The organism is Bacillus sp. V5-8f (assembly GCF_002863565.1).
Classification (GTDB): Bacteria; Bacillota; Bacilli; order Bacillales; family DSM-1321; genus Peribacillus.
Window position 1 is genome coordinate 57,672 of the sequence record NZ_PGUW01000022.1, and the last position, 45,092, is coordinate 102,763.

The 45,092-nt window shown below is 33.9% G+C and carries 38 protein-coding genes, 1 tRNA gene and 3 pseudogenes (1 of these 42 only partly in view); 10 read left to right on the forward strand and 32 right to left on the reverse strand.

Translation table 11 applies throughout. From position 1 onward, the window contains the following. The 4 genes from coaW to CUU64_RS18575 form a co-directional block, all read right to left on the reverse strand. Positions 1–416, reverse strand: the 5' portion of a protein-coding gene (gene coaW, locus CUU64_RS18560; protein ID WP_101635165.1) for a type II pantothenate kinase. It extends 394 nt beyond the left edge of the window; 416 of the gene's 810 nt are visible here — the first part of the coding sequence; the start codon lies at positions 414–416; its stop codon lies beyond the left edge, outside the window. Positions 417–560: 144 nt separating this feature from the next. After that, on the reverse strand, positions 561–3,698 hold the full coding sequence (locus tag CUU64_RS18565) for an AAA family ATPase (protein WP_101635166.1): 3,138 nt from the start codon (positions 3,696–3,698) through the stop codon (positions 561–563). Next, positions 3,695–4,840 (reverse strand): exonuclease SbcCD subunit D, encoded by a 1,146-nt coding sequence (locus CUU64_RS18570; protein WP_101635167.1) that lies wholly within the window; start codon positions 4,838–4,840, stop codon positions 3,695–3,697. The genes CUU64_RS18565 and CUU64_RS18570 overlap by 4 nt, the downstream gene beginning before the upstream one ends. Positions 4,841–4,971: 131 nt before the next feature. Further along, entirely contained in the window at positions 4,972–5,400 is a 429-nt protein-coding gene (locus CUU64_RS18575; RefSeq protein ID WP_101635168.1) for a DUF2621 domain-containing protein, read from the reverse strand. A gap of 502 nt (positions 5,401–5,902) precedes the next feature. On the opposite strand from CUU64_RS18575, the gene CUU64_RS18580 reads away from it, so the two are divergent. Further along, complete coding sequence (locus tag CUU64_RS18580) at positions 5,903–6,877, forward strand: tyrosine-type recombinase/integrase (protein WP_257985595.1); 975 nt, start codon at positions 5,903–5,905, stop codon at positions 6,875–6,877. A gap of 94 nt (positions 6,878–6,971) precedes the next feature. Here CUU64_RS18580 and CUU64_RS18585 read toward each other — a convergent pair whose 3' ends face one another. Next, the gene (locus tag CUU64_RS18585) at positions 6,972–7,778 is read right to left on the reverse strand and encodes a hypothetical protein (protein WP_101635169.1); all 807 of its coding nucleotides are present in this window, start codon (positions 7,776–7,778) and stop codon (positions 6,972–6,974) included. A 27-nt stretch (positions 7,779–7,805) separates the two neighbouring features. Next, positions 7,806–8,147: pseudogene (locus tag CUU64_RS18590) on the reverse strand (tyrosine-type recombinase/integrase); the annotation flags it as partial. Positions 8,148–8,387: 240 nt separating this feature from the next. Here CUU64_RS18590 and CUU64_RS18595 point away from each other — a divergent pair. Continuing rightward, positions 8,388–9,884, forward strand: coding sequence for a DNA/RNA helicase domain-containing protein (locus tag CUU64_RS18595; protein WP_180954673.1), 1,497 nt, complete (start codon positions 8,388–8,390; stop codon positions 9,882–9,884). Between the two features lie 310 nt (positions 9,885–10,194). Here the strand turns inward: CUU64_RS18595 and CUU64_RS22785 are convergent, their stop codons facing one another. The 4 genes from CUU64_RS22785 to CUU64_RS18615 form a co-directional block, all read right to left on the reverse strand. Continuing rightward, entirely contained in the window at positions 10,195–10,416 is a 222-nt protein-coding gene (locus tag CUU64_RS22785; RefSeq protein WP_308302394.1) for an HNH endonuclease, read from the reverse strand. A 682-nt stretch (positions 10,417–11,098) separates the two neighbouring features. Then, positions 11,099–12,025: a hypothetical protein gene (locus CUU64_RS18605; protein WP_101635172.1), complete on the reverse strand. Its 927-nt coding sequence runs from the start codon at positions 12,023–12,025 to the stop codon at positions 11,099–11,101. 413 nt (positions 12,026–12,438) lie between these two features. Beyond that, positions 12,439–13,050, reverse strand: coding sequence for a hypothetical protein (locus tag CUU64_RS18610; protein WP_101635173.1), 612 nt, complete (start codon positions 13,048–13,050; stop codon positions 12,439–12,441). 236 nt (positions 13,051–13,286) lie between these two features. Beyond that, positions 13,287–14,342 carry a helix-turn-helix domain-containing protein gene (locus CUU64_RS18615; RefSeq protein ID WP_101635174.1) on the reverse strand — a complete coding sequence of 352 codons (1,056 nt, stop codon included), beginning with the start codon at positions 14,340–14,342 and terminating at the stop codon, positions 13,287–13,289. Between the two features lie 380 nt (positions 14,343–14,722). On the opposite strand from CUU64_RS18615, the gene CUU64_RS22200 reads away from it, so the two are divergent. Continuing rightward, positions 14,723–14,881, forward strand: a complete 159-nt coding sequence (locus tag CUU64_RS22200) for a hypothetical protein (protein ID WP_180954674.1) — start codon at positions 14,723–14,725, stop codon at positions 14,879–14,881. Between the two features lie 708 nt (positions 14,882–15,589). On the opposite strand, the gene CUU64_RS18620 is transcribed toward CUU64_RS22200, so the two are convergent. The 4 genes from CUU64_RS18620 to CUU64_RS18635 form a co-directional block, all read right to left on the reverse strand. After that, on the reverse strand, positions 15,590–16,675 hold the full coding sequence (locus CUU64_RS18620) for a hypothetical protein (RefSeq protein ID WP_101635175.1): 1,086 nt from the start codon (positions 16,673–16,675) through the stop codon (positions 15,590–15,592). Positions 16,676–16,723: 48 nt separating this feature from the next. Then, positions 16,724–17,311 (reverse strand): YdaS family helix-turn-helix protein, encoded by a 588-nt coding sequence (locus CUU64_RS18625; protein ID WP_101635176.1) that lies wholly within the window; start codon positions 17,309–17,311, stop codon positions 16,724–16,726. Positions 17,312–17,458: 147 nt separating this feature from the next. Next, complete coding sequence (locus CUU64_RS18630; RefSeq protein ID WP_142383656.1) at positions 17,459–18,460, reverse strand: PDDEXK family nuclease; 1,002 nt, start codon at positions 18,458–18,460, stop codon at positions 17,459–17,461. A 1,137-nt stretch (positions 18,461–19,597) separates the two neighbouring features. Next, on the reverse strand, positions 19,598–21,322 hold the full coding sequence (locus CUU64_RS18635) for a hypothetical protein (protein ID WP_101635178.1): 1,725 nt from the start codon (positions 21,320–21,322) through the stop codon (positions 19,598–19,600). Between the two features lie 129 nt (positions 21,323–21,451). Between CUU64_RS18635 and CUU64_RS18640 the strand changes: the two genes are divergently transcribed. Next, entirely contained in the window at positions 21,452–21,619 is a 168-nt protein-coding gene (locus tag CUU64_RS18640) for a hypothetical protein (RefSeq protein ID WP_308302393.1), read from the forward strand. A gap of 342 nt (positions 21,620–21,961) precedes the next feature. Here CUU64_RS18640 and CUU64_RS18645 read toward each other — a convergent pair whose 3' ends face one another. Further along, complete coding sequence (locus tag CUU64_RS18645) at positions 21,962–23,785, reverse strand: GmrSD restriction endonuclease domain-containing protein (protein ID WP_101635179.1); 1,824 nt, start codon at positions 23,783–23,785, stop codon at positions 21,962–21,964. Between the two features lie 607 nt (positions 23,786–24,392). Here CUU64_RS18645 and CUU64_RS18650 point away from each other — a divergent pair. Both CUU64_RS18650 and CUU64_RS18660 read left to right on the forward strand, forming a co-directional pair. Beyond that, positions 24,393–24,983: a hypothetical protein gene (locus tag CUU64_RS18650; RefSeq protein ID WP_101635180.1), complete on the forward strand. Its 591-nt coding sequence runs from the start codon at positions 24,393–24,395 to the stop codon at positions 24,981–24,983. 807 nt (positions 24,984–25,790) lie between these two features. Then, a tRNA-Sec gene (locus CUU64_RS18660) sits at positions 25,791–25,887 on the forward strand. Positions 25,888–26,006: 119 nt separating this feature from the next. On the opposite strand, the gene CUU64_RS18665 is transcribed toward CUU64_RS18660, so the two are convergent. The 5 genes from CUU64_RS18665 to trpB all read right to left on the reverse strand — a co-directional run bounded on the left by CUU64_RS18665 (position 26,007) and on the right by trpB (position 31,778). Next, on the reverse strand, positions 26,007–27,146 hold the full coding sequence (locus CUU64_RS18665; RefSeq protein WP_101635182.1) for a tyrosine-type recombinase/integrase: 1,140 nt from the start codon (positions 27,144–27,146) through the stop codon (positions 26,007–26,009). 210 nt (positions 27,147–27,356) lie between these two features. Then, positions 27,357–27,533: a helix-turn-helix domain-containing protein gene (locus CUU64_RS18670; protein WP_257985596.1), complete on the reverse strand. Its 177-nt coding sequence runs from the start codon at positions 27,531–27,533 to the stop codon at positions 27,357–27,359. A gap of 1,360 nt (positions 27,534–28,893) precedes the next feature. Continuing rightward, positions 28,894–29,310: a type II toxin-antitoxin system PemK/MazF family toxin gene (locus CUU64_RS18675; protein WP_101635184.1), complete on the reverse strand. Its 417-nt coding sequence runs from the start codon at positions 29,308–29,310 to the stop codon at positions 28,894–28,896. Beyond that, positions 29,301–29,465: a type II toxin-antitoxin system PemK/MazF family toxin gene (locus tag CUU64_RS23235; RefSeq protein WP_101635185.1), complete on the reverse strand. Its 165-nt coding sequence runs from the start codon at positions 29,463–29,465 to the stop codon at positions 29,301–29,303. The genes CUU64_RS18675 and CUU64_RS23235 overlap by 10 nt, the downstream gene beginning before the upstream one ends. Positions 29,466–30,614: 1,149 nt before the next feature. Next, positions 30,615–31,778 carry a tryptophan synthase subunit beta gene (gene trpB, locus CUU64_RS18690; protein ID WP_101635187.1) on the reverse strand — a complete coding sequence of 388 codons (1,164 nt, stop codon included), beginning with the start codon at positions 31,776–31,778 and terminating at the stop codon, positions 30,615–30,617. Between the two features lie 560 nt (positions 31,779–32,338). Here trpB and CUU64_RS18695 point away from each other — a divergent pair. Both CUU64_RS18695 and CUU64_RS22795 read left to right on the forward strand, forming a co-directional pair. Then, positions 32,339–32,674 (forward strand): DUF3895 domain-containing protein, encoded by a 336-nt coding sequence (locus CUU64_RS18695; protein ID WP_101635188.1) that lies wholly within the window; start codon positions 32,339–32,341, stop codon positions 32,672–32,674. A 1,385-nt stretch (positions 32,675–34,059) separates the two neighbouring features. Further along, positions 34,060–34,467: pseudogene (locus CUU64_RS22795) on the forward strand (hypothetical protein); the annotation flags it as partial. Here CUU64_RS22795 and CUU64_RS22205 read toward each other — a convergent pair. The 4 genes from CUU64_RS22205 to CUU64_RS18710 all read right to left on the reverse strand — a co-directional run bounded on the left by CUU64_RS22205 (position 34,428) and on the right by CUU64_RS18710 (position 37,582). Beyond that, the gene (locus tag CUU64_RS22205) at positions 34,428–34,565 is read right to left on the reverse strand and encodes a hypothetical protein (RefSeq protein ID WP_180954675.1); all 138 of its coding nucleotides are present in this window, start codon (positions 34,563–34,565) and stop codon (positions 34,428–34,430) included. The pseudogene CUU64_RS22795 and the gene CUU64_RS22205 sit on opposite strands and share 40 nt — an antisense overlap. A 2,208-nt stretch (positions 34,566–36,773) precedes the next feature. After that, complete coding sequence (locus CUU64_RS23240; protein WP_101635201.1) at positions 36,774–36,935, reverse strand: metal-dependent hydrolase; 162 nt, start codon at positions 36,933–36,935, stop codon at positions 36,774–36,776. Then, positions 36,932–37,081, reverse strand: a complete 150-nt coding sequence (locus tag CUU64_RS22210; protein WP_180954676.1) for a hypothetical protein — start codon at positions 37,079–37,081, stop codon at positions 36,932–36,934. Before CUU64_RS22210 ends, CUU64_RS23240 begins: the two co-directional genes overlap by 4 nt. Positions 37,082–37,207: 126 nt before the next feature. Then, a complete protein-coding gene (locus CUU64_RS18710) occupies positions 37,208–37,582 on the reverse strand; it encodes a hypothetical protein (RefSeq protein WP_101635189.1) in 375 nt (124 codons plus the stop codon). Positions 37,583–39,348: 1,766 nt separating this feature from the next. Between CUU64_RS18710 and CUU64_RS18720 the strand changes: the two genes are divergently transcribed. Next, entirely contained in the window at positions 39,349–40,473 is a 1,125-nt protein-coding gene (locus CUU64_RS18720; protein WP_101635191.1) for a GTPase, read from the forward strand. 393 nt (positions 40,474–40,866) lie between these two features. Here the strand turns inward: CUU64_RS18720 and CUU64_RS18725 are convergent, their stop codons facing one another. The 6 genes and pseudogenes from CUU64_RS18725 to CUU64_RS22215 all read right to left on the reverse strand — a co-directional run bounded on the left by CUU64_RS18725 (position 40,867) and on the right by CUU64_RS22215 (position 43,310). Then, on the reverse strand, positions 40,867–41,316 hold the full coding sequence (locus tag CUU64_RS18725) for a hypothetical protein (RefSeq protein ID WP_101635192.1): 450 nt from the start codon (positions 41,314–41,316) through the stop codon (positions 40,867–40,869). A gap of 602 nt (positions 41,317–41,918) precedes the next feature. Further along, positions 41,919–42,254 (reverse strand): hypothetical protein, encoded by a 336-nt coding sequence (locus CUU64_RS18730; protein WP_257985597.1) that lies wholly within the window; start codon positions 42,252–42,254, stop codon positions 41,919–41,921. Between the two features lie 51 nt (positions 42,255–42,305). After that, a pseudogene (locus CUU64_RS23245) lies at positions 42,306–42,371 on the reverse strand (topoisomerase DNA-binding C4 zinc finger domain-containing protein); the annotation flags it as partial. 155 nt (positions 42,372–42,526) lie between these two features. Continuing rightward, entirely contained in the window at positions 42,527–42,769 is a 243-nt protein-coding gene (locus tag CUU64_RS18735; protein WP_142383658.1) for a hypothetical protein, read from the reverse strand. Between the two features lie 8 nt (positions 42,770–42,777). Then, on the reverse strand, positions 42,778–43,071 hold the full coding sequence (locus CUU64_RS18740; protein WP_101635195.1) for a hypothetical protein: 294 nt from the start codon (positions 43,069–43,071) through the stop codon (positions 42,778–42,780). Positions 43,072–43,154: 83 nt separating this feature from the next. Next, on the reverse strand, positions 43,155–43,310 hold the full coding sequence (locus CUU64_RS22215; RefSeq protein ID WP_180954677.1) for a hypothetical protein: 156 nt from the start codon (positions 43,308–43,310) through the stop codon (positions 43,155–43,157). Positions 43,311–43,676: 366 nt separating this feature from the next. Between CUU64_RS22215 and CUU64_RS18745 the strand changes: the two genes are divergently transcribed. Beyond that, positions 43,677–44,186, forward strand: a complete 510-nt coding sequence (locus CUU64_RS18745) for a lecithin retinol acyltransferase family protein (protein ID WP_101635196.1) — start codon at positions 43,677–43,679, stop codon at positions 44,184–44,186. A gap of 571 nt (positions 44,187–44,757) precedes the next feature. On the opposite strand, the gene CUU64_RS21745 is transcribed toward CUU64_RS18745, so the two are convergent. Together CUU64_RS21745 and CUU64_RS22375 are read right to left on the reverse strand one after the other, a co-directional pair. Then, positions 44,758–44,898, reverse strand: coding sequence for a hypothetical protein (locus CUU64_RS21745; protein ID WP_219621882.1), 141 nt, complete (start codon positions 44,896–44,898; stop codon positions 44,758–44,760). Then, positions 44,888–45,092, reverse strand: a 205-nt coding sequence (locus CUU64_RS22375) for a hypothetical protein (protein ID WP_219621883.1), incomplete at its 5' end; no start/stop codon positions are given. The genes CUU64_RS21745 and CUU64_RS22375, both read right to left, overlap by 11 nt.

The following is a 45,092-nucleotide window of genomic DNA, read 5'->3' on the forward strand; positions in this document are numbered from 1 at the left end:
ATACCTGTAAGAAGCTTGCCCAACCCCAGTAGTGTGCCCCCTCCTACGCCTGTGCCTCCGATCCGATCGGCGGAGTCCTCTTTCAGCAAATAAATCGATGTACCAGTTCCGATATTAACAAGGATGGATGGCTTTAGCGAATGTTTCGCTTCTTGTTTGAATAGATACGCGGCACCAGCAGGGGTTGCTTCAAATTCATCAATTTCTTTTGCCAGTGTTACAAGCTTCTCCCGGATCAGCCTGCTTTTCCCACCAGTAATGAGTATTTCGGCATTTGGAGCGATCATCATCAGCCACTGGATCAAAGAAGTCGTGTCTTGGTAGGAATGAGTTCTTACATGAAGCTTTTCTTCTTCAAAATAAGCCATTTTTAGGAGAGAACCACCTGCGTCAATTCCGATTTTTTTCACTGACATCGCTATCCCTCATCTCACTATTTGGGTTTAAACCATGCAGGGTACGTGCTAGTTAATCCAAGTTGGTCTGTTCCTGACATACATAAAGTTTATTGCCATTATAGCACTGACACCTTTTCATATGCATGGCATGATCGGGTTAAGTTATGCTCCATAAAACTGAAATTGCGTCGAGCTGCCTTGCTGTGTCGAATGAACCTCAAGACGCGCATCAATCCGTTCCTTTAATTCAGGTACGTGAGAGATGATTCCCACAAGCCTGCCACTGCTTTGAATATCCATCAAGGCTTCTATTGCATTATCAAGCGATTCTGGGTCGAGCGTTCCGAATCCTTCATCAATAAACATCGTTTCAAGCGAAATGCCCCCCGCATATTCCTGCACAACATCAGCCAGTCCCAACGCGAGAGAAAGCGCTGCTTTAAAGCTTTCTCCACCAGAAAGAGTCTTAACATGCCGTTCCATCCCGGTATATTGGTCAAACACCGACAATTCGAGCCCACTCTGGACATTTTTCCTGGTCGGATCGACCTTTCGCAACAGCTGGAAACGACCGCTTGTCATTTTAAGCAGCCTTGTATTGGCTACCTGTAAAATATCATCGAGGAATGCAGCTAATACGTATCTTTCGAACGTAATTTTGTATGGATTCTGCCCTTTTGAGATTTCATGCAGATGTCCGATTAATGAATATTTTTCATCAATTGACTTTTGTTCCTTGATGATGGCATTTATTTTGCCGATGATTTCCTCGTTTTTCCCTTTCGCTGTCATCAGCTGGTTTTGAAGGCTTCTCACACCTTCCAATTCCCCATCAATCAGCTGGAATGTTTTTTGAAGCCCTTCCAGATCCGGCTTTTCAATGCCCTTTAACTTTAGCTCGATATCATGGAAAAGGCCGGTGATCCGATGGAATCTCTGTTCAAATTCCTGAACGGCTTCCTGAAGCGACTTTATTTCAGGCTCGGCTTTTTTCGCGGATGTATAGGCACCATATGATTCAAATCCAAGCTTGGTCATTTCATCCTTAAAACTTTTGCGCTCTTTATCTAGTTCAACCTTCAGCTTTTCGAGTTGTTCGGCAGTTGACTCTTTTTTCGCCAGGATACCTGACTCTTTTTCCTTTAACTTTTGAAGTCTTGCACCTGCTTCATCAAAAGCATTCTGGAGGTTCTGGTGGTTCTTTTTCGCTTTATTTAAAACAAGGTTATAGGCTTCCATTGTCCGAATTTCTTCAGGCAATGATTCCTTTAAACCTGCGAGCTTTATACTCTGCTCCAGGAAACTGTTTTTCGCTGCTTCTTCTTCCTTCTTCAGATTTTCCAACATCGACTTTGCTTCTGCCGACGTCGTCTTCAGATTGTTGAGCTGTTCATTGATTTTAACAACAGAAGCCCTTTTGGCGTTAAGCGCTGATAGCTCCTGTTCAAGCTTACTTCGAAGTGCAGCATGCTTTGATTCATAATCACTAATTAACGATATATCGAAGACATCTAAAATATCATCAAGCTCCTGCTTTTGTTCCAAATATGATTGGTTGCCAGATTCATATTGGGATTCCGCCTGAAAAAATTGGGCCTCAGCATTTCTTTGTTCTTTTTCAGCCTTGTCTAGATTGGCACTTTGCTGATTCAGATCCTCCTCACTAGGCATATCATCTGCAGAATGGGCAGGAAGAGGATGCTCGGTGGAGCCGCACACAGGACACGCTTGCCCATGCTCCAGTGATGAAGCCAAAAAGCTTGCCTGGCTTTGTCGCCAAGACATTTCCAGCTGTTCCTTCCTTTCTTTTTCAGATGCTAATGATTGATTCGCCGCTTGGAGAGATTTCTGCTTTTCCTTTAGAACGGCCTTACGTTCGGCCAATTCCTGATAGGAAGCCTTAAGTTTACCCAACTTTTTTAAGACGTCCTGGTTCTTTTCCCATTCTCGCTCTTTAGCTACATATTCCATGCCCGCAGTCTCGCCGGCATTTTTTTCTTCAAGCAGCTTTTCTATGTCCTTTTCCATTTTCAAAAGATTGTTTTCAGTCCGCTCTCTTTTTTGGGTACTTTCTTTCCATTGTTTTTCTGCGGTCTGTGTGTTTTCGTTCAACTTCGAAAATGCCTGAACACTTTCCTCAAGCTGCTGCAGGCGGTGGACTTCCGCAAGTGCCTGGTCCCGCTCAGGGGCCTTGGCTGCTTCGGCTTCATAAATTTTTTCATTCTGTGACTTTTCTTCAGACAGGGCAACCGATTGCTTCTCCAGTCCTTCCAGTTCTTCCGTTGCCAATTTTACTTGCTTGCCGACCCTTAAGTATAATTGCTCCTGCTTTTCGAGGACAGATGCTTTCTGGGCAAGGGAAATTTGCTCTTTATATTGCTCGATAACCGTTTGCTTCTTTTCAAGCTCTTCCTTCTCTTGCTGCAGTCTTTCCCTTTCAGCAAACCGTTTTAATAATTCTTCAGCTTTTGTGATTTCAGCCTGGACACGGTCCCTTGCTTCCTGTTTTTTTCGCAAATCCACGGACAACACATTGATTTTTTCATCGGTTTTCGTGATTTCTGCAGAAAGCAACGGAAGAACACGCTGCTCACTCGGCTCATCGACTAGCAATTCAGCTTTTAGTTCCTCATTTTCCCCTGGCTTTATTTCTTTCATAAGAGCAATTCGGTCTGCCATGCTTTTTTCGCTTAGCTTTCGAAGCTCTGTTGCTTGTTCCTTCAATTTTTCTTCAATTCGTTTATACAACTCCGTATGGAACAGCTTTTGCAGGATTTGCTCCTTTTCTTTGCTGTCTGAAGTCAGAAGTTTTCTGAATTCACCCTGGGGGATCATTAAGATTTGTCTAAATTGGTTGGCATCGATCTGCATAATGCTTTTAATTTTTTCATCCACTTCGCGCACATTGGATCCAAGCAGCTTCTTTTCGCCTGAGGCATCGATTTCATATAATTCCGCCTTTGAGGTTACCGTCACAAACCCTTCCCCGGTCTTTTTCTTCCGATCTTGCTGCGGGGCCCGCGAAATTGCATACGTCTTCCCGCGCAATGAAAATAAAAGTTCCACTTCTGTTGATAGATCATCCACGGCAAATTGGCTTCTTAATTCCTGGCCGTTTCGGTCTTCCCCGCTGGCTTTACCGTAAATGGCAAAACTGATGCCATCGAATATCGTGGTCTTACCGGATCCGGTTTTTCCAGAAATCACAAACATCGTCCTGTTTCCTAAAGCAGTAAAATCGATTGTCTCCCTGCCCGCATAGGGACCGAACGCTTGCATCGTTAACGTAAGAGGTCTCATTTCTCCGCTTCCTCCTTTTTCACAGCTTCAATAACAGAAACCATGGTCTCCCGTTTATGATTATCAAAATCCCTTTCAGTCATTTCGTTATAAAACATTTCAAAAAGATCCAGCTCGGATTTCTTTTCATCCTTTACTGACGAAAAGGATTGCTTCCGTTTCATATCAATTAAATCCCACTTCCGCTCCAGATGCAGCACATTTGGATAAACTTGCCTTAGGCGGTTGATTGGATCAATTAGCGAGCCTTCATCAAGTAACGTGATTTTCAAATAATCCTCTACATTTTGCAACTGATAGAATGCCGGATCTAAAAGTTCTTCCATAGACCCTTGCAGTTCCCGCATATCCAATTTCGGGGAGAGAGAGCGGTATGTAACATCAAAACTCCCATCATTCTGCATATTCACAATAGATATCGATTTCTTTTGTTGGGATTCTGAAAAGGAATATTTCATTAGAGAACCCGAATAAAAGACTTTAGGGTTCTTAATCGCATCAGGACTGTGTAAATGCCCAAGGGCCGTGTAGCTAAAAGCATCGAAACAATCGCTGGAGACACAACCTGACCCACCAACAGAAAGGGCTCTTTCGGAATCAGAAGTCTGGCCACCAAGAACAAATGCATGGCCTACAAATACGTTCGGTTCATTCGGATTTAAGCTTTCTTCAATTTTCCCGGCCACTGCCTTCATCGCATCCTGGTGGGAATGGATGCTGTCATCATCAAGAAGCTGGCGGACGACTCCTGGCTCAGCATAAGGAACCAAATAAAAATTAATGCCATTTATCCGGACCGGCTGAAAGCTTTCTGACAATCTGCCCTGAATATAAAGCTGGCTATGGCGATACCATGAGGAACCGAAGGATAACCGTTCGGCACTGTCATGATTCCCAGAAATCGCTACAATTGGAGTCTTCATCTTCACATTGATCGTGTACAAAATTTCATCTAGCAGCTCTACCGCTTCAGTCGGCGGCACGGAACGGTCATATAAATCCCCCGCAATCACAACCGCATCCGGCTTTTCTTCTTCTACAATATCAACAAACTGATAGAGGGAATCCCTTTGGTCCTCTGTCATATGTACCCCATGGACGATTTTTCCTAAATGCCAATCAGCCGTATGGATAAATTTCATTTCTATCACTCCCGTACTTTTATCGTTAATTTGTATTATAGCAAGATTTACGAGATTACGTACATACGTTCCAATATTTGTAACAAAAAAAGACAGATCATTATTTCATCTGCCTCATCCGTTCGTTTATATTAACTAAAAAGATGTTCATACGGAGTCATATTCACTTGTCTTTCCATCAGCTTTTTCCGCAGAAATTTATGGTCACGCTTTGGAGTTGCCAGAATATATCCCCTGATCACTAAATCCTCAGTGATTGAAGGAACCCTTTCCTTCACAGCCAATTCCCCGATTTTTCCGGCAATCTTCTGGCGGGCGACATCCCTAAACAATTCAGGGACCGGGCTTACTAAATCTTCAAGAAGCTCTTTTAATTCAGCCGGCCAAAGATGCTTCGTCTGGCCAACATAATATTCCTCCCAATCCATATCCGACTTCCCATCTTCCTTAGGCAGCCGCTTTAAAAACTTCCGGAACATGAAAAAACCGCCAATCGCAAACAAGGAAATCAAGACCACAATCCAAAAAAGGATAAACCACAAAAACCAGCCGCTCAGCATGGCGTTCACTCCATAAAGTTAATAGATACTAATATTATAGACATCATATTTTTCCAATTCAAGAGAATTATAGATTGGGGAAATATAAGTTTTAACTTGATAAGGCACCTGACTGCATTCTCCATTTATATATGGCCCATATTTACATTATCTCTAAAAACTGAGCTCTTCTGTTGCTATTTCTCGATAGCATCTATATAATAAGAAAAGTCTTTGAAACATACGGGGTCGGAAGGGTAGCTGGTGCGCCCCTCGGTCTTCAAAACCGCTCCATAAAAATTCGTATTAAAATACGATTGGGAGCCTTGCTACACAGTATATTCTTCGTATCAATCAACGATTTCTTCACACGTATTTTTACCATTTCAGGGGTAATACGTGTGCAACCGTTTATTTGAATACGCAGGCGTGTATACATTAACATAAACACTTAACTACCTCTTTGACGTATCACATTAGTAGTTTGCAAGGATACTACTTTTACGTTTAGGAGGTTTTTTATATGGCACGAAAACTACGAAGAAATGGGACAACTAAGCAAAGTGAACGCCGTGTAGCTGTTACTAGCGCTGTTGGTCGAATGACATTAAAGGAAATGCACTTGCAGTTTATGCGCTTTAAGCGGGTTGAAGGATTAGCACCCCGCACACTGGATGACTATGAAAATCATTTTGGCTATCTTTGCGACTATATTGGCGGTGACTTAAATAAAAGTGAAATGACCGCTGAGGTATTTTTAGACTATAAGGATTACATGCTAAACGAAAGAGGATTTAGTCCCCATACAGTTAACGTCAGGGTACGAACGTTGCACTCTTTTTTAAAGTATTGCTATGAAGAAGGTTTCATTGTAGACCAACTACATAAAAAGATTAAAACCGTTAAAGCACCAATAGATAACGTTGAATCCCTTACACCAATGGAATTAAAACAAATTTTTTCGGTGATTGATGAGGATTGGTATACTGGATTTCGTGATAAAGTTTTGTTGCTTGTGATGTTAGATAGCATGGCACGCATTGGTGAATTGGTTAAAGCTACACGAAACAACGTAGATTTAAAGCATGGTGCAATATACCTTGGAGCAGATACCGTCAAAACAAGGCAAGGGCGAACAGTGCCTTTAAGTTATAAAACAACAAAAATGTTATCCGAATACATCGATGAAACTGCTGAATATAACACGACTACACTATTTGTTACGTATGATGGCTCACCTATAAGTGACAACACTGTTAGAAAACGCTTTAAGGATTATGCTCATAAAGCTGGCATTACAAAACAAGTTAGCCCTCATGTGTTCAGACATACTGGTGCATTATTATATTTAATGAACGGTGGTGACCCGTTTAGTTTGCAAAAAATATTAGGGCATAAAGATATGACAATGACACGCCGTTATGTTCAGATGAGTAACTCAGATGTAAAAAGTCAACATGAAGCATTTTCACCAATTAACTCGATATTTAATAAATAGTTTTTAAAAGGCGGGTGATGTGTTACCCCGCCTTTAATTATTTTTCAATTCCGTTATCCTTTTGAAAACATACCCTTTTCTATCTAGAAACTTGTTAAAAATTATTCGGTTTAAACTCATTATAAAGATGAACAAAATAGTTCCCTTTTGCAGATTTAAAAGTCAAAGAAAAAGTGGGTTGAAAATAATCTTTATCTGTTATATCTGTTATTGATGTAAAACTCTTTTCTCCTGAAGATTCCTGAAAAACCTGTCCACTAACGTGATTACCGTAAATATCTGTACCCGCCTTTACTTCATAATATTTCAAATCACTATAAGTAAGATTTTGTACGGAGGATAAATCCTTTCCAGTTTCTTGTTTATGTACACTATTTATTTTTTCATAAATTCTTTTGTGAACGATTATCCCTGTCTTAATAAACACTAATTTACTTTCTCCAGATTTAATGATAAATGGCATATCAGTAGCTTTTCCATTTTTTTCATTAAATCCTTGGCTTAATCCACTATAGTCTAATGGATAAAAATTATCTCTATTAGGTGCACCTTCAGCAGTTTGTTTCAATTTGTAATCAACTAAAGAAATTGTATTTTCACCGGTATTTGAAATAAGAATGCCATAATCTAATGTAATAAGCTTTCCTAAAGCAAAATTTTCAAACGAGAGTTTAGTATTGTTTTCTGGCGTAAATGAGTTAATAATAATCTCTTCTTTGTTTTTATTAAAATCTTGATAAATAGTCCATACCAATGTCAATACTGATATTATTATTGCGATGATTGAAAAAAATCTATCAAATCCTAACCATTTTTTCTCCTGAGATTTGACTATATTTTCATTACTTAAATTTCTTTCAATTCTATTTCTAATTCTGTTTCTATTTAATCGTCTTCTCATTATTAAAAATTTCACCTTACTTGTTGTTTAAATTGGAAGGTTATTAACTGCATTTTGTGTATCCTCCGCTGTACTTGCAATATAAAACTTGTAAGTAACATGTGCACTTGAATGCCCTGCAATCTGTTGTACTGTTTTTATATCAGTTCCATTCTTAATCATCATTGTAAAAGCTGTGTGGCGTGCCATATGTGGAGTCACAGTATATTCAAGGAGCATTTGTTTACTATACTTCTCTAATAACTTATTTATAGCAATCCGAGTAAATTCACCTCTTTGTCCAATAAGCAGCCTATCGCTAGAAGCAGAAGGTCTCACTTCAAGATACTGATTAATTGCTCGTAATAATTCAGCATTCAGAGGTATTTTTCTTTTGAACGTCTTAGAAGTTTACACTTCACAGTGCAATTTATCAGTACATATATAAAGTTGCTTAGACAGAGCACAGAGCACTCATGGTTATTCCATTTTAGTCGGTATATAGATTAAAAGAAGAGTTAGTTTACTCTATCAATTTTATTAGAAGCAGAAACTAGAATCCGACATTTATTTATAAATATTTTAAAAATTATACATTTGTTGTAATCTATCATAATGGAGGTTATAAAAATGAAGCATATTAATCTAAATTCACTAATACAAGCATATGAAAATCTTGACGACGATTTTTTCAAACGTTATTTGGACATTTTTGGAATAGAATTTGATAAACAAGAAATTAAAGACCTATCTGTCTTATTGAAACTTCTTAAAACTAACGGTGTGCGCAACTTAGATAACTTTTTTATAGGTTATACTATTAATCAAATAAGTAAGCAATTCGATTTATTAAGGTTCGGTACGGATAGCATAGTGAATATCGAACTAAAAAGAAAAAGTACACCCAAGAAAATCGAAAAGCAACTTATTCAAAATAGATATTATCTACAATTTTTAGAAAAAGCTGTACATACCTTTACCTTTGTATCTGAGACAGCAGACCTTTATAAGTATGACCAGACTGGCACACTTACTACTACTACTTTAACAAACCTTGTCTCAATATTAGATTCTCAAAGCCTTGAAGATGTGGAAGATATACATAGCTTGTTTAAACCATCAAACTATCTAGTATCTCCATTTAATTCAACAAACAAATTTATCCGTGGAGAATATTTTTTAACAGAACATCAAAATAATATAAAAAAAGATATTATTAACCTATTTTCAGCAAGTTCTGCTGAATTTGTCTCGGTAATAGGAAAGCCTGGTACAGGTAAGACATTACTTACATATGATTTAGCTAATCATTATATCAACAATAAGTTAAACGTCCTTATCGTTCATTGTGGTAAATTGAACGATGGTCATACCACTTTGCAAAATACTTACCAATGGAAAATACAGTCCATTAAACAATTTAGTGAAAATCCAACACAACATAAATTCGATATTTTAATAGTTGATGAAGCACAACGACTACAACAATATCAATTAGATACAATCGAAATTATGGTAAATTCCTTACAAGCAAAGTGTATTTTCAGTTATGACCCTGCACAAATTTTTACAAAAGTTGAAGCTAATCGAAACATTGGTTATACTATCGAACAAAAATTAGTAACAAAGACTCATCGCTTAACGGATAAAATCCGAACCAACAAGGAAATAGCTTCTTTTATTGTAAATCTTTTTGATTTAAGTAAAATCAACTCTAGCCAAACGTATAGAAATATCAATGTTCACTTCTTTAACGATTACCTGTCCGCTAAAAATTATGCTGATAATCTCTCAATTAAAGGATGGGAAGTAATAAATTTCACTAATTCACTATATTATAGAGTTTCCTATGACGGTTATCAAAGTACATTAAATAGGAACTCCCACGACGTTATTGGACAAGAATATGATAATGTAGCAGTTTTTATTGACGAACATTTATATTACAATACAGATAAAAAGCTAGCAGCACGTAGTGTTCAGGGTGGAGCTTATGCGGTTGATAAAATGTTGTATCAAAATTTAACTAGAACTCGTGAAAAGCTAAATATCATTGTTATAAAAAATCATATAATGTTATTAGCTATCTTGGATATATTGTTTCCCAAAAGCAAAGTACAAGTATAGGTACACTATAGAGTTCAGGGTCAAATAACCTTGAACTCTATTTTATCGAAAATGTCACCACTTTATGTGCTACAAACATCGAATTATCTTCTAATTCTTTTCAGACCTATTCACATTTATCTACATTGAAAAAGATGCTAATCCTTAACATTGTTTTGGAACATTACTCTTTATGCATAAAAGAAGATATGTGTATATTACTTTTATCGCCTTTCTAGTAATATTCGATTAGGAATCTTAGTAGTTATAATAAAAAAGCAGCTAAGCAGCTGAATTACTGTATTCTACACGTTTCTATTAATTAACCCTTTTAATTCTCTATCGACAAAATTTCATCCTTCTTCCGATGTATCATTCGATGACAATTCGAACAAGCTGGCATTAAATCTGTACTTGGATTTATCTTCACTTCTTCTTTTATAGTGCTAAGCGGCTTAACATGATGAATTTCAATAAAGTCTTTACCATGCTCTCCATAGACATTCTGGAAGTTAAATCCACATCCTGCACAATTTATCCCCTGTATTTGAATTACCTTTGCCCTATTTTAGGAATTATTCTCATATCGTTTACCATAATAGTAAGTGGTTTCCCCATCTTTATGATATTCATCCTCGTCGGACTGTTCAGAATCAATATCCCCACTAGTAATCTTCACTATTAAACTCTTTTTAATAATCTTCAAACAAACCTGATAAAACTTGATACGAATCTTTCTGCCAGGGATTTGAATTTGGTCTGTCTTGTTTATAGTGAATCAAAGTAACATCTTCGATTACTATCAAAGGATTTAATTGATGCAGCAACTTCACTCCTTCTCTTTTTGCTTCGGTTAATATATTTTATTATCTTCACTCTTAACTTCTTTCTGATATACCACCTTAGAATCTTCTAGTAGATTCACTAGGTATGTGTATGTTTGACTTTTAGAACCCCATAATGGTTCAATTTTAAAAATAATTAAATAATACTGAGTTTCATTTCCAATTATGTACTTTTATTATTTAAATCTTTCTTAAATAATGTATGGTCAAAAATGCATTATCAATTACTTCAAAAAAAAAACAAAGCATAGAATGAATCAACTTTACCACAAATCTATCCTAACAATCCAAAACAAAAAGGACCAAATGTTGTACTGAACCCCAAAAGTTAGATTTTATGGTCTAACTTTCGGGGTGCGCATCATGTAACAGGTCCTTTTTTGAAAAATGTTATTTAACTACATTTACATATACGGTTTTATTGAAATTATAATCTAATTGCATGTCTATTGTTACTTTCCCAGGACTGACCGCTTTGAGAACCCCTGATTGATTTTTCAATGGTCCTTGTTTCCAAAAAGAGTTCCAAAATCTCAAGTCGTAAAAACTCTTATCTGTCTTGTTTTTACGAACTATGGATAAAGTGTCTCCTACTTTCATCGTAATGCTACTCTTTGCCGAAATAACCGACTTACCTTTGATTTTTTCTACTGTGATGCTGTGTTTTGCACCTGAAGCGATAGCGAGGTCATCTGCACCAGTTCCTTGCGAGCGAACGAACTTACCTGACTTGTACACATACTTATCCTTCACAAATGCTAAGGAGCTGACAAAATATAATTGTTTGTTTTTTATAATAGCATTTCCGTCTTGGAACGAATTTTCTCCCGTTGTAATTAACGGTTTAATTTTCTTTCCATCTGTAGAACCGTATACTATGGGTGTTAAGTCAAATCGACTTCCCCAAACATAACCTACAACCATCTGTTCCTTTTTATTATCAATTAATTTGCCCTTTGTAATAATGGATAAAGGTCTATAGTTATAGATTTGATAGGAACTAGCAAATGAATTGATAATACTCCATTTCTTTGTTGAAGGGTTATATTGATATACTTGTAGCAAACTCTTATCAATCAAAGTAGTTCCCTTTTCATACCCGTAACTAGAGACCACAATTTCTGGTACACTCTTTCCTGTGAAGTAGACAAAATCTGCTTGATGAAAAACATAACCTGGTATTTTTCTTTGTTTAACTGCTGCTAACTGCTTATTTACCATTGTTTGAACACTACTAGCAGCAGATGCTTCTGAGTGCTCTTGTAATGGTGTAACCAAAGAAAAGAGTAATAAAATAGCTAATAAAACTTTCTTCAACAAATTGACCTCCCATATTTTGTTAATATATTTTTACGTTTTGAAATCTCCGTTAGGTCGTCTTCAAGTTTTTCGAGAAAAAGCTTCTTATACAATTCTTTATATTCGTCTATGAACTTTACTGCCGTACTTTTGTCTACCACATCAACGAGAATGTGAGTACACTAATGTTTATTTTCGCTATTTTTTTGTGGCATGATTCGTAAAGTCACCCATTCGTCAATGCTTATCTTACCCGACACTTCTTCGATTATCTCACTACCTCTTTCTTGGAAACAGGATTCCGCATATTCCTCTTCTATAAGTTGTTTTAATTTATGATAAGGTTACCGCAATGTATCTAAACACAAAATATCTTTTGACCACAAAATATACATCAGTATATAATGCAATGCCACTCTTTCGCGAAGTGGCTATTTTTCCCCAGTATTCTGTTGTAAGTATTCCATTAGTTCTATATAAACATTATGGGATGATTCCAAAACCCTTTCCATACTTTTTTGTCTTGAAGATTTACGTTTTCCATTGCCAAATATCGAGTTTATATAACCATTGAAAACCTCTTCAGCTTCAACATCAGTTCTTAAAAGTACATTTATATCAATTTCGATACTCTTACTATGTACTAGTGTATTTCTTACATCGATTAAATCTTTTATACTTTGATACAGTTTTCTATCAGTAGGAAACTTGTTTCCCGAAGCTTCATTAAAAAAAGTAACTAACTTTTCCCTAATACTCTCCCTTTCTAACTCCATAAATCTACTTTTTCCGAGATAAACAAGACCATACTCATTTATTAAACCCTCAATAGACATAACTAAAAATACTACTGTTATTATTGCGTATTTAGTCTTGTCACTATACAGAGAGAAATACTGCTCATTTTCATCTTTAGTGTGAGATAATAAGTCCCATTGTTTATTATTATCTGTTAATAAGTTGTATTTCTTAGAGGTGTATTTATACTTTTCGAAATGCTCATTTGCTATTGAGTACAATAACTTATGAATAGCTGTATGCAATAATAAAACACCTCCTAAAAAGTTTAGAAAACTTATATCTAATTATATCATTTATTGGTATCGTTCCTAATTTTGGTGTGAGTTGGGCTGTAGAATACATTCTTTTTTGATACTATTTTCAATAAAAAGAGACCACTTCAAAACAAAGTGGTAAGAGATTACATAGTTTAGCTATTATCCATTCAATCTGAAAATAACTGCGAAAGGACAGGCTTCTGGTAGAATAGTAACCATATTTATTGTTTAAACATATTTAAATACCGCTCAATTTCCGATTTTTCTACATGCCATTTTAAATTATTTTTAGTACCCTTTATACTCCCCTTATTTATCAAGTTTCTTATCTTATCTGCATTGAAAGAATGGGAAGTGTATTTCTCAAGTATTTTAGCTGTCTGTGTTGTGTTTAACAAATAGTTATCTATATAATTTTCCAACTTTAATTCTTCTAAATTCCTCCATTCTGATATTTTTCGTTTTTCTTCGTTGTTTGAGTTTTCTTCCCCAATAATACGATTTATTTCTTCAACTATCCCTACCTCATCTTTTCTGATATCAATGTATTTTTCTGATTGAGAAAAATGGTAATAGTAATTTTCAATATCAATAGGAAAATGAATATGAGATTGATTTTCATCAAGAATTGACACGACCTGATAAGGGTCTAGTTCTCCGGCTTTACTATATGTTTGTATTTTATCTGAAAAAAAATGTGTAGAGTAACTTGGTGTTGGACTGTCACCACTTAACTCTCTTAACTTGTTAAATGCTTGCCATTTTATAAACTGATGTAACTCACTTCCTCCTCCATCTGAGTAATAAGGATAATCATTAAATATTGGTAGAGGTACACTTTCATAATGAATTTCTTTTACGATTATTGCACCCAAATTAATTAATGCTGTTATCGTATACCAAGCAGTAGGTAGTGTATTATTCCACCAGCCCCCACGACTTTTTAAAATTGTTTCAACATTATTGACTGTCCATTTTTTTTTACCAGCTAAAGCAATTCTTAAATCATCCACATCAGATAGGTACGAGTCTTGATAATCACGACTTTTTTTATAAGTTTCAGTCTTCTCAAACCTATAGATAAAATCTTCACATTCCTCTTCATTATTGAGAGTTATGCTGAATCTTACACTGTACAATTGGATGGCGTTAATTTCGATATTTGAAACACCATACTCATTAAATTCCTGCAAAAGGATTTCAATGTTTTCTTTTCTCTTTGGGTCGGACAAATAACCAACATCGTAATAATAATCTACCCTCAATGGATTAAACATAAAATCCCTCACTATCTTCTAATATATGTTATTGTAACATTTTCCATTTTTTGATAACACTGTCTTTTAAATGTTATTTAAAGTCGAAATTCAGACGACAAACAGCTATCGTAATTGCTTCGTTATAAAGTTGGTGACAAAAAGATATTTGCTTATTTTCTTAGGTGTCACTTTAAAAATACTTTATTGAACATCCGTTCCGTTATAAAACTTAAAAACATGGGGTATATTAGGATTTTTATTAATCGAATCGCAGATTTACCTAAGGTTGTTAGAGGATAGAACGGATTGAAACAGTAGAGTAGATTTTAACTACCTCTCCGCAATCAATCATTGGAATGTACAGTTGAAAACGTAGATTTACAAAGGTATTTAATAAAATGAAGGTAACAGAAATTGAGAAAGTTGTAGGGTTTTCTATGTTGGTTAATCATATTGGAGAAAAAGAACTTATAGGTAATGGACACTATAAGGGTGGGACACACAGAAATAGAAAAGAACTTTATCAACAATTACCCTTAATAATTACAAAAGGGTGATATAAACTGTAATTAATTTAATCAACATTCGATTTTAGGCTCGATATGTTTTAAAAAACTCACTATTCATAGTGAGTGAAAATGTATATATAAAATTATACTTTTATCAGACAAACAATCTATATAATGAGGAACTTAGAGGACTTAGTAGATTTTGTCCTGCATCGCAATCATGGTGTGAAATGTAGTTAACAATTAGAAAAATAAATGTTTTGGTTAGATTACAACATTTTTTAACAGAGAAGTTATGGTAACCTCATTAACATTCAAATTACATTTTTCTATCGCTATCGCATTATATTAACAAGCTTGCAGGGCTATATATGATTTAAGCCATCCTTCTTGTATGCAGTGCTATTAACGTCATAAACATGTCCGTTTAAAAGCTGGAAGCGAAGCGACCACATAAATGGTACGCAAGCACAAAAAATGTTTTATACTATCTTTGTTCAAAAATACTAGATTCAATTTGCCGTTTACTTTCATAAATTAAACCTTGGGGGTGCTACCACAAACATTTCACTAAATTTGTGGCAAAACCCGCCACAAATTATAGCGAAACGCCGTCGATGCACCACCCCCAAACCCCCTCACATCGACTACTTGTAACAGTAGACGTAAATGGAGTGTTCAATTAATTTGTACACAACCCACTCAAGTAAATAATTAATAAAAGGGTATGGGATGTGTACGAAATGATTTATTATTCTACTCAAAATCCCATTCTGATTCGACACCGTAGTCGAAAAATTCGTTTTGAGATATTCTTGCCATCTCCTCACGTAATAATTCTTCTAATCCATCAACTTTTATATTGTCTTTCAAAATGACTGATAATAACTTCAACGTGTGCATAAGATAAAATTTTTTCCAAAAGGAGTCTGTGTTATTGAAGCCAACTTTATTCTGTCTATCCTTTGATAATTTAATGAATTTCTGGAAATACGCCTGCTCAAATTCTTCTCTAGGCACTTCCCTTTCAATTTTGTTATCTTCAATTATTACTCCTATCCGTTCGTACATATAGCTTATATAGAATTCCTTAGCCATTTGTTCATCTACTACTCTAATGATGTTTTCCATATGATTATTTCTATGCTTGCTATGATAAGACAAAATATAATGTCTATAGTCAACACCCATCGATTCTACTAAATTCTTTTTGAAAGCCTTCGCTTTATCATAGTCATATTCGTTAACTTCCTCATGCTTACCATCAATAGTTTTAAAAATATAGACCGAAAATATATTTATTCTCCCTTCTGTTTGAAGACGATTAAAAGAATTATGCACCAGTTGTTTATTACGATTCCTGAAATCATTCAAAAATTCACTCACGACTTCCTTTGGATTATGGAGTTGACCAAAATGCAGCTTTTTTATTTCCTCAATATACAATTTATCTGCAAGGGGTTGTGGTTGTAGTAATTTAAACTCTTCTCCCCACTTTCTATATGATTTAGAATCCCCTGCACCATTTAATACAAGATGGTTGAAAAAGTATTCTTTGATAGTTTCATCATCTTTTGTTGGAACAGTACCTTTGTAATTGAATTCTCTTTCTGTCAGTTCGTCCTTTTCATCTGTAAGAATGTACCTTCTTTTTTTACCTCTGCCTTCCACTTTTACATTATGGTAAATTGTTTCTAGTTTACTAACCAATGCATCCATTGTTCGAGTAGGATTCAAGCATCCTCGTGATTTCCAAACCGCTGTTTTAAATTCAGAGCCATCATAACCATGGTGAATTGTAATATTTATTGCTTCTTCCTCTGAAAAGTTATTTCTTTGCATTTTCCTCCCCCCTTCTTGTAATTGACTTCCATGAATTTTTATACACAATTATCCATTTCTCATTTTTTCATTTAGAACATCCAAAAAGGGAGTTAAATCTACTACAGTATCAGACCTTGTAATTAAGTTGAGCAAATCTTGAAGTAATGTTATATGTTCATTACTACCTTGGTTAAACAGTTTATTTATGTTTTTTAACACATTAAAATATAAGTCTTGTTGCTCACCATGTTCAAATCCTTCTAATTCTATTGTTAAGAAAGAATCTGCTTTCTTTAGTTCCAATTTCCTCTTCTGCATTTCTAAAATGTAATGCTTTTGCCATTCATGTGGGTCATTGTAGTATTCTATTCCATAAAAGTCATCTTCCTTAACCACTGTATCTTTTTCGGATAGGTGATTAATATAAGCTAATTCAATATCATAGGTATCAATTTTATCAATATTCTTTTGGAATAGTTCTTTATTTAGATATTTAAATTCTGATATTTGGTGTAGTTGTTCCAAACGTTGAGCAGGAATCTTTCTCTTCTGTTTTATCCAATCGTAAACAGTTTGTCTGCTTACACCAATTTCACTCGCTAACTGATTAGCATTTTTGTTAAACACCTCTAATATTTTCTCCAATCCAATCATCTTTTTGTCCCTCCTATATTATCAACAAATTGACTTACTATTGTAAGTCGTTATCTCTTTTATATCATGACTTACATATGGAAGTCAAATAATAAAAAAAAAAAAAAAAAGAGAAGCTTTTTTGCTTCTCTAAGATATATTCAGCTGTCACATTTCCCGCTCTCTTCTTGGTGAAAGTTTATACGATTTGATTATGTTAGTCATTAACTGGTTAATACTATGTTTTAAATCATTTTCCCATAAAACTAACACTTTAAAATTATGCTTTTCAAAGTCCTTCAATCGTTCTATATCATATCTTCTCTGATACTTTTGATGTTTATCTAATGGGGTTAAACCATCTTTATCACCATATTTTTCAGGGTTACCATGCCAATAATCCCCATATACTTCAATAACAATTCTAGTTCCTATAAACCAAAAATCAGCTATATACTTATGAAAAAGCCCTTGTTCTTGTGCAAAGTCGATATCTTTAACGAATCCTTTTTCTTCCAACCACACTCTAACAATTTCCTCAGGTTTTGTTTCTTTAGGGAACATCTGCCTATGTTTTAGAATACCTTCATATCTTTTTTTCTTAAATACATCCTTAGTTATTACATCTTTCTTCCAATTTTCCTGTTTACATGCTACTGAACAGAATTTGGTTAAGTTATTTTCCACCTGGTACTTATATGCGTAAAATTCAGTTCCACAGACAAGACAGTTAAGATATTTCCCTCCTTTATAGTTGTTTGCATTTTCCCTTATTAAAAACTTCGACTGCCATTTATGCTGGCAATTTACAGAACATGTTTTGCTCTTATCATATAAACTAGGAATTGTATAATAATCTTTTTTGCAAATTAAACATGTCTTTTTTAATTGCTTATTTTGTGTAGAATTATATGTTCCAACACATTCAATATTACAAAAAACATAACCGCTGCTGCTTTTCTTAATTTGAGAGGGTGTTCTTTCAACTTTTTTATTACAGATAAAACAGTTTTCTATTATCCGTCTTCTTTGGCTTACTCCTCTGCATTTTTTAGAACATACCATAAATTTATGTGATTCACTTGGCTTTACCCAATATTCCTTGTTACATATTGGACAAATTCTGCGAATCCTTTTCTCTTTTGCAATTTTTGAGTTATACTGTCCCACACACGCTTTACTGCAAAATATTCTAACATTAAGGAGGTGATTCTTTACAGTAAACACTCCCCCACAATACAGGCATTCTTTACTACTAGAATTTATTTCTTTTCTATATTTGCTGGAACAATCTCTACTACAAAATTTTCTAGTCCTGGAATATTTTGTTTCTACTTCAAAATTTTTTTCGCAACGTAAACATCTAATCGATTTCAAGGTCAATATTTTCATCTCCAAACTACGGGATTATGTTTGATATTAACCTGCAGGTTATAATTAAATGCTAATATTAGTATCGCTATAATAACATTACTATTTTTTAGTGTAAATCTTTTATTTATTTTTTCTCAAAACTTTAAATAATAACATACAGATTAATCCAATGTCAATGGATTATATAATTATTTTTTATTTTCATTAACACCTAACAAGGAGAGAAAGTCACACCTTCCATCTGATAGTAAACAATCGTACGAATATACAATAAAAGGTCAATCTTAGAAACGGAGTAAAATACATCTAGGAGTGGGAAAATATAAAAAAAGGTATCGATTACTTTTACAAGGTAGCATAGTTGTAACACACATTGACTGAGAAACTAAGACTATCCAAGAATTAGGATTCCTAAAAATGCTGCTGTCGGGGATGTATTGCTTTTTGATGGAGAAAAGAAAATTGTTTCCAAGGATGAGACAGAAAAATTGAGAAAATAAATAGAAGAGTTAATGAATGATGCTTGGGAAGATTTGCAGTAAAGGCAACCACTAGGTGGTTACCTTAACTTGTAGCTTAGATAAGTCTCGTATCGTGGAGTTTAGTCTTAAAGTTGGCAAGAAGGTGTCCTACCACCTCTTTTAGAAAGTGGAAGTCTATTATTGGTGTTAATAAACCCCCTCCCCCTGATAAAACAGGCTCAACACTTCTATATTATGTTTGAAAGATATACAAAAAACCGCATTACGTTATATTCGTCTCTCAATCATAACGTAAATGCGGTCTTAGTTCATAAATGTTATTTCACTACAATTCTTCTCTTCACAATTGTTTTATGACCGACTGCGTACGTTTAAATATATATTCGAAAATAGTCTCTTTTGGAATTTATTATAACTTCCCTTTTATGCAGAACAGTTATACTTTATTATATTAATTTTTCTTTATAAAGTGTGTATAGTAGTAAGTGTGAATGTGCTTAGCTTTTATATTAGGAAATTCTTCTTGCAGCTTTTTTGCGATATATTCAAATTTAATCATCAATGCGCTTTGAGTAATTTCTTCTTTTAATAATTCTTCAATTTTTTCATTTCTAATCTGCTTTATATCTTTGTTCCCTAATTCTGCTTTTCTCAAATAGCTTCTAACAGTGGTTACAGGCAAGTTTAATTCTTCACTTATTTCTTGCCTACTCCTTCCAGTTAAGAATAGGTCTACTATTTTTCTTTTTATATTCTCTTTTCCTTTAATGATTTTCTTATCCCCTTCTAAAGGAACAAACTGAATATAATAATAGCCGTGTACAATCGTTGGCGTAATGCTTGGATACTCTTGTTTAAGAGTGTCTGCAATCCACTCGAATTTATCTGATAGAGTTTCGTGTTCGGTAAATATCTGTAATAATTCATGAATTTTTTTATTTCTAATACCAATTAATACTTTCTCATTTAAATTAGCATTTCTTAAAAAATAATTAACCATATCTTTTGAAATTTTCAACTCTTTTTGAATTCTATCTTTTGTAACCCCCTGAAGAAATAGTTCAACAACTTTTTGTTTGTTCTTTTTTTTGTCTGCTTGCTTTGCTTTATAAATAAAAGAATATTCCTTACTATACTCTTGCAGAGCCTTACCTTGTAAAATTAAATTAACATACTTATATGAAATTCCAACTTTTTTTGCTATTTCTGGGTTATTTAAACCCTTTTTATCATAATCGATGATTTGACCCACTAATTTCCTATGATAATCGTGAGCATCTGAGTTAAACTGACCTTCGTCAATACTCTTTACAATAGCATCCAGCTCTTTTAAGACTTTCTCCTGTCTCTTTACAGACAGTTTCTGAAAGAACTTTTGCATATTAAGCCATTTGTAGATACTTATTTTTTGCACATCATTTTCATGAAGGATAATCTCTCTACTACCTAATAGATAAATAACTGTAACCTTATTGAATTCTTGTGTATATTTACTTGTTTCTTTCTGAATACTTGTCTTAATACTTCTTTTTATATCAATTACGGAATTTGTGAGACTATCATACATATCAGGTGTTGCCCCACTTGGAAATCTCTTATGAAATACATATGGTACGTTTATCTCATTTAGTAATTTTAAAATTAAAAATTCGATATACTTACCTTCCCTAGTGAATTTATCTACTAAATAATCACCATTTACTTCATCAGGATTTTCACCCATGTCTTTTAAAAAAGAACGATAAGATTTTTTTTGTTTATACATTCTTCTTGTAGCTTTATAGAACGCTCCATGGTTATCTCTTATATACACTTCATATAAAGGAACATTATTTTCTTTAAGCTTATTAAAGTACATGAGTAGGGTCTCTTTATCCCAGAATCCTTCCACCCACCCATAAAATTTATGGAATTCTCCTTTGTACATATAATTAACTAATTGTTCAATCGTATACGGTCCGTTATTACGTAATAAAAATTTCAAGTGAGAAAGGTATGTTGCAGTTCCCCTGGAATGTGACAAACTAACTTGCCCGCTATTATATACTTTTAATTCAGTCCATATATTGGCTTTCTTATTTCGCTTTAGCCATTTTCCATCAACATATTTGATTCGATTTGGAACAATAATGTCTTTATGCAATTGATTAATTCTCTCTAGGTATTTGTTTCCCATAATTAAACTTCCTTTAAATTAATAATCAAATCATAAGTATATACTTATGGTTATTTTCTCGCTAGTTGAAGAATATAGAACAGAAAGTTATCAATACTATGGACCGCTTCGAAGGCGATATTGCTGTGATTGAAATTGATGGAGAGACAAAGGACTATCCAAGAAGTAAGATACCCAAGAACGCTGGTGGGCGATGTGCTGTTATTCGATGGAGACAAGATAACTGTTTCAAAGGAAGAGACAAAGAAGTTAAGGAAGGAAATAGAAGATTTAATGGATGATGTTTGGTTAGATTAATTATGCAGAGCAACCACAATTATGTGGTTGCTCTATTTGCAATGGGCTTAGATAATTCTCGTATCTTGTAGTTTAGTTTTAAAGTTGGGGATAGAGTGTGCTTTAGCCTTAATTCATACATGTGCTGCTTGGAATGGTGTTATCTATCCCCCTTCGCTCGCAGAAGTTTTATAAAAACTTATCGTGTTCTATGTAGTAAAGTAATATTAAAAGCAGTCAGAGCATTAATCGTATTCTTTAAGAATGACAGTAGTAGATACTTTTTCAATAACGACCTAAAGAAAGCAAGTAAGTTACCTTGCTTCCTTTTAAAGAGTTATCTAAGACTTTCTAATCAGCTTATTACAATTCAAGCGACAATTGTTCATTTTTCTTCTTTATTGAGGATAAACCAGAATCATTCTCTTTTACTTTTGTTTTATTATTTTTTTTGACCGATTTTATATCAATATGGGTACTATTTTCCAATATTTTTCTATTTTTATTACAGTATGGATGTGTAAGCCTTGCATTTCTAACATCATTAGTTCCACCGTTTGCCCGTTCTTCCTTATGGTCTACCTGATGAGAAGTACCTATATCTATATACCCTCCACAAATCTCACATTTTAATTGAGATTCAATTACATTTCTAATTTCAATTTTATTTTTTACAGTAGAAGAAAACGGCTTATACTTTACCCCTAAAGTATCGGTATCCTGCATAAAAGATGAAAAGGTAGGTTCATGATATGCTTTTAAAAAGTCCTGAACTATGTCTTTTGTCTCCTGCTTTTCTGTTGTCCCCTTTATAATAAATTCTAGTAATACATCAAGGACACCAATTGAAACTTCCGTTAGCCTGCGTGGACCTATACCTTTACGATTCATAGCATAAAATATATAATCCCTAGCTACCAACCAACATTCTTCAAACTTCTCTCTATATAATGAAAACAATCGTTTTCTTTTCTTGATGTCACTTTCATTTCCTTTTGAAAACCAAGCTAAAAAAATCAACAACATTTGCTCTCTATACTTACCATCTGAAGAGTAAAAATACAACGGTGGGTACAATCCCATAGATTGTGGTAACTTTCCTCGTATGTGATATAACATATTTTCTAAATTTTTCAATGTGTCTAATGTTTTTTGAGCAACCACTATTTCATTTTCTTCATTGGATAAGGTGGATAAGGTCGATTTCAGAATATTATCACCAGTTTTTTTTGCAGCACTAATTGCAAATAAATTCAATAAAAAAATGTGCTTATAAAAACCGTTTTTCTTTTGAAGCTTAACAAATGGCATGTAGGTTATGCTTTCATTAATGTGGTTGTCGGAATCATTTAGTAAAACATTATATAGGGTTTTACTAATGTCGGTACACTCTTCAATGTTGTATATCCAGACCGAATCTTTATACCCGTTCGCAATAATTCCTGTGATGGCTCTTGCTACAGGAGACCTTCTATAAGTTAAGAAATCAACTTCTTGGGATTCTAAAGGCGTACCACCTGTATTAATATTTAAAAAAGATTCCTCTGCAACTTTATAGTCACCCACTACCCATTGTATTGGTATGTTTAAGGAGGTACTTAAGTTATAAGAAAATCTTCCTTTTAAAACGGTGGCTTCATCTAAAACTTCGAAAGGGTCTTTACGGTTATCCACTGCTTCCCTATATATCTTTCCTGCTTCTACACAATCATTAAAACTTCCAATATTATTACTGATTAAGGCTCTTAAGCGATTGGCGGCTGCCTTTTCGTCTTCCTCTAGGTAATTATATGCTAATGCTTTTTGTGAATCTCCCCAATCATCTAAAAACCAAGCCCGAATTGCTGATAATCGGTGCGCTCCATCAAGAACGAAAATATGACCTGTAGATGTATTAAGCCAAAAAATCACACCAGGAATTACTCTGTTATTTTGAAGTGCCTTTAAGAGATTAATATATTTCTCATCTTGCCAACAAAACGTTGGTCTTTGAAATTCTGGTTTTCTCAGTCTATCCCAGATTGTCAATCCCGAATTATCATCCAAAAAGTCTCTGTAATCAAGACTAACTTTCTGATGTAACTTTGCTTCTTCAGACTTTCCAACTTTGTCATACTCACACTTGGTAAATAACGATTCAGAAGGTATATGGTGGTCTAAAGTTACATTTACTTTTTTTTCGCCCATGTAATCACCCCAAACCTAGTAATTCATTTATAACATTAGAAGTATTCAAAAACATATTTCTCGTCGTTTTTAAAACATTCTCTAAAAATTGTTAAATTCCTTCTTCTGTATCTATGTTAGAGGCAACATGGTAATAAAGACATTTTTTTCACTCCGAGGATGTTAACACTATAGTTTGGGATAGAATGTGTTTTAGGGTTTTACTACACACTACTTTCATGAAACGGTGATAAATATGCCCCCTCTAAAACTATTAAAGTAAATTTTAACTAAAAATTATCATCTCTTTCTTATATTTCGCCTTCCCCCACAACCTTTTTTCAGATAGAGATACCTGCCTGTCTACTAGTTATGTGCTACCCTCAGTTACGTGATGAGAAAAATAACACTGCAAATTCCATTGGTATGCAACTGAGTAGCAAAGTGAAACTTACATATAGGTAAAACAAAACCACTTAGATAACACTCAATTCTATTTTATGTTCCTTTTATAAAATATCCCCTTTTCTTTCAGAGTTTTATTATATGATTATAGTTTTGAACCGTATAGGTACATTTTACCAAATGTGTTATTATATATTAAAAAAATAGTTATCTGGAGGAAATTATGGATAGTTCGATATATAAAAAAGTCCAAGGTGAAGAGGATTTTGAGATTTTTTACAATACACTAATGCCATCCTGGATTGAAATGAATTATGTTTTAGAATGTGTTTTGGGTGATGTGACAAGATACATTGTTTATAATAACTTGAAACAGCCTATAGGAACAGCGGAAGCAATCCCTTATAAACCTAATGGTGAATCATATTTAGACCAGTTTTTCCCATTCAAAGATTTAGAGATAGTTAAACAAAATTATAAGTATATAGTAGAAGCTGAAGGACTAACAATACATCCTAAATTTAGAGGTAAACACAATCTAGATAGACTATTGTATACATTAGTTGAGCATTGTAGGATAAATAACATTAAATATGCAGTAGCTTTGATAAATCCGTCCCTATATGTGCTTTTAAAAAGAATGTATAAGATTCCTATTGAAAAAGTAGGAAATGAATATATTAGTAACTTCACCGCTTATCCAATAATCATAGATGCCCAGTATATGTATAAAAATATACACCAATTTTCTTGGTTACTTAAGTTATATGAGGTTGATAATAACACAGCTAAAAGGCTGGTTTACCAGCGTTGATAAATTTAATTTTGGAACATAAATGGGAGATTCTTTTTTATACAGAAATAATGGGATGGATTCTGACAATTTTCTTGTTATTCGCTCGGTATTATTTTCAATCCAAAATTGCTTTTTTAATGTCCATAATATTAATATTTATTGTTGATTATATTCCAAGCATCGTTTTACCAGTCTTAGACTTTTTTTATACGGACAACTTACAATTGTGGGTGAAAGATGGTGGTTTTTTGTTCTCACTTACTGCGGTCCTACTTTTTATTGTAGGTGGAACAATTGGAAAGAGGTATGTAAAAATCATTGATGATAAAATTTTAAATATCGTAAATAAAAGGCGAACTAAAAATTACCCTTCATAAAAAACAACACTAATAAAGCTGAATATGAAAACCTTCAATAGATGAAACAAAAGATTGGATAACAGTCGTTATCCAATCTAAATAAAATTCGCATTTTATTTAAACTTATTAACACTTCGTAATAGCACAGGTCAATATCCCTACTTCTTATGGTGGAATTCTGACATAAAATAAGGGGAGATTGTGTGTTTTAGACCTTCGTTATATATCACATTAGTCATTTGGTGTAAACCCACCCCCACCCTTTATTGTGAAAACAACCACCACATTACTATAGCAATATTAATCCAGTGAATCTTTATTTAACTGTAGGAGCGTGCTAAATGCTTGTATATCTTTCAATTTTCCGCTATTATAATACGTGCGCTACTAAATCGAATACGTTTGATGGTTAGTTAAAAATACGTTGTGTTATACGCTAGAAACGTTGATATAACGGTGTTTATACGGGGTCGGAAGGGTAGCTGGTGCGCCCCACGGTCTTCAAAACCGCGTGAGAGGCGCGTGTCGTCTCTGGTGGGTTCGATTCCCACACGGTCCCGCCAACCCTTGATTCCCAAAGGATTTCAAGGATTTTTAGGAACTGCTACCTTTCATTAAACCTATCTTAAATGCCGTTTTTAAAATCATTTGGTCACATTTTGGTCACACCGGTTTGGTCTAATTATAAGCTATCTAACAATTGGTCGAATTGGTTGGCAGCCTCTTTTTGCATGTTCGGTAATACATGCGAATAAATGTCCAGAGTTATACTAATTGTTGAATGTCCCAATCGTTCTGAGACCACTTTAGGATGGACACCTTGTTGTAGCATTAAAGTTGCATGGGTATGTCTTAAATCATGGAATCTTATTCTATGCAAATTCGCTGCCTCAATAGCCTTTAAAAATTTCTTTGAGACTTCAGATGGTTGAAGGGGATTACCATTCACTTGTGAAAAAACTAAGCCTTGATCTTGATAACTACTACCAAACGACAACTTATTTTCTAACTGTTTTTTATAAAGCTTTTTTAATTCCTTTGTTAAAAACGGTGTAATTGTAATCGATCTACCTTTACCTGATTTTGGTTCCTTAAACGTTAAACCTTGATTTATGATAGGTTGCATCGTTTGCCGTACATAAATAATGTGATTTTCAAAATCCACGTCCTGCCAACGAAGCCCTAAAATCTCACCACGCCGCATCCCTGTGTAGATTGCTGTTAAATAAACCCAGTAATATGTCGATGTTCTGGAAGAGTATAAAAATGTTTTTACTTCATAGCTATCCCACGTATGCATTTCAGTTTTTTTTGTTTTCGGTGGTTCTACAGATTCTGCTACATTTCTCGTTAAAAATTCCCACTTTACTGCATCCTTCAAAACTTTGGATATTAGCCTGTGATGATGTTTGACAGATTGAGCTGAAAGACCGCCACCTTCTATCTTTCCATCCTTTAGTTTTTTAGAGTAATATTCTTGTAAATGAGAAGGAAGAAGCTTAGATATTTTAAAATGTCCTAATGATGGTTTTAGATGTTGTTTAATAATATAGCTATATACTTCCATTGTCTTCTGTGAAGTATTAGATACTGCATAGTTTTCGAACCAATAGTCTACATATTCACTGAAAGTAATATCTTTCGGTTCGAAAAAGGTTCCTTTGTGAATAGCATTCAATTGCTCATTTAGGTATTTTTGTGCTTCCTTTTGTGTCTTAAAGCCTCGTTTTTTCTTTTGCTTTCTTTTTCCTGTTTGTGGATCCTTTCCTAGATCAAACTGCACATACCAAGAAGATCCACTTTTTTTAACTGTACCTCTCATAACTGTAACCCTCACTATTTAGAATAATTTTTTTGTTTGTAAGTGTTATAGTTACCGACCATCTAATTATACAATTAAATGATTTGTTAGTAACTATTGTTAATACAATTTATCAATATTTAATTACCATATGGTTTTAGTACCGGTTAAATCACTTTAAAGATTTGCTGTCAAACTAGTGTGATTACGTTTACTATTTCCGAAGAAATGTTAAGCTCCCTCAAGCCATTTTATAAACACTGCTTTAAGAATTTTTATTCTTCTACCAACTCTAATTGTATGAAACTGTCCGGAGGCAACTAGCTCGTATGCTTTAACCCTACCCACGCCTAAAATTTGTTGTATATCTTCAACGTTTAATACTTCTGGATAATCTTCTATTTTCACTTTAATATCCCCTTATTATAAGATTTCATTTGACTAACTAAATTCGGTACTAAAACCATGAAACAATTAGCATAAATCAATTTACCTTCCGAGAGAAACCGCTAAAAAAATGCCTCATTTGTTTGAAGTGGTAATATAATACCTTTGAAGGATTCATATTTTAATACTTTTTTATAATTTCATAATTATTTTTTTAAAACACCTTTTTGCTCCGGATATAAGAACTAAATCACATGGGAAATATTTGTCTATTTTTAATATGCTTGCAGAAAAAAAACCAAGAGTCATGTCTCTTGGTAGATTCTTAGATAATTTTTTAAATTTCCTAACTATTTTTTACCGCTTATTTATGATTTTCAGTGTTTTAGCTGTTCTTTATATATTTTGTACAGTTCAGAGATATTTATATTGTCTAACTTTAATATATTTGTCAAACCATATATATTCCAGTATATTACAGTCCAAATAAATGCAATGGTAATAAATGCTTTCCTTAGTCATTATCGTCCACCCGCTAGCAAACCTTAGTCAACAAAGAGAAATTAATGTACCTCCCTATATTTACGACCAAAATAAAGTACTCTATATCTTAAACATTCTTTTGACAGCCCTTGGTGTAGCAAATGTCATTAAAGAATCTTAAAATTAGATAATAAACTATTGTCAAGGCATAAGTTGGGATACTTAGTCGTTAGCGACAGCCAATAAAATCTTCCATTAGATTGGACGAAAGAAAAGGATAGATAACGCAGAAAATTTTGCATTATCTATCCTAGCATGAGATATAATATGGTTCGACCATAGTTTCTACAATATTTTTGATATATTACCTATTCATTGTCCATCTTGATCTTCCAGGAATTAGAAATATCCTTCAACCAACCAGAAGATGTTCTGATATTTGAGAAGTTGTAAAGGAGCCTTATCGATTAGCAGCAGTACAATATTTCACTCAAGTAATAAAAATGTAATATGTTTATTACTCGCTTGGAATGCAGGAATTTATATGATAGGTTTGGGTTTTACTTTGGAACCAATACAAAGTTAGACTCATGAAAGGTTTCCCTTTGCTTCAACACAAGGATCGTGTTTATACGAATGAAACTGATTAGATAAATTTATGGGTTAAGGTTGTATGCACAAACAGTAATCACATAATAACCACTTTTCACATATCTAGTTAGCATTCTTAACGGATCCTTTTATTTTAAAAAATTAAACTGCTGAATTCCCTATTCGGCTACCGTAATATTTTAAATCTAAAGCAAGAATTAAAGCGTCCCTAACCCTCGAATAAAAACCATCTGGAACTTCCTCAATTCTATACAACAAACGTTGTTTATCAATTGTTTTTATGTGATTAGTAAGTATTATTGCCATCAGAAACTAATCCTGAATATTTATGCCCCAATTTTAGCTGGCAAGATTTTAATGGATGGTGTTCTTCATGTATTATTGGTAGAACGGTAACAACTGGACTAAAGTGGTTGCCCACATCGTTAGTAATAACCATAACCGGCAAATCTCGTTTGTCACCATCCGGACCTAACCTTGCAATAAAGATATCGCCTCTTCTATGTTCGGGAGTTAAATGGGTAGGGATCGGCAGTTCAGCAGTAGATTTTATAAGATTAAAAATGATGGCATCTTTCAGATTATCCATGTCTTCAGGATCCATAACGTTCAACTGTTTGGTTAAATGTTGAGTACCCAAAGAGCGAATCTGCTCAGCGATAATATAAGACTTCTTTTTCATTTCAGTTTGTTTTATTTCCACAAGTGTTTTTCGGTGCTTATAGGACATAATGCGATAGAGCTGGCTGTGGGGATTAGTGAATTGTTATGAATGACGACACACGGTCTTGTAGATGCCTGTTCACTACCGACATGTTCTTGTAATTTTACAAGATAAATTTCTCCATGCTTAACCATGCTGGCTACCTCCGTGGATAAGAATAATAAAAGTAATTATACATGATAAAGAACTTCTTTACTGATGGACTCAAAAAGGCCACCAATAAAATTGGTGGACCTTATTATTCTTATGGAGTAAGTTGTAATTCTCTTTGTTTTCGTAACATTTTTTTGCAAAAGCCGTGTTTTTAAATTCTTCCACATTCATGTAACAAGGAATAAAAGAATAAGAAGTATAATTTGCTGTTTGAGACAGATCAACAATAGGAAATTTAAAACGGTTAACTAATACATCGTGAAAATCAGGATTTAGTAATACGATGACATAATCTATAGGTCTATCTTGTAGCATAAAATGATAAAAAATTTACTATTTCATATAATCTTTTAAAAGAACCTTGAGCCGTTTCTTTTATGGCCATCTTATCTAATTCGATTACAACTTTGTAAGAAGGATAGCTTATTAAAAGGATATACCTCATTAACCGAAGAATTACCATTATACGGATTACCTTCAAAACAGCCATAGTCTCCATTCTTATCATAAAATATCCAACGTTCGATACCTGGAGTAATATATGATTCTAATTCATATCCCATCTTAATCTAAGATGGGAGCCAGATATCACAGTATCTTTCTTTTTCATCTTTTGTTATTGCTTGCAGCACAGCCACTTAAAATCCTCCCTTGATATCTTCACCTGTTGACTTTTTTTCATAGCCCATCGCTGGATAGAACGGTCAATTTTTGAAATATATTTTTTCCCATAGGTAATGCCGAACAGCAACAACATGACAACGAATATCGAAAATATGTCTATAGTTTCATGTTGAATAAAATTAAATGCAGCTAAACTGATGTGCGGTAAGTAACCAGTAATAATTGCAATGCTTGTTGCCAATACAAACTAAAATTTAGAACCTATCCAATATTAGGCGTAAAACATATAAAGCGTGGCAATCCAGGCGATAAGTTCACATATAAGAACGATCCACCACTTATAAATCAGTATTTCCTCGATACAATTGCATCCCTAACACAAACTTGATAAATTTCGAAAAAAAGAAAATAATATCCAATATTATAACTTTAAATTTTTGGAAATTCAGCACAAGTTCAAACAAAAGACCACCGAAAATTACCGGTGGCCTGACTCGTTACGTATTCTATTTATTTAGCATGTTATAGACTTGTTCTACGTCCTTATCCCCTCTACCGGAAAGATTTACAATGATAATATCATCTTCGTTTAAATGCTTAGCTAATTTGATTGCATGTGCTACAGCGTGAGAACTCTCTAGTGCTGGGATGATTCCTTCTACTTTAGAAAGCAATTGGAAAGCTTCTAAGGCTTCTTCGCCTGTAACAGTGACATACTCAGCTCGGTTTGTTGTTTTTAAATGACTGTGTTCAGGTCCTACACCAGGGTAGTCAAGGCCAGCTGCAATACTAAAAGTAGGCTGTGGCTCTCCATTTGAATCTAATAGAGTTAAACACTTAAAACCATGAATCACTGCAGGAACACCATTTGTTAATGTGGCTGCTTCTTCTGGTTCTACGCCTATCAATCGAACATCATCAATTAAATAATGGGCAAACGCACCAATTGCATTACTTCCCCCACCTGCACACGCTACAATCGCCGTTGAAAGTTTACCTTCTTTTTCAAGAATTTGGCGCTTAGATTCTTCACTAATAATGGACTGAAAATGTTTTACCATCGTTGGAAAGGGATGTGGCCCCACAGCTGAACCTAAGAGATAGAATGTATTTTCATAGTTCTCTACTAGATCATTTAAAGCAGCATCAACAGCATCCTTTAAACGAGCCTGTCCTTTATCAACTGCTACTACTTCGGCACCCAATAACTGCATCCGGAAAACATTTAATTTTTGCCTCTCCGTATCATGTTTTCCCATATAAATGACACACTTCATACCACCAACAATTGCACAAGCTGTGGCAGTAGCTACTCCGTGTTGCCCTGCACCTGTCTCTGCAATAATTCGCGTAGCACCCATACGTTTTGCTAATAGGATTTGTCCAATGGCATTGTTAATTTTATGTGCGCCAGTATGGTTTAAATCCTCACGTTTTAAATAAATCTTGGCCCCGCCTACTTGTTTGGTTAAATTCTCAGCAAAAGTAAGAGGATTTTCGCGGCCAATATACTCCTTCATATAATAATTAAATTCGTTTTTAAATTCCGGATCTTCTTTGTATTTTTCAAAGTTCTCATCCAAAATCTCTAAAACTGTTTTTAATTCTTCGGGAACGAAACTCCCGCCGAACTCTCCAAAAAAACCTTTCTCTTCTTTGTTAACTGTCACGTCTGGCTCAACTCCACTCTTTAATTTTTAACTTGCAAGAATTTATGAATAAAGTATAGCAGTATTTTTTTATATTTTAAGAGGTTCGGTTAAATAAATATTAAATTTTATGTGCGTGTGTAACCAGCGAGTGACACCGCTTTCCCAGCGCCTGCCTATCCAAATACATCCGGTTGATATTACCGCCAGTAAAGAGGAACTGGACGCTTGGCATCTGTTTTAGTAAACAAAAATAAAACTGCTTACCACAGGGGTAGCAGTTCTACTGGAATTTACTTTCCGCTCTCTCCACCATAATCCGTAGCCTGGATAATAAAACAGTGGAAGGATAGCAACAAAGAGAAATAATCATGAGGGAAGGAAAGCGAGCGTCACAACTTCTTTCCTTCCTCATTTCCATTATAAGTAAATGAACGGTAATTTTAAAGTAGAACAACGTTTTTTCCAATTGTTTCCGAAAGCGCAATGCTTAGCCTAAGATTATTTAATAATGTCCTCTAATAATCTACGAAGCTAACTATTATAATAATAAAGAATCGTAACAAGGGAGGTATCCAGTAATGAGCGAAAATAAACAGTTAGATATTTTTTCAATGTTTGTAGAGGATGACACGAATGTAGACTTACTGTATGAAAGTAAAGATCCTGAAAAATATGAAAGCGATTTTGAACGCCAATACGGAAAAGCAATCATGACATATGTTGAACAAGGAAAGAGAGTTACAGAAATTTGTGATCTCTTAATTTCGGAACATCAAGCTCCAGATGAAAGGTATAGTAGTGGAAAAACGAAATTGTACCCATTGGTGATGATTTTTCTAAGGAAGCAAGTAGAAAGAGGGTTATGTACAAAGAAACAGAGTGATCAAGAAGAAGGTATTTTTGAATTAAATTAAGTCCTTAACAACGAAAAAAAGAGTGACTCTTTTGTCGCTCTTTTGTCAACGAAATAATCTACAATCGTTATTTAACATATTTAAATTCGGACCCATGATATATAGTATAAGTAAAGTTGTTTTTCTATTAAGAAGCATAGTTCATAGAACCTGCAACAAACTCTGGTTTTGAAGCAGATATTTGTTGATATACGAAATCAGTAAATCCTTGTTTATATAGAACATATAGAGTTGTTTTGGATAGCTTTTTCGAATAAGTTCTTGATACATCAATGGTATGAGGTAATTCAAAAGTATTATTATCTTGCTTTAAAATCTTAACTATTGTAGTCTCAACCGTATTGTATTGTTCTAAAGAATACGTAGTACCCTTCCAGCCATTAAAGTAACTATTTGCTCTGGAACCAATGGCATTAATTGCGCGTCTAACTCTTTTTGTGAGGCAGAAAGTCTCACATATTCCCGCTTCTTATTAATAAAGTGTTGGAATGCTTGTACGTTATTAGATTAGGATTTATAGACTTTCTAACATAAAATGTAGGAATAAAAAAACCTTCAAAAATTAATGTACTGTGTGTCAGTTTCCTTTTCTGCAAATTTTAACATAAATTCCAAATATTTTATCATTCGATGAGATTTAGTAAAAAATTTAATTTTCATATTCTTCCACCATAAAAATAAGCTTTTTTCCTATTGATTATTACGTAATTACACGTATTATTGGATAAAGTTTCAGTTTTTCACCCTATTATTCCCCAACTAAACTTTTTGTTAGTTTATGCGCATCACTTCACAAAGCCAACTAAAAATAAAGATCTTTGCTGCACAGTATAGGTCTACTGCGTAATATTTGGTATTTTAATAAAATGTTAAAATATATTTTTTCACTACATAATCCGAAGAGCCATTTTAACTTAGATTAGGAGGTCTAATTCAATATCCGTGGAGCGGTCAAGATAAGTTGTTATTGCATAAAGATCTCTTCTTCCTCAAAAGCAAGAATTTCATCTAGGATAGGATGATTCCCGATACTGCTTGTAATGATTGTTTAATCTCCGCTATGGAATGATCCATTTAGTACACCCCTAATTTCCTTTTATTCCCTCTAGCGTATAAGGTTATCTGGAATGTTATTAGTCGCTTCTCATGTAGAGACCTGATGCAAAACTACTGGATGGAGCTTTAAAGAACAATCTCACCGTTCGGATGGTTTTTAGGTGTATATCTGATTAACTCACGCATTATTGGCAAGCCCAGGAAGTGAGAAGCTGAAAATTAACGGAAGAATGCTATAACCCTTTTACTAAAAACCCGCCTAAAAACGATGCTACACACTCTCAGACACATGATGATGTTATAGAGGTGATATTCGAGGTGTTAGATTGATGAGAAAAAGAGATTTAGCCATTTTGAAAGACTTGGAGCGATTCCGTTGCATGACTCGCGATAATATTATCGACCTGCATTTTACCGGACTCAAAAATCCCATTACATGTTGCAAAACTGTTTTGAAGAGATTAAGGCGAGATGATCAGATTGAGTAAATCGGCACAGCACCCATTCATCTACTTTCCCTCTCCAGCTAAAAAAAGACTCGCCAAAATCCCACATTTCCTTAAAATATAAGACCCTGCTCAACTTTGAGCAGCCAACGTACTTTTCCGTTGAGCCTAAATACGGTAAGGGTTACATGGAGCCTGATGCCCTTATGATCTGGAAGCGCTCCGTTCTTTGTGGAAATCCAACGCTCTGTCTATTCTGAAAAGGTAATGACCGAGAAATACAATCGGTACCTGACTTTGTAATGATGCTTGTTTAATTCCTTTAAGTTCATCATTGTGTAAAAGGAACGTCCAGGCAGTTCATCAAGTAAATAATCATCAAATAGCACATTTTTCCTTCTTCCCTCCTTCCTGAAAAACATTATAGCGAGGGAATTTTTATATTCTAATAGTTACAGCACTATAAATTAGGAATAATTATTACCTTAAAATTAAGGTGAGTAGAAAGAAGACTTATATAACCGAAATCCCGGGAGTCCAACAATTGGGTGAATCACAATTGGGTGGTTTTGACTGCACCCAATTATGTTGGCCCAGCCGTGGGTCCACCCGATTAAAGAAAATATCCAGTAATATCAATGGTTTAAGCTATTTCAATTTTGGAAACAAAACCCCGACTATAATGGTTTATAAACAGTTGTAATCCAAACCAAAAAACTTTAAAATCCCGCCTGTTTTCAGAGTGCAAATAGGGTCACTTTTACATATACCTGAAGACCTCAACATTTCTTAACATTCATGCTTTTTAAGACTGTAAATATTTACTTCTGCGTGTTATCGCGTCATAAAATCCGAGTATCTGTATTTATAAACCATCTATGTGCGAGAATCTAAGGTTTTGCGCTCTGCACAGATCACGCCATATAAAAAGCACCCCGAAGGATGCTTCCTTTAGTTACTTCTCTGAATTTTGCAGCTCGCTTATGAACTTTACAATTTCTCACCAATATGATGCTGTATTTATCAATAACGATAACTGACAGCATTAGGGAGTATAAATCTCTTTGTGTAAATGGGGTTTCACTTCATTATATGTAAAGGCTTTATATGGAGTGGCGGGCATGCTAGGCTTTGAGCCGGGCGATGCCTTTCTTTTGGAAGGTACCACCCTAAATCTTAAAAGGGTTTGGTTTAAATAAGGTTTTTAAAAATCGATAATAATCAAATCCAGGCCTTTTATCCATACTTCAATAGACTGTGTTAAATATTAGTGTTGATATTTCGCACAAGAATAATAGGACAACTGCAAGAAAAATTTTGTGTTAGTACTAGCTTTGTAGAATAAATATCTTAAATGTCTGTCCGACATTGGGACAGACATCTTTTTATTATTCTTCAGAATCGTCATTTTAACCTCACTTATAAAAGTAAAAATCGTTCGGCTACGGCGTGGCACTATGTCTACCCAAGGCTTGCTTGGAGCGGTGTTTTAAGAGAATCGTTACGCTTTTTACCTCAATCCCTTTCCACTCCAAGTTTTAGGACCATTGATATTTTCTTTAAATTAGTCGTAGTACTAAATTACAAGTTACTTTTTATACTTTAATTATTTAAGATTATGCCATTATATTTATAACATTTATATTAATCTTCTTTCTTGAATCACTTTGGTTACCAAAACTTTCTCAATCATTGGTAACCATAAGGAACTCAGAAATGGCGTGGTTGTCAGTGTTTTGCACAAGGTAACTATTAATGATTCAATCTTTAGTAACTACATTTTAACCAATTTGTCGTAGTACTAAATTACAAGTTACTTTTTATACTTTAATTATTTAAGATTATGCCATTATATTTATAACATTTATATTAATTTTCTTTCTTGAAATCACCTTGGTTACCAATAATTTCTCAATCATTGGTAACCATAAGAAACTCAGAAACGGTACGGGTTGTCAGTGTTTTTCATAAGGTAACTATTAGTGATTCAATCTTTAGTAACTATTCTTAACTAATTAGTAGTCACCACATTAAAAACTTAATCGGTATTTAATGTAAGTTCATTAGAATATCCTCGTTACAAAAAAAGTAAAAATAATTAAGTTCCTTGTCTATAGTTAAATATAACTCATAAGTAATATCATTCAAAAAAACACCATAAAGTTTCACTTCTTGAACCCTCCCCACTTTTTGGTTAAATACTAGTGAAGGCCGTAAATGGGCATTAGAAACTCCACATGTCATTGATTTTTAGTTCACAAAAGCTTAAGGGACAAGTTTCTTACAATGATAAGGTTAAAAACTTTGAGTTGCTAAAAATAGAAAAAGAATGGAAAAAGAACAATAATCCTAAGTGAATGTTCCTGCTGTTGAATTTTATACATAAGGAGAGAATACTGAATGATACAATGGTCATTGTCAAAACCAGAATATGAATTTTATTTTTCCATATAGGATGTGGCAATTCCCGAGACGCAGATAAAGTGTAGGTATATATGTTATTGATTTAAAAGGAAATAGCACCAACAAAATAACAATCTTTCTGTACGTCTTAAACGATTTTTGACAATGAGGGAATCGCCTTATATGTTTTTGCCTTAATGGCACATTTTCGCAAGTTGAAATAAGGCACCGCTGATGATTCCAACGAGTACCACGAATAGTAAAGAATGTGTGATCCCTCTATGCCCGAAGAGTCTTTTGATTAGAAAAGATACTAGCGGAATTTTCCTTCCTAACTTACTGTTATATGTATCTATTCAGGCAACAGACTGCCGAATAAGAATAGACTAAAGAATACCGTTGTTTCCGTTACTCCTTCTGGCTGTATATTCAATGGCTCTAATGTCAGCAATGAACTTAGTCCAAATGTAATTCCGAATGTCTGATGCGTTATTGCTTTCATTCTTCTCTCTCCTTTTTGAGGTACTATTAGTCCCTACATAAGATACATACGGAACATTAAGACGAGTCAAAGAATTCTTTTCCTATATCATTTTACGTAAAAAACAATAAAAAAAGTGGCCTAATACTAAAGTTCTTTCAGTTTTTTGATAAGTTCTTCAGGTAGACCTCCCATAGCTGATTTAATGGTTTGGATAGGGATTCCGAGTTTTATAAGATTTATAGCTACTGCTATTTTACCCTGCCACTTAAAATCTTCTTCGTAAGTAAGAAGTGTTTTCTCGTCATATTGAACCTGATTTAAATATTCTACCACTAATTTTTCATATATTTCCGCTATATCCTGCTTTTCTGCTTGTTCATGTTGAATCAACATATCTACTAGCTTATGAGTTCCCTTAAGTTCTGGCGAAAAATAATCACGAAGATCTAAATAGTTAGTAGTAGCAACATTTCCGATTAGCACCAGAAGAGTTTGTAGCTCCTTTTCGTTCAAATTCATTATTTTTCTCCTTTTATTAACTTTAAATCAAATCAATTTCATTAAGAGTGTGTTTTATTAGATAAATCCCATTCAACACATCCGTTATATCGTCTTTCTTATTCTAACAAGATGGTCCATATCCAGGTATATGTTAACGAAAAAATGATTATAAAATTTCGCTATCCCCTCATTTAACTTTTGCTCATTAATGAAAAAATTCCCTCTATTTACTAGTTAAGACAATTCCTTGCCCCTCTTATTTCACTTTCATTAACATATATTTCTTTGTAGAACATTACATATTCAGCAGTATAATACCTTCAAACCAAACTCATTCGCCCCCATGAAGCTCGTTGTATGATTGGTTGCTCACTGTCAGCAAAAACCGGTAAACTTCCTAACAACATAAAACTAAGGTAAAAGGTAAAAACTCTTAGCTTATTCAGTGGCTTAGACCTCCCTCTCTACTATGTTGCTTTAATTGTATTAAGTAAAAAGACGATGTTGAAAGGTGAAACTGTCCATAAAATGTCCGTTTTCACACCTCTTCCAGTCTATTTAGACACCTTGATATTCTACAAAAAACTAAGGAACCAACAAAGAGCTAAAGAACTGATAAAAAACAAACTAGTCCAACAACATCGCCATGTATATTTTGTTCAAACAGAATACCACAAAGATATAAATTCATGTTTCTACGAAATGTATAAAGATATAGATTATAATTTAGCTATTTCATTACGTTTCGGTGTAATCCGAATCAAACTTGAGGATTTCCAATATTAATATATGATGTATTACAGCAATTCTCTTATTGAAGAAGATGATGATATCAATTTAGATATTCTGGAAGAATTTTTTTTGCTGAAAAACCTATATAGTTAACAAATCCCTATACTTTTCAGGATAAAAAACTCAAACAGTATATAATAAAAAACCAAGAATATCTTTTGTCTTTATGTTTTTGCAATCATAATAAGATATATAACTCCTTGAAGAAAGTCGTTAATACATACAATATTGTTCCATTTTTAAAAGGGTGAATGCCGACCTCTCACCCTTTATTAACTGAATCTATTAATTACCACCGGAATCTGTAATGAGATTATCCATATCGATATAACAGTGACCTTCAATTAACGTGGGACATAAAAGATAGACTTCCATGCGAACGAAGTAGTAAGCATTATCGCTTTCAACAACGTATTCGTCAATAAAGGTAACTAAAGCATTATTGCTGCAACTGCATTGCATAGACGAAATCATGCTTAAAGCTGAAACATAATTTTTAAACACTAACCAACACCCGCATCACCGGCGAATAATTACGCATGTGATACCTTTCCGCTTGAAAAAGCCTTCTGAATCAAATGTCCGATTTTGTATTGTGAGGATAAAATACTCATATCACAACCCCCTTTTTCTGTATTGTTTTCGTAGAATTTTTCATCCAAATCGCTCCTTAAAAAGTTATCTAAAAGTGCAAAAAAGCGCTTCTACAAGAGACGAATAGATGCATACCAAAACAGTTTGGTATATTCGTTCACTTCTAGAAGTGCTTTTGCTAAATAATACATCTGTCCCGCTTGGGTCAGATAAAACTGAAAAAAATTTAAGAATTTATCATAACATAAATCTTACTTATAAAAACTAGAAATTAATCAATAATAGCAAAAGTTCCTATATTTTCATTAGATTCTAATTTTATTCCTTTTATAGTAGTATATTCTTAAAGGCCTACAACTCAAGTTGAATAACATCAAATTTCACAGGAGTGACAACATATGGAAAATCAAGAGTGGGATAAAGACTTAGAAAAGATTTTAAAAGAAATGGGAGTGGACGGCTCTCCTATAGATGCCATTCATGAAAAGTTAAAAAATGATTTGGATAAAGTACTAAATATCGGATTTTTAGGTTCTCCTGGTGTAGGTAAATCCACTTTAATGAATAAAATTGCGGGAAAGAAAATTGCGGATGCTGGCGTGAATCCCGGAATTGAAGTTACAAAGTTTTCATGGGGAGAAAACGATTCTATCATATTTTGGGATTTGCCAGGGTACAACGGTTTACCTCCTGAACATGGAGTAGAACAATATTGGGAATATCATAATTTAGAAAATATGGATATTTTAATTTGCATGTTTTCAAACAAATTAAATGAAGATGATGCTCATTTCTTTAAATTAGCAATACTGCATGCTCAAGATGTTATTTTTGTTAGAAGTAAATCAGACGATATTTATGATGATGAGTTGAGTGTAGAAGAACTAAAAAGTGAAATAGAAAAAACTTATATCAAGAAATTATTTGGACCTCGGTATTCTTTACTATTTGTAAGTTCAAGAACTGGTGAGGGTCTTGCAGAACTTCAAGAAACTATTGCAAATCGTCTCAGTTCTGAATTACAAGAGAAGTTCTATAGAAACGCAAAAGCATATTCGCAATCTTTTTTAAAAGCTAAAGAAAAAGCAGCGTTAAAAACAGTGCTATGGTACTCAACATTAAGCGCTGGAACTAGTCTTGTTCCTGTTGGCGCGGGCGTCCTCATTGATATACCTGCAAATATAAAAATGATCAAGGCAATCGGCAACCACTTTTCACTATCTGACAAGCGATTGGCTCTTTTAGAAGCACAAGAAACAGAAAAGATGAGAGAATATAATGTATTCCTCAATGTGCTAAAAGCTGGAGTCAGTGCCAAAGACTATTATTTACCCTTGCTAAAAAAATATGCTCCAAAAGTAGCTGCAGGAAATCTTGGAAAATTCATTCCTGTCATAGGAGCAGGTACTGGATTTGCTTTGACAGCTTTTATGGGAAAGCGTGCTATTGACTCATGTAAAGAAATTGCCCAAGATCTAATGGAAAAAGAAATCGCTACTTTTAAAGTACCTGTATCCCACTAATCAGAATAAACAGGTTCGATAATGACTCAATAATCAGATGTGAAAAATGAACTCCTATAAAGATTTTATTTAAAGTCAAGAAAATAGTTATGACAACCTACGATTTAATGGTTTATCACACATCATATAGGGTGAAAAAGAAAGGATAGATGAACAGGGGTTATACCTGCTTACATCTATCCTTTTTGTACAACATATAACCTTATTTACTACAACAACATCAAGGTTTTTACCGCAACAAAATTTCTAAGTTTCTTCTACTTAGCACCCGTTACTTTAAGTACAATCCTTTACAATCTGCATTTTAATTGATTAGTAAAAGACAATATTCCTAGTTAGAGCATCAATTTTAAATACAAGTCAGTTTTTCCGTTTTTATTTATACGTTAATGCTTATTCAGAAATAATCATCACTTCAGAGTCATCAATAAATTTTTTTTTGGATTTATCGTTTTTTTGGATATCCCAGAACCCTGAACTATACTTGTATAAAACTTTATAAACTTCTCCTTTGTATAGAACTTTTTCTATTAATGTGTTTGTTTTTTGAAATTTTGCTATGAGATTCTTCGTCTTCTCTCTGAAATACGATTCAGGAATTCTAAAAATCTTTGTAACAGAAAACACATGCCAATCATGTTCATATTCGTTATAAATTTTTGAATTTCGCTCTTTGGCATCAAAATGAAGAGTTACATCATAGCTCCATTCAGTCTCACTATCTTGTTTTTGAGGACCTTCTATCAAAGAGATTTTTGGATTTCTAATTTCATAAATATTATTAATCAAGTCTTGAATTTCTTTACTACAAATTTCTAAACTGTGATTCTCTAATTTTTTCATTACCAATCTTTTTAAATTAAAGTGAAAGTCTCTATACAACTTTGTCGTATTTGTATTACCAAGTAAGGGGTAAATACTTGCAGTTTTATACCAAATAGGATTATCTTTCTCCCTAGTATATAGTATGTAATGATTCTTTTATCTTGACTCCTTTGTAATAAAAAGAAGAAAAGTAACTTGTTTTATCTGTTTTATCTCATTCTTTACAGTTATCTATTATTACACACACAAAAAAAACCAGCAATCCAAATAATAGAAAAATTTACGACTATAAATTTTTAAAGCAATAATTAATCTTAGAATTTAACTTTTTTTGTTCAACTAACCTCCCCGTTAGTGCGATAAGAAAAAAGCTGCCAATGACAGCCAGTTCTATTTTTATATCTGCGGGATTTTAATTCTAATTAGATAAAATGCCCTTCCCGCCTTTTGTTATTAACATTCCTCACGATTTACCAACTATAAGAAAATTAAATTAAGAATCCTTTATTTAAACCATAAAAAAGCCGCTCCAAAAGCGACTTTCAAATAGTGGAATACCACCGATCCTCAATATTAGTTTGTATAGCTTTTTTACAAGCTCCCTGTTCTACTAAATGCTCTTAAACCATTGTGACATAAGGGTATATTTTTGGTTTCCCTGTACTGAAATTACCCTTAAAATCGTGTTGGAAGCTGTTAAGTTCCTTACATATTTCTAAAACACTGATAGACCTACGTTTTTCAACGAATTCAGCAATGAAGCGGTGTATATCTTCACCTAATGGAGAGTTAATAACTGGACTAATATTTAATTTCTTAGGTGCAGCCACTTGTTTTATGCTAACTGATTTTACCGGTTCCAGTTCTTTTACAAATTCCTGTTCTTGTAATTCAGTATGTTTTCTTATTATTCTGTTTATCCTTCCAATTTGCTTATCAAATAAAGGCAATGACAATTGAATATGATCTTGTGTATCCTTGCGATCTATATCTGTCAAATCAAGTGTATTACGACAAGTCGGATAGTTTGTGCATCCGTAAAATGCTCCATTTTTTCCTCTCCTACGAACCATATAGGTGAGTAGTAGAAATGTATAATTCTATAGAGTTACTGGAAAAAGTGCGGAGTAAATATTGGAGGTTCAACACCAATCAGCACACAAAACAATATCAGAAAGAATGGTAGTAATATGGAAAAAGCTCCTGTCCTTGGTTTGGTATAAGAGCCTTAACGATTATATAATCCTATTCCTTTCAATATGGCTTTCATAACTTTTTCATTATTTCCTTCTTTTTTGATCTGTTGCATAAATTCTAAATAAATAATGGCCAGCATTTCTTCCACGGTCATTCTGATATCCCTCATATAGTCTGATTGGTCATATAGCAGCACTTCACTTCTTCTAATTTTACTTTCCTTCATACGAAGATCGAGATACACTTCCTCATTTTCTTGAGAAGCGGTTTCCACTTCTTCGTCTATACATTCAATAAAAAGGTATTTGGAGATACCTGGTTCAACTTTCTTTTTGTTTCCTTGACAGGTAACGAGGGAGTAAGGTACTCCGCTTTTCCTCGCATCAAGTAATGAACGGTTTGTTCATGATTTCTCGCGCCTTTCTGAGTGTGATAAAGAAAGTCATCATATAGCAAAGAGATCAATGCCCCTAAATCAAATTCGTCAGGACAATCTTCACCGTACACATTTTGTAAACCATCGATAAATACTTGCCCTCTTAAATAATCGTAATATGATACTTTAATACTGATCATGCTGTAGTCCATGTGAAAAAACTGTAAAAGTCCTCTTTTAAAATGAGACATTTTTTCACGTTTTTTAAAGTATATTGGGTTTGCTATAGGATTTCGTTATACTTTCCGCTCCCTTTTACATGCTCCATTGCGGAAATAACCATCATATAAATCGCTTTTCTATCAGAAAATCCATTGGTAATAGCAAGTCCGTAAGGTCCTCCTACGTCCTCATATTCGCGTTCTAATGGACTTTTCATAAATTCAAATGATGAAATAAAAAAATAGAATAAAGATGATTAAATTTTCAAAAAAGTGTCCATGATGTAGCTACGATATTATTTATGAAGGAGTTGGAGCGGATGGCTACCAAAAAGAAAGACACTGTAAGGGTATTTGTTACTGCAGCAGTTAAATCATCTAAAAAGAACGGAGCTTAATTAGTCGGTGTACGTAAAGTTAATAATAATATTCATTCCAAGAGGTCAAACGGTTACGAATCCTTGTCGTTATAATAATTGGAATATTTTAATCCAAAAGTAATTTTTTGTTAAGGATTTTATGGTATCTTTGATAACATATGTAAAGATAGAACCTTAGTTTTCAATAAAGGAGAGGGACCGAGCATGTTCGGAAAAAATCCATTTGATGTTTTGAAAGACGTAGGAAAAGTAATTAGTAGCACACCTATTGATACAAGAAGACGAGATCCCTTTGAACAGACTACAGATCAACAGGTTAAAAGCCTAGTTAACTTGTACAATGTTTTAGAAGCAAACAGCCCATTAGGGCAGCTTACTCGGAAAAAGGCCAATGATTTTGTTAAGGGAGACCATTTATTCTCACAGCGGTTGGGATATACTCATCATGGAATCTATGTGGGAAACAACCAGGTGCTTCATTATTTACTCAAAGAAGGTGTTGTTCTAGCCAGTCTTGATGATTTTTCGTGTGGTGAAGAAATATTTAAGAGGCGTAGCCCAAAATTCTTTTCAAATGAGGAGATTGTCCAGCGAGCGTTTAGGCGACATGGTGAAGGTGAATATGATTTATTTGAAAACAACTGTGAGCATTTTTGTATTTGGTGCAGGAACGGCTTAGTGGAAGCTGATCGTAACCGCCCGTTTGGTTTTTAAATACATAACATACATATGCAAAAAGCTATCCTTTGAGCGGATAGCTTCTTATGTATCTGGTTGTTCAAACCATACCCTTATTCTAGTATGTGTATGCATCACGATTTATATTCCAAAAACCTCTAATTGCAGTAAAAAACCCTAACGTCTTGGTAAAATAGCTACGCTAATTTTGCACGTTAGGGTAAAAAGCGGACCTTTTTTACATAGTAATTGCCAAACAGATGCTTTGAATTTCTCTAATAGAGCGCATTTCATTTTCTTACATATGTCGACTACATCACAAGGACGGTACAATTTCTAGAGAATAGTAAATGTCCGTTTTGGTAGCCGCCTTCGTAAGAATATGTCCTTTCATATACTACCCTCTTAGCGTCACAATGACATCATTACTGTGAATCTAGTAAAAATAGCTTTATTATAAACCGCCAATTAAAGAAGAGGATATTATGTCTATTTTTAATTTAATTGCTTATATTTTATTTATAATTCATTACATAAAGTACGGTAGATGAAATTTAAATGTTAGAAAACCTGCTTTCATCAGAACTTGTTCATATTATATAAAGGTTTAAAATTCGTTTTTCGCTAAGGCTTCTTCCTTTGTACCATCTAAATCTTTATTTTGATTCAGCTCGTCCTCATCTTCATCACAGAAATCGTCTGGAATGTCGAAATCAAATTTTTGCTTTTCATTTGGGTCATAAATCATTTCCCCCTGTTCTTCCGGTAACATTTCTGGAAAAGCGGGTAACTCTTCTTTTTTCTTTATCATCAACTCCATCCAGGAAATCTAAGTTTATGTCTTCTAAATACATTTCCTCTGTTGGATCCACTTTTTTCTCTTTTAACTCTGGTTGATCAGTTATATCAATCGTAGCAGCAAGTTCATCCAGGAAATCTAAG

Excerpts from the sequence above, each read along its gene's own strand:
- CUU64_RS18565 (WP_101635166.1), bottom strand. The coding sequence starts at position 3,698 with ATGAGACCTCTTACGTTAACGATGCAAGCGTTCGGTCCCTATGCGGGC.
- CUU64_RS18570 (WP_101635167.1), bottom strand. The coding sequence starts at position 4,840 with ATGAAATTTATCCATACGGCTGATTGGCATTTAGGAAAAATCGTCCAT.
- CUU64_RS18575 (WP_101635168.1), bottom strand. The coding sequence starts at position 5,400 with ATGCTGAGCGGCTGGTTTTTGTGGTTTATCCTTTTTTGGATTGTGGTC.
- CUU64_RS18580 (WP_257985595.1), top strand. The coding sequence starts at position 5,903 with ATGGCACGAAAACTACGAAGAAATGGGACAACTAAGCAAAGTGAACGC.
- CUU64_RS18585 (WP_101635169.1), bottom strand. The coding sequence starts at position 7,778 with ATGAGAAGACGATTAAATAGAAACAGAATTAGAAATAGAATTGAAAGA.
- CUU64_RS18595 (WP_180954673.1), top strand. The coding sequence starts at position 8,388 with ATGAAGCATATTAATCTAAATTCACTAATACAAGCATATGAAAATCTT.
- CUU64_RS18615 (WP_101635174.1), bottom strand. The coding sequence starts at position 14,342 with ATGTTTAATCCATTGAGGGTAGATTATTATTACGATGTTGGTTATTTG.
- CUU64_RS22200 (WP_180954674.1), top strand. The coding sequence starts at position 14,723 with ATGAAGGTAACAGAAATTGAGAAAGTTGTAGGGTTTTCTATGTTGGTT.
- CUU64_RS18620 (WP_101635175.1), bottom strand. The coding sequence starts at position 16,675 with ATGCAAAGAAATAACTTTTCAGAGGAAGAAGCAATAAATATTACAATT.
- CUU64_RS18625 (WP_101635176.1), bottom strand. The coding sequence starts at position 17,311 with ATGATTGGATTGGAGAAAATATTAGAGGTGTTTAACAAAAATGCTAAT.
- CUU64_RS18635 (WP_101635178.1), bottom strand. The coding sequence starts at position 21,322 with ATGGGAAACAAATACCTAGAGAGAATTAATCAATTGCATAAAGACATT.
- CUU64_RS18645 (WP_101635179.1), bottom strand. The coding sequence starts at position 23,785 with ATGGGCGAAAAAAAAGTAAATGTAACTTTAGACCACCATATACCTTCT.
- CUU64_RS18650 (WP_101635180.1), top strand. The coding sequence starts at position 24,393 with ATGGATAGTTCGATATATAAAAAAGTCCAAGGTGAAGAGGATTTTGAG.
- CUU64_RS18665 (WP_101635182.1), bottom strand. The coding sequence starts at position 27,146 with ATGAGAGGTACAGTTAAAAAAAGTGGATCTTCTTGGTATGTGCAGTTT.
- CUU64_RS23235 (WP_101635185.1), bottom strand. The coding sequence starts at position 29,465 with ATGGTTAAGCATGGAGAAATTTATCTTGTAAAATTACAAGAACATGTC.
- CUU64_RS18695 (WP_101635188.1), top strand. The coding sequence starts at position 32,339 with ATGAGCGAAAATAAACAGTTAGATATTTTTTCAATGTTTGTAGAGGAT.
- CUU64_RS22210 (WP_180954676.1), bottom strand. The coding sequence starts at position 37,081 with ATGAAAGCAATAACGCATCAGACATTCGGAATTACATTTGGACTAAGT.
- CUU64_RS18710 (WP_101635189.1), bottom strand. The coding sequence starts at position 37,582 with ATGAATTTGAACGAAAAGGAGCTACAAACTCTTCTGGTGCTAATCGGA.
- CUU64_RS18720 (WP_101635191.1), top strand. The coding sequence starts at position 39,349 with ATGGAAAATCAAGAGTGGGATAAAGACTTAGAAAAGATTTTAAAAGAA.
- CUU64_RS18725 (WP_101635192.1), bottom strand. The coding sequence starts at position 41,316 with ATGAAAAAATTAGAGAATCACAGTTTAGAAATTTGTAGTAAAGAAATT.
- CUU64_RS18740 (WP_101635195.1), bottom strand. The coding sequence starts at position 43,071 with ATGATCAGTATTAAAGTATCATATTACGATTATTTAAGAGGGCAAGTA.
- CUU64_RS22215 (WP_180954677.1), bottom strand. The coding sequence starts at position 43,310 with ATGAAAAGTCCATTAGAACGCGAATATGAGGACGTAGGAGGACCTTAC.
- CUU64_RS18745 (WP_101635196.1), top strand. The coding sequence starts at position 43,677 with ATGTTCGGAAAAAATCCATTTGATGTTTTGAAAGACGTAGGAAAAGTA.
- CUU64_RS21745 (WP_219621882.1), bottom strand. The coding sequence starts at position 44,898 with ATGATTTATGACCCAAATGAAAAGCAAAAATTTGATTTCGACATTCCA.